This is a genomic window from Pseudomonas sp. NFX5 (assembly GCF_049132125.1).
Lineage (GTDB): Bacteria > Pseudomonadota > Gammaproteobacteria > Pseudomonadales > Pseudomonadaceae > Aquipseudomonas > Aquipseudomonas marginalis.
Window position 1 is genome coordinate 115,344 of the sequence record NZ_JAFMZG010000038.1, and the last position, 55,472, is coordinate 170,815.

At 62.3% G+C, this 55,472-nt stretch carries 55 protein-coding genes (1 of these 55 only partly in view); 38 read left to right on the top strand and 17 right to left on the bottom strand.

Annotated features, from left to right (window positions below; all coding sequences use genetic code 11):
• Positions 1–57 precede the first annotated feature (57 nt).
• Positions 58–495, top strand: coding sequence for a carboxymuconolactone decarboxylase family protein (locus tag J1N02_RS26940; protein WP_027606549.1), 438 nt, complete (start codon positions 58–60; stop codon positions 493–495).
• A gap of 180 nt (positions 496–675) precedes the next feature.
• On the opposite strand, the gene J1N02_RS26945 is transcribed toward J1N02_RS26940, so the two are convergent.
• Positions 676–2,823: a TonB-dependent siderophore receptor gene (locus J1N02_RS26945; RefSeq protein WP_421148024.1), complete on the bottom strand. Its 2,148-nt coding sequence runs from the start codon at positions 2,821–2,823 to the stop codon at positions 676–678.
• A 170-nt stretch (positions 2,824–2,993) separates the two neighbouring features.
• On the opposite strand from J1N02_RS26945, the gene J1N02_RS26950 reads away from it, so the two are divergent.
• Positions 2,994–3,773, top strand: a complete 780-nt coding sequence (locus tag J1N02_RS26950; protein ID WP_098479738.1) for an acetoin reductase — start codon at positions 2,994–2,996, stop codon at positions 3,771–3,773.
• Between the two features lie 68 nt (positions 3,774–3,841).
• Here J1N02_RS26950 and J1N02_RS26955 read toward each other — a convergent pair whose 3' ends face one another.
• Positions 3,842–5,701: a sigma-54-dependent Fis family transcriptional regulator gene (locus tag J1N02_RS26955; protein WP_092357766.1), complete on the bottom strand. Its 1,860-nt coding sequence runs from the start codon at positions 5,699–5,701 to the stop codon at positions 3,842–3,844.
• 309 nt (positions 5,702–6,010) lie between these two features.
• On the opposite strand from J1N02_RS26955, the gene J1N02_RS26960 reads away from it, so the two are divergent.
• From J1N02_RS26960 to J1N02_RS26970, 3 genes are read left to right on the top strand one after another with little or no spacing between them, the layout of a single operon-like run.
• Positions 6,011–6,988, top strand: coding sequence for a thiamine pyrophosphate-dependent dehydrogenase E1 component subunit alpha (locus J1N02_RS26960; protein WP_065927960.1), 978 nt, complete (start codon positions 6,011–6,013; stop codon positions 6,986–6,988).
• A 26-nt stretch (positions 6,989–7,014) separates the two neighbouring features.
• Positions 7,015–8,034: an alpha-ketoacid dehydrogenase subunit beta gene (locus tag J1N02_RS26965; RefSeq protein WP_419480704.1), complete on the top strand. Its 1,020-nt coding sequence runs from the start codon at positions 7,015–7,017 to the stop codon at positions 8,032–8,034.
• Entirely contained in the window at positions 8,031–9,134 is a 1,104-nt protein-coding gene (locus J1N02_RS26970) for an acetoin dehydrogenase dihydrolipoyllysine-residue acetyltransferase subunit (protein WP_421148025.1), read from the top strand. Before J1N02_RS26965 ends, J1N02_RS26970 begins: the two co-directional genes overlap by 4 nt.
• 115 nt (positions 9,135–9,249) lie before the next feature.
• Here J1N02_RS26970 and J1N02_RS26975 read toward each other — a convergent pair whose 3' ends face one another.
• The gene (locus J1N02_RS26975) at positions 9,250–10,137 is read right to left on the bottom strand and encodes a helix-turn-helix domain-containing protein (protein ID WP_027606542.1); all 888 of its coding nucleotides are present in this window, start codon (positions 10,135–10,137) and stop codon (positions 9,250–9,252) included.
• Between the two features lie 138 nt (positions 10,138–10,275).
• On the opposite strand from J1N02_RS26975, the gene J1N02_RS26980 reads away from it, so the two are divergent.
• The 4 genes from J1N02_RS26980 to J1N02_RS26995 are packed head-to-tail and all read left to right on the top strand — an operon-like array spanning position 10,276 to position 14,511.
• A complete protein-coding gene (locus tag J1N02_RS26980) occupies positions 10,276–11,634 on the top strand; it encodes a glutamine synthetase family protein (protein ID WP_098480003.1) in 1,359 nt (452 codons plus the stop codon).
• 22 nt (positions 11,635–11,656) lie between these two features.
• The gene (locus J1N02_RS26985) at positions 11,657–12,745 is read left to right on the top strand and encodes a polyamine ABC transporter substrate-binding protein (RefSeq protein ID WP_169898255.1); all 1,089 of its coding nucleotides are present in this window, start codon (positions 11,657–11,659) and stop codon (positions 12,743–12,745) included.
• Complete coding sequence (locus J1N02_RS26990; protein WP_421148026.1) at positions 12,742–14,037, top strand: NAD(P)/FAD-dependent oxidoreductase; 1,296 nt, start codon at positions 12,742–12,744, stop codon at positions 14,035–14,037. Before J1N02_RS26985 ends, J1N02_RS26990 begins: the two co-directional genes overlap by 4 nt.
• 57 nt (positions 14,038–14,094) lie before the next feature.
• Positions 14,095–14,511 (top strand): SRPBCC family protein, encoded by a 417-nt coding sequence (locus J1N02_RS26995; protein ID WP_065941167.1) that lies wholly within the window; start codon positions 14,095–14,097, stop codon positions 14,509–14,511.
• Positions 14,512–14,713: 202 nt separating this feature from the next.
• Here J1N02_RS26995 and J1N02_RS27000 read toward each other — a convergent pair whose 3' ends face one another.
• The gene (locus tag J1N02_RS27000) at positions 14,714–16,108 is read right to left on the bottom strand and encodes a sensor histidine kinase (RefSeq protein WP_027606537.1); all 1,395 of its coding nucleotides are present in this window, start codon (positions 16,106–16,108) and stop codon (positions 14,714–14,716) included.
• Complete coding sequence (locus tag J1N02_RS27005) at positions 16,086–16,769, bottom strand: response regulator transcription factor (protein ID WP_027606536.1); 684 nt, start codon at positions 16,767–16,769, stop codon at positions 16,086–16,088. Before J1N02_RS27005 ends, J1N02_RS27000 begins: the two co-directional genes overlap by 23 nt.
• Positions 16,770–17,093: 324 nt before the next feature.
• On the opposite strand from J1N02_RS27005, the gene J1N02_RS27010 reads away from it, so the two are divergent.
• Positions 17,094–17,999 carry a hypothetical protein gene (locus J1N02_RS27010; RefSeq protein ID WP_098479734.1) on the top strand — a complete coding sequence of 302 codons (906 nt, stop codon included), beginning with the start codon at positions 17,094–17,096 and terminating at the stop codon, positions 17,997–17,999.
• Positions 18,000–18,097: 98 nt separating this feature from the next.
• Here J1N02_RS27010 and J1N02_RS27015 read toward each other — a convergent pair whose 3' ends face one another.
• Positions 18,098–19,321 (bottom strand): multidrug effflux MFS transporter, encoded by a 1,224-nt coding sequence (locus J1N02_RS27015; protein WP_169898253.1) that lies wholly within the window; start codon positions 19,319–19,321, stop codon positions 18,098–18,100.
• A gap of 92 nt (positions 19,322–19,413) precedes the next feature.
• Here J1N02_RS27015 and J1N02_RS27020 point away from each other — a divergent pair, with 92 nt between their 5' ends.
• Entirely contained in the window at positions 19,414–20,898 is a 1,485-nt protein-coding gene (locus tag J1N02_RS27020; protein WP_421148027.1) for a PLP-dependent aminotransferase family protein, read from the top strand.
• Here the strand turns inward: J1N02_RS27020 and J1N02_RS27025 are convergent.
• Positions 20,828–21,736 carry a MurR/RpiR family transcriptional regulator gene (locus J1N02_RS27025; protein ID WP_010211026.1) on the bottom strand — a complete coding sequence of 303 codons (909 nt, stop codon included), beginning with the start codon at positions 21,734–21,736 and terminating at the stop codon, positions 20,828–20,830. The genes J1N02_RS27020 and J1N02_RS27025 overlap by 71 nt on opposite strands.
• 284 nt (positions 21,737–22,020) lie before the next feature.
• Between J1N02_RS27025 and J1N02_RS27030 the strand changes: the two genes are divergently transcribed.
• From J1N02_RS27030 to J1N02_RS27090, 13 genes are all read left to right on the top strand, one after another.
• Positions 22,021–23,958, top strand: a complete 1,938-nt coding sequence (locus tag J1N02_RS27030) for a bifunctional 5-dehydro-2-deoxygluconokinase/5-dehydro-2-deoxyphosphogluconate aldolase (RefSeq protein WP_098479731.1) — start codon at positions 22,021–22,023, stop codon at positions 23,956–23,958.
• A 185-nt stretch (positions 23,959–24,143) separates the two neighbouring features.
• A complete protein-coding gene (gene iolE / locus J1N02_RS27035) occupies positions 24,144–25,037 on the top strand; it encodes a myo-inosose-2 dehydratase (RefSeq protein WP_065941171.1) in 894 nt (297 codons plus the stop codon).
• The gene (iolB, locus tag J1N02_RS27040) at positions 25,034–25,822 is read left to right on the top strand and encodes a 5-deoxy-glucuronate isomerase (protein WP_027606531.1); all 789 of its coding nucleotides are present in this window, start codon (positions 25,034–25,036) and stop codon (positions 25,820–25,822) included. The genes iolE and iolB overlap by 4 nt, the downstream gene beginning before the upstream one ends.
• 23 nt (positions 25,823–25,845) lie before the next feature.
• Positions 25,846–26,661, top strand: coding sequence for a TIM barrel protein (locus J1N02_RS27045; protein WP_065941173.1), 816 nt, complete (start codon positions 25,846–25,848; stop codon positions 26,659–26,661).
• Positions 26,662–26,671: 10 nt separating this feature from the next.
• Positions 26,672–28,603, top strand: coding sequence for a 3D-(3,5/4)-trihydroxycyclohexane-1,2-dione acylhydrolase (decyclizing) (gene iolD, locus J1N02_RS27050; protein WP_421148028.1), 1,932 nt, complete (start codon positions 26,672–26,674; stop codon positions 28,601–28,603).
• 19 nt (positions 28,604–28,622) lie between these two features.
• Positions 28,623–29,633: a Gfo/Idh/MocA family protein gene (locus tag J1N02_RS27055; protein ID WP_027606528.1), complete on the top strand. Its 1,011-nt coding sequence runs from the start codon at positions 28,623–28,625 to the stop codon at positions 29,631–29,633.
• A gap of 88 nt (positions 29,634–29,721) precedes the next feature.
• The gene (locus tag J1N02_RS27060; RefSeq protein WP_421148029.1) at positions 29,722–30,750 is read left to right on the top strand and encodes a Gfo/Idh/MocA family protein; all 1,029 of its coding nucleotides are present in this window, start codon (positions 29,722–29,724) and stop codon (positions 30,748–30,750) included.
• 127 nt (positions 30,751–30,877) lie between these two features.
• Complete coding sequence (locus tag J1N02_RS27065) at positions 30,878–31,054, top strand: hypothetical protein (RefSeq protein WP_162844258.1); 177 nt, start codon at positions 30,878–30,880, stop codon at positions 31,052–31,054.
• A 48-nt stretch (positions 31,055–31,102) separates the two neighbouring features.
• The gene (locus J1N02_RS27070) at positions 31,103–32,038 is read left to right on the top strand and encodes a sugar ABC transporter substrate-binding protein (RefSeq protein ID WP_027606526.1); all 936 of its coding nucleotides are present in this window, start codon (positions 31,103–31,105) and stop codon (positions 32,036–32,038) included.
• A 65-nt stretch (positions 32,039–32,103) separates the two neighbouring features.
• On the top strand, positions 32,104–33,657 hold the full coding sequence (locus tag J1N02_RS27075; RefSeq protein ID WP_065941178.1) for a sugar ABC transporter ATP-binding protein: 1,554 nt from the start codon (positions 32,104–32,106) through the stop codon (positions 33,655–33,657).
• Positions 33,658–33,715: 58 nt separating this feature from the next.
• Positions 33,716–34,738, top strand: coding sequence for an ABC transporter permease (locus tag J1N02_RS27080; protein WP_024076018.1), 1,023 nt, complete (start codon positions 33,716–33,718; stop codon positions 34,736–34,738).
• Positions 34,739–35,063: 325 nt separating this feature from the next.
• Positions 35,064–35,468 carry a TraR/DksA family transcriptional regulator gene (locus tag J1N02_RS27085; RefSeq protein ID WP_003191666.1) on the top strand — a complete coding sequence of 135 codons (405 nt, stop codon included), beginning with the start codon at positions 35,064–35,066 and terminating at the stop codon, positions 35,466–35,468.
• Positions 35,469–36,014: 546 nt separating this feature from the next.
• Positions 36,015–37,247, top strand: a complete 1,233-nt coding sequence (locus tag J1N02_RS27090; RefSeq protein WP_370737668.1) for a methyl-accepting chemotaxis protein — start codon at positions 36,015–36,017, stop codon at positions 37,245–37,247.
• A gap of 81 nt (positions 37,248–37,328) precedes the next feature.
• Here the strand turns inward: J1N02_RS27090 and J1N02_RS27095 are convergent, their stop codons facing one another.
• From J1N02_RS27095 to J1N02_RS27105, 3 genes are all read right to left on the bottom strand, one after another.
• Positions 37,329–37,565, bottom strand: coding sequence for a DUF2789 domain-containing protein (locus J1N02_RS27095; RefSeq protein ID WP_027606523.1), 237 nt, complete (start codon positions 37,563–37,565; stop codon positions 37,329–37,331).
• Between the two features lie 72 nt (positions 37,566–37,637).
• Positions 37,638–37,868, bottom strand: a complete 231-nt coding sequence (locus J1N02_RS27100) for a hypothetical protein (protein WP_027606522.1) — start codon at positions 37,866–37,868, stop codon at positions 37,638–37,640.
• Between the two features lie 115 nt (positions 37,869–37,983).
• On the bottom strand, positions 37,984–38,250 hold the full coding sequence (locus J1N02_RS27105) for a hypothetical protein (protein ID WP_081744443.1): 267 nt from the start codon (positions 38,248–38,250) through the stop codon (positions 37,984–37,986).
• 415 nt (positions 38,251–38,665) lie between these two features.
• On the opposite strand from J1N02_RS27105, the gene J1N02_RS27110 reads away from it, so the two are divergent.
• Both J1N02_RS27110 and J1N02_RS27115 read left to right on the top strand, forming a co-directional pair.
• A complete protein-coding gene (locus tag J1N02_RS27110) occupies positions 38,666–39,115 on the top strand; it encodes a hypothetical protein (protein WP_051429370.1) in 450 nt (149 codons plus the stop codon).
• A gap of 133 nt (positions 39,116–39,248) precedes the next feature.
• Positions 39,249–40,265, top strand: coding sequence for an ABC transporter substrate-binding protein (locus tag J1N02_RS27115; RefSeq protein ID WP_421148030.1), 1,017 nt, complete (start codon positions 39,249–39,251; stop codon positions 40,263–40,265).
• Between the two features lie 82 nt (positions 40,266–40,347).
• Here the strand turns inward: J1N02_RS27115 and J1N02_RS27120 are convergent, their stop codons facing one another.
• Both J1N02_RS27120 and J1N02_RS27125 read right to left on the bottom strand, forming a co-directional pair.
• The gene (locus J1N02_RS27120; RefSeq protein WP_421148031.1) at positions 40,348–42,474 is read right to left on the bottom strand and encodes a TonB-dependent receptor; all 2,127 of its coding nucleotides are present in this window, start codon (positions 42,472–42,474) and stop codon (positions 40,348–40,350) included.
• A 95-nt stretch (positions 42,475–42,569) separates the two neighbouring features.
• Positions 42,570–42,959, bottom strand: a complete 390-nt coding sequence (locus tag J1N02_RS27125) for a DUF2946 domain-containing protein (RefSeq protein WP_027606518.1) — start codon at positions 42,957–42,959, stop codon at positions 42,570–42,572.
• A 93-nt stretch (positions 42,960–43,052) separates the two neighbouring features.
• Between J1N02_RS27125 and J1N02_RS27130 the strand changes: the two genes are divergently transcribed.
• The 4 genes from J1N02_RS27130 (at position 43,053) to J1N02_RS27145 (ending at position 46,968) form a co-directional block, all read left to right on the top strand.
• Positions 43,053–43,490, top strand: a complete 438-nt coding sequence (locus J1N02_RS27130; RefSeq protein WP_281111588.1) for a DUF3995 domain-containing protein — start codon at positions 43,053–43,055, stop codon at positions 43,488–43,490.
• Positions 43,491–43,606: 116 nt separating this feature from the next.
• Complete coding sequence (locus J1N02_RS27135; RefSeq protein ID WP_421148032.1) at positions 43,607–46,108, top strand: TonB-dependent siderophore receptor; 2,502 nt, start codon at positions 43,607–43,609, stop codon at positions 46,106–46,108.
• Between the two features lie 91 nt (positions 46,109–46,199).
• On the top strand, positions 46,200–46,529 hold the full coding sequence (locus tag J1N02_RS27140; protein WP_027606515.1) for a hypothetical protein: 330 nt from the start codon (positions 46,200–46,202) through the stop codon (positions 46,527–46,529).
• Positions 46,530–46,707: 178 nt separating this feature from the next.
• On the top strand, positions 46,708–46,968 hold the full coding sequence (locus J1N02_RS27145; protein WP_421148033.1) for a hypothetical protein: 261 nt from the start codon (positions 46,708–46,710) through the stop codon (positions 46,966–46,968).
• A 254-nt stretch (positions 46,969–47,222) separates the two neighbouring features.
• Here the strand turns inward: J1N02_RS27145 and J1N02_RS27150 are convergent, their stop codons facing one another.
• Positions 47,223–48,179 (bottom strand): GGDEF domain-containing protein, encoded by a 957-nt coding sequence (locus J1N02_RS27150; protein WP_421148034.1) that lies wholly within the window; start codon positions 48,177–48,179, stop codon positions 47,223–47,225.
• A 116-nt stretch (positions 48,180–48,295) separates the two neighbouring features.
• Positions 48,296–48,436 carry a hypothetical protein gene (locus J1N02_RS27155; RefSeq protein ID WP_166655323.1) on the bottom strand — a complete coding sequence of 47 codons (141 nt, stop codon included), beginning with the start codon at positions 48,434–48,436 and terminating at the stop codon, positions 48,296–48,298.
• A 222-nt stretch (positions 48,437–48,658) separates the two neighbouring features.
• Between J1N02_RS27155 and J1N02_RS27160 the strand changes: the two genes are divergently transcribed.
• From J1N02_RS27160 to J1N02_RS27180, 5 genes are all read left to right on the top strand, one after another.
• Positions 48,659–48,970 carry a YXWGXW repeat-containing protein gene (locus J1N02_RS27160; RefSeq protein WP_098479725.1) on the top strand — a complete coding sequence of 104 codons (312 nt, stop codon included), beginning with the start codon at positions 48,659–48,661 and terminating at the stop codon, positions 48,968–48,970.
• A 31-nt stretch (positions 48,971–49,001) separates the two neighbouring features.
• On the top strand, positions 49,002–49,580 hold the full coding sequence (locus tag J1N02_RS27165; RefSeq protein ID WP_027606511.1) for an RNA polymerase sigma factor: 579 nt from the start codon (positions 49,002–49,004) through the stop codon (positions 49,578–49,580).
• Positions 49,577–50,002, top strand: a complete 426-nt coding sequence (locus tag J1N02_RS27170) for a hypothetical protein (protein WP_065941190.1) — start codon at positions 49,577–49,579, stop codon at positions 50,000–50,002. The genes J1N02_RS27165 and J1N02_RS27170 overlap by 4 nt, the downstream gene beginning before the upstream one ends.
• Complete coding sequence (locus J1N02_RS27175; protein WP_421148035.1) at positions 49,999–50,484, top strand: periplasmic heavy metal sensor; 486 nt, start codon at positions 49,999–50,001, stop codon at positions 50,482–50,484. The genes J1N02_RS27170 and J1N02_RS27175 overlap by 4 nt, the downstream gene beginning before the upstream one ends.
• Positions 50,485–50,578: 94 nt before the next feature.
• Entirely contained in the window at positions 50,579–50,755 is a 177-nt protein-coding gene (locus J1N02_RS27180) for a hypothetical protein (RefSeq protein ID WP_155954379.1), read from the top strand.
• Positions 50,756–50,941: 186 nt separating this feature from the next.
• Here the strand turns inward: J1N02_RS27180 and J1N02_RS27185 are convergent, their stop codons facing one another.
• On the bottom strand, positions 50,942–51,304 hold the full coding sequence (locus tag J1N02_RS27185; protein WP_027606508.1) for an NUDIX hydrolase: 363 nt from the start codon (positions 51,302–51,304) through the stop codon (positions 50,942–50,944).
• Between the two features lie 127 nt (positions 51,305–51,431).
• On the opposite strand from J1N02_RS27185, the gene J1N02_RS27190 reads away from it, so the two are divergent.
• The 3 genes from J1N02_RS27190 to J1N02_RS27200 all read left to right on the top strand — a co-directional run bounded on the left by J1N02_RS27190 (position 51,432) and on the right by J1N02_RS27200 (position 53,835).
• Positions 51,432–52,412, top strand: a complete 981-nt coding sequence (locus J1N02_RS27190) for a Gfo/Idh/MocA family protein (protein WP_421148036.1) — start codon at positions 51,432–51,434, stop codon at positions 52,410–52,412.
• A gap of 19 nt (positions 52,413–52,431) precedes the next feature.
• Positions 52,432–53,061, top strand: coding sequence for a ribonuclease T2 family protein (locus J1N02_RS27195; protein WP_421148037.1), 630 nt, complete (start codon positions 52,432–52,434; stop codon positions 53,059–53,061).
• Between the two features lie 186 nt (positions 53,062–53,247).
• A complete protein-coding gene (locus tag J1N02_RS27200) occupies positions 53,248–53,835 on the top strand; it encodes a LysE family translocator (RefSeq protein ID WP_027606505.1) in 588 nt (195 codons plus the stop codon).
• Here the strand turns inward: J1N02_RS27200 and J1N02_RS27205 are convergent.
• Together J1N02_RS27205 and J1N02_RS27210 are read right to left on the bottom strand one after the other, a co-directional pair.
• A complete protein-coding gene (locus J1N02_RS27205) occupies positions 53,777–54,664 on the bottom strand; it encodes a helix-turn-helix domain-containing protein (RefSeq protein WP_421148038.1) in 888 nt (295 codons plus the stop codon). The two genes, J1N02_RS27200 and J1N02_RS27205, sit on opposite strands and share 59 nt — an antisense overlap.
• 73 nt (positions 54,665–54,737) lie before the next feature.
• Positions 54,738–55,472, bottom strand: the final stretch of a protein-coding gene (locus J1N02_RS27210) for a hypothetical protein (RefSeq protein WP_421148039.1). Its footprint extends 2,712 nt past the window's final position; the window shows 735 of its 3,447 coding nt (coding positions 2,713–3,447); its start codon lies off the right edge, out of view; its stop codon occupies positions 54,738–54,740.

Genomic DNA, 55,472 nt, shown 5'->3' on the forward strand with positions numbered 1-55,472 from the left:
TCCCCTACGGCCCGGTGGCTAACCTAGCCACCACTTCCCACCGTTCCGGAGTTCCCCATGCAAGCCCGTACCGATTTCTACACCGCTTCCCCAGACGCCATGAAAGCCATGCTCGCCCTGGAAGCCGCCGTCGGCAAACTGTCCATCGAACTGCCATTGCTGGAGCTGATCCGCCTGCGGGTCTCACAGATCAACGGCTGTGCCTTTTGCCTGGACATGCACACCGCCGATGCCCGCAAGGGTGGCGAGACCGAGCGTCGCCTGTACACCTTGTCGGCCTGGCGCGAAACGCCATTCTTCACCCCGCGTGAACGCGCGGCATTGGCCTGGGCCGAGAGCCTGACGCTGCTGAGCCAGACCCACGCCCCGGACTCAGACTTCACCGCGCTCGCCGCCGAGTTCAGCCCCCGGGAGCAAGTCGACCTGAGCGTGGCCATCGCCACCATCAACAGCTGGAACCGCCTCGCGGTAGGTTTCCGCAAGATGCCTGAATAAGGCGGTTGAAGACGGCTCTTTTGTGGTGAGCGGGCTTGTCCCGCGCTGGGCTGCGCAGCAGCCCCAAAACCAGGCGCAGAGGAGTGCCTGATATACCCCATTCGTCTTCATCAGGGGCGCTTCGCACCCCAATGCGGGCGGTGCGACGATTCGCAAGCCCGCTCGCCACAGCAGTAAGTGTCAGAAGTTCACCGAAGCACTCAGGCGCGCCGTCAGCGGCGCGCCCTGGAACAGATAGTCATCGCCCATGTACTCGCCCGCGTCGCGCCAGTAGCGCTTGTCGAACAGGTTGTCGACGCTCAGGCGGAACACCGTCTCGTAGCCGTCGACCCGGGTGGTGTAGCGGCTGCCGACGTTGACCACCGCGTAATCCCCCACCTCCACATTGCCGCTGCGATTGGCGTACTTCTTGGCGCTGTATTGCACGCCGCCGAGCACCGCCAGGCCATTGACCCACGGCAACGCATAATCGGCGTACACACTGGCGCGCAGCTTGGGCACGTTGATCGCCTGGTGGTCTTCGTATGCCGGTGTGCCGCTGCCGCTGACCCGTGCACGAATCGCCGCCACGCTGGTGGAAATCTGCAGGCGCTCGGTGGCCCAGCCGTTGGCCGACAGTTCCACGCCGGTGTTTTTCTGTTCGCCCTGCTGCACGTAGGTGAACTGGCCGGCGCCATCCGGCTTGGCGTACTGGTAGGCCTGGCGCGTCTGGAACACAGCGGCGGCGAAGCTGATGCGACGCCAGTCGTATTTCACCCCGGCCTCGATTTGCCGCGAGGTGGTCGGGGCCAGGGTTTCATCGGCGTTGCTGGCAAACCAGGGGGCGGTGCCGCCCAGGGACAGGCCTTTGCTGTAGCTGGTGTACAGCGAGATGTTTTCCACCGGTTTGTAGATCAACGATGCCTGGGGCAGGAACACGTATTGCTGGGTGTGGCGGGCCTGGTTGCCAGTGACGCCGTCGAAAGCTTTTTCATCCAGGCGCACTTCGCGGCCACCGAGGAGGGTTTGCCAGTGCTCGTTGAGGCGGATGCGGTCGGTGATGAACAGGCCATACTGGCGGCTGTCGAGGGTGCGATGGCTGTCGTTCAACGGCTTGTCGGTGGGCGTGAACGTCGGCGCGTCAGCGTCGATATTGGCCGTGCCGATGTACTCGTTGACGGACTTGCGCTTGTCGATCACCCGGCGAAACGCGCTGGTGCCGAAGGTCAGTTCATGGCCGATGCCTGCGGTGTCGAACAGGCCGGTCATCGCCGCCTGGACTTCATCGTCACGGCGGGTGTCATCGGGGCTGCGGTAGTCGTAGACGTCGTAGTTGCCTTCGGGCGTGAAGTGGTTGCCGACACCGTTGGTGTCGCCGCCCCAGGCAAACGAACTGTAGTCATCGATCACCACCTTGCTGCGCGCGGCGCTGACGCTGCCTTTCCACTGGTCGCTGAAGCGGTATTCGAACGTGCCGTTGAGGTTCAGCGAATCGATGCCGACCTGCCTGGAACCGCTCTGGTGGCCCAACAGTTTTTTCGGCGAGGCGTCGTGGGGCACCTCGGTGCCGCCCAGCAACTGGTAGCCCGGTACCGAGCGCTGTTGTTTGTTCTGGTATTCCGCGTCCAGTTGCAGCACCGCGTCGGGGCTGATGTTCCAGTCGAAGGCCAGGGACACGAAGTCGCGCTGGCCGTTGGCGTGCTCCACATAGGCATTGAGGTCTTCATGGGCGACGTTGGCCCGCAGGCCGAATTGCTGCTCGCTGCCAAACCAGCCACCCACATCGGTGGCGATATAGCCACTGCCGCGGTCATCGGTGGACACCGTCACCTGGCGCACGTCTTCCGGACGCTTGGTCACGTAGTTGATCACGCCGCTGGGCTCGGAAATCCCGCTCTGCAAACCGGCCAGGCCCTTGAGCACTTCCACATGCTGCTTGTTTTCCAGGGCGACGTTCTGCTCGCCGGTGATGGTGCGCCCGTTGATCTTGTAGCTGCTCGCCGCATTCAGCGAGAAACCGCGCACCACGAAATTTTCGTAGTAGCCGATGGGGGCGTAGCTATCGCCCACCGAAGCGTCGTTGCGCAGCACTTCACTGAGCAGGCGCGCTTGCTGGTCCTTGATCAGCGCCGCATTGATCACCGTGATCGAGGCAGGAGTGTCCAGCAGCGGCGCCTCGTTGAAGCCGCCGACCGAGGCGGTGTCTGCGCGATAGCCTGACGTGTCCTCGCCCTGGACTTGCAACGCCGGCAGCTCGAGTTGTGCCGCCCAACTGTTGCCGATCCCGCCGCTGAGCAGCAGGCCGAGGGCGAAACGTGTACTGACGACAGGACGAAAACGCAAAACCATGGGGGAGGGCCTTAAAGCGCAGGGCGGGGGGCGCATAAGCTAGGCATAACCGCCCGGTTTTACAAGTGAGACGTCCCGTCTCAGCCCGCCCACTGAATGACGTGCCTCTCGACAGCCTGCGTGCCCACCTGCGATAGACAGGACTTCTCTAACCCTTGCAGGAGATCATCATGGGTATCGCTGGAAAAGTTGCACTGGTGACCGGCGCCGGGCAGGGCATTGGTCGGGCCATCGCCCTGCGCCTGGCACAGGAAGGTGCCGACATCGCCCTGGTCGACATCAATGGCGCCAAGCTCGAAGCCGTGGCCGCCGAAGTCGTGGCCCTGGGGCGCAAGGCCTCGGTGTTTATCGCCGACGTGTCCAAGCGCGACCAGGTAGTGGCGGCGGTCGAACACGCACACCAGGCCCTCGGCGGCTTCGACATTATCGTCAACAACGCCGGGGTCGCGCAGATCGACGCGCTGCTGGACGTCAGCCCGGAACAGGTCGAGCGCACCCTGGGCATCAACGTGCAGGGCGTGTTGTGGGGTATCCAGGCTGCAGGCAGGAAATTCAAGGCGCTCAAGCAGAAGGGCAAGATCATCAATGCCTGTTCCATCGCCGGCCACGAAGGCTTCGCGCTGCTGGGCGTGTACTCGGCCACCAAGTTCGCCGTGCGCGCCTTGACCCAGGCGGCGGCCAAGGAACTGGCGAGCGCCGGGATCACGGTCAACGCTTATTGCCCGGGCGTAGTGGGCACCGACATGTGGGTGGAGATCGACAAGCGCATGGCCGAGATTACCGGCGCCGAAGTGGGTGCGACCTACAAGCAGTATGTGGATGGGATTGCCCTGGGCCGTGCGGAAACGCCGGAGGATGTGGCGGGGTTGGTGGCCTACCTGGCCGGGCCGGATGCGGATTACATGACCGGACAGGCGCCCTTGATCGACGGTGGGCTGGTTTATCGCTGATCTCCCAAGGCCGACGGTGTTAAATGTGGGAGGGGGCAAGCCCCTCCCACATGGGTGACCCTGTTGTGTCAGTGCTTGCCGGGCATGTCGATGCCCAACCGGTTGACTCGGCGGTACAGGGTGGCCCGGGAAATCCCCAGCGCCTGCGCCGTCGGCAACGGCTTCCAGCGATGCCGGATCAAGGCATCCAGTACCACTTGGCGTTCCGGGCTGACGCTGTGTTCGGCCAGCGTCTCGACCTGCTCCCCACGCACTTCCACCGGCAAGTCCGCCAGCTGAATCGTGCCGCCTTCACACACTGCACAGGCATACGCCAGCACATGGTGCAGCTGGCGCACATTGCCCGGCCAGGCATAGCCCAGCAGGCGTTCCAGCGCGGCCTGGCCGATGCCTACCGAGATGCCGCTGCCGCGCGCTTGCTGCTCCACCAGCCGGTTGATCAATGCCAGCTTGTCGCTGCGCTCGCGCAGCGGCGGCAGGCAGAAGCGTGCACAGCCGAGGCGGAAGTACAGGTCTTCGCGAAAGCGCCCGTCGCTGACCAGCACGGCCAGGTCGCGGTGGCTGGCGCAGATCACCTGAATGTCCACCGTGCGGGTCTTGGCCCCGCCCAGGGGCGCGACTTCACCCTCGGCCATCACCCGCAGCAGGCGCGTCTGCAACGCCAGCGGCATATCGCCGATTTCATCGAGGAACAGGGTGCCGCCATCGGCCTGCACCAACAGCCCCGGCATGCCTTTGCTGGAGGCACCGGTAAAGGCTCCGGCCACGTAGCCGAACAGCTCGCTTTCAATCAGGTTTTCGGGGATCGCCGCGCAGTTCACCGCGACAAAGGGGCCTGTTCGCCGGGCGCTGCGTTCGTGCAGTTGGCGGGCGAAAACTTCCTTGCCGGCGCCGGTTTCACCCTGCACCAGCACCGGCAGGTTGCGGTCCTTGACGCGCACGGCCAGGCGCAGGTGTTCTTCCACCCGTGGGTCGACCTGGGTGTGCGCAACGGGCCGTGCCGGTTTGCGGCGCGGGGCGTTGACCCGCACGTGCAGCACGCCAGGCTCGCCCAGCCATTGCAGATGTTGGGTCGATTGATCGGTGGCCGCGCGCAATGCATCCAGGTCGAACACCTCGCCGATATGCGCCGGCACCTGGCCGAAACGCCGGCGCAGTGCCTGGCGCGCCTTGCTGTTCAGCGCGTGCAGGCGCCCATCCTGGTCCCAGGCCAGCAGCAGGTCGGGCTGGCTGTCCACATAGCCCGGTGTGCTGTGGGCCTGGAGTACCCAGTGCTCGCGGGCGCTGTGCATGAAGAAGGCGTTTTCGATGGCCTGGGCACTCTGGGCCACCATCTGCCGCACCAGGTGCTGGCTGCGCCGGTCATCCGGGGATTTGAGCGCCGAGGCATCCATCACCCCCAGCAGGTTGCCCTGGGGGTCGAAGATCGGTGCGGCGGAGCAGGTCAAACTGATGAAGGCGGCGCGGAAGTGGTCGCGCTTGTGCACGGTCACTGCGGCTTTGCTGGTCAGCACCGTGGCCACGCCGCAGGTGCCTTCCTCGGCTTCCGACCAGCAGGTGCCGAGGTACAGGCCGGCTTTGCGGCAGTCGCTGCGAATGGTGCTGTCGACGCGGTGGTCGATGGTCTGGCCCTGGGCGTCGGTGAGCATCACGCAGTAGTCGGCGTGGCGCACCCGGTGGTGCAGTTGCCCGACTTCTTCGCCGGCGATGCGCATGAACAGCTCGGCGCGTTCGCGGCATTCCTTGAGCAAGGGTTCGGTAAGGATACGGGGCCCCTGCAGCGAGCCGGGGTCGAGGTGGTGTTGTTCCATGGAGCGCCGCCATGAATCGAAAATCAGCGACGGCACCGGCGCCTGGGGCAGGCGATCGGCATTGCGGACCACGCGACTGACGCAGTCGACGTGTTCCCTGGAGTTCGCGGCGAGCATAAGGCCTCCGGTTCTCGATCTTTGTTGTTATGCCCGCCATTAAGCGCCCGTGGGCGCGAGGGGACAAGGGCGACCTGACCAACAGCCCCGCGTGAGACGCAGCGTCTCATTTCGGCCGAGACGCCGCCTGCACAGTGCAATGCACCGTCTCATTCTGCACAGGCATACCGTCCCGGCACAACCGCACGGCACTGCTCTGGATCAAGGCTTTGCCAGGTTTCATCGCACCTTGGCACAGGCTGTGCTGAACCACTTGCAGCTGGCCGCAGCCAGCCTTTTGTGTGTCGAGACAACCTGGAGAACAACAAGATGTCCACCCACCTGTCCACCGATCAATTGCTGCATGCCTACACCGTGATGCGCACCATCCGTGATTTCGAAGAACGCCTGCATGTGGAATTCGCCACCGGCGAGATCCCCGGTTTCGTGCACCTGTATGCCGGCCAGGAAGCCAGCGCAGCCGGGGTCATGGCCCACCTCAACGATGAAGATTGCATCGCCTCCAACCACCGTGGCCATGGCCATTGCATCGCCAAGGGCGTGGATGTGTTCGGCATGATGGCCGAGATCTACGGCAAGAAAACCGGGGTGTGCGGCGGCAAGGGCGGCTCCATGCACATCGCCGACCAGGAGAAGGGCATGCTCGGCGCCAACGGCATTGTCGGGGCCGGTGCGCCGTTAGCGGCAGGTGCCGCGCTGGCCTCCAAGCTCAAGGGCAGCCAGGGCGTGGCGGTCGCATTTTTCGGCGACGGCGGCTCCAACGAGGGCGCGGTGTTCGAGGCGATGAACCTGGCGTCGATCATGAAACTGCCGTGCCTGTTCGTGGCCGAGAACAACGGCTATGCCGAGGCCACCGGTTCCGGCTGGTCGGTGGCGTGCAAGGACATTGCCGAGCGGGCGGTGGGCTTCGGCATGCCGGGGGTGATTGTCGATGGCAATGATTTCTTTGCCGTACACGCGGCGCTGGGCGTGGCGGTGGAGCGTGCACGCAAAGGCGACGGGCCGACCTTGGTGGAAGTCAAGCTGAGTCGCTTCTACGGCCACTTCGAAGGCGATGCACAAACCTATCGTGGCCCGGACGAGGTGAAGAACCTGCGCGAATCCCACGACTGCCTCGCACTGTTCCGCCAGCGCTGCAATGCCGAAGGCTGGCTCGATGCCGCGCAGTTCGAACGTATCGACGGTGAGGTCGCGCAGTTGATCGACGACGCCGTGCGCCTGGCCAAGTCCGATCCCAAGCCCCAGGCCGCCGACCTGCTCAGTGATGTCTACGTCGCCTACCGCTAATAACTACAAGACTCGGAGAGAATTTCATGGCTCGCAAAATCAGCTATCAGCAGGCAATCAACGAAGCCCTGGCCCAGGAAATGCGCCGGGACCAGAGCGTGTTCATTATCGGCCAGGATGTCTCCGGCGGCACCGGTTCCCCCGGCGAGCAGGACGCCTGGGGCGGTGTGCTCGGCGTGACCAAGGGCCTGTACCCTGAGTTTCCGGACCGGGTACTCGATGCGCCGTTGTCCGAAGTCGGCTACGTCGGCATGGCCGTCGGCGCCGCCACCCGTGGCATGCGCCCGGTGTGCGAATTGATGTTCGTCGACTTTATCGGCTGCTGCCTCGACCAGTTGCTCAACCAGGCCGCCAAGTTTCGCTACATGTTCGGCGGCAAGACCACCACGCCGCTGGTGGTGCGCGCCATGTACGGTGCCGGCCTGCGCGCCGCCGCCCAGCATTCGCAGATGCTCACCTCGATGTGGACGCACATTCCCGGGCTCAAGGTGGCGTGCCCGGCCACGCCCTATGACGCCAAGGGCATGCTGATCCAGGCGATCCGCGACAACGACCCGGTGATCTTCCTCGAACACAAGATGCTCTACAGCCTCCAAGGTGAGGTGCCGGAAGAGCTGTACACCGTGCCCTTCGGCGAAGCCAACTTTGTGCGCGAAGGCCGCGACGTGACCCTGGTGACCTACGGCCGCATGGTGCATATCGCCCTGGAAGCCGCGGCCAACCTGGCACGCCAGGGCATCGACTGCGAAGTGCTGGACCTGCGCACCACCAGCCCGCTGGACGAAGACAGCATCCTCGAGAGCGTGGAGAAAACCGGGCGCCTGGTGGTGATCGATGAGTCCAACCCGCGCTGTTCCATCGCCACCGACATCAGTGCGTTGGTAGCCCAGCAGGGCTTCTCGTTTCTGCGTGCGCCGATCGAGATGGTCACCGCGCCGCACACGCCGGTGCCGTTTTCCGATGCGCTGGAAGACCTGTACATCCCCAACGCCGCGAAGATCGAGGCCGCGGTGCTGAAGATCGCCGACAAGAGGAACGCCGCATGATCCATACCTTGACCATGCCCAAGTGGGGGCTGTCGATGACCGAAGGCCGCATCGACGTCTGGCTCAAGCAGCCCGGCGACCGGGTGGAGAAGGGCGAGGAAGTGCTGGACGTCGAGACCGACAAGATCTCCAGCAGCGTCGAGGCGCCGTTCAGCGGTGTGTTGCGCCGCGTGCTGGCGCTGAGCGACGAGACCTTGCCGGTGGGCGCGCTGCTGGGGGTCGTGGTGGAAGGTGAGGCCAGCGAGGCGGAGATCGATGCGGTGATCGAAAGCTTCAACGCCGGGTTCGTCTCAAGCAGCGCCGAAGCCGAAGCCACCGGGCCGAGTGCGCAGAAGGTCGAGGTGGGCGGGCGTTTGCTGCGCTATCTCGACCTGGGCGAGGGCGGCACGCCGCTGATGCTGGTGCATGGCTTTGGCGGCGACTTGAACAACTGGCTGTTCAACCAACCGGCCCTGGCCGCCGAGCGCCGGGTGATCGCCCTGGACCTGCCGGGGCATGGCGAGTCGGGCAAGCATCTGCAAACCGGTGACGCCGAAGAGCTGAGCCAGGCGGTGCTGGCCTTGCTCGATCACCTCAAGCTCGACCGCGTGCACCTGGCCGGGCATTCCATGGGCGGCTTGGTCAGCCTGACGGTCGCCCGTCAGGCTCCGGCGCGCGTTGCCTCGCTGACCCTGATCGCCAGCGCCGGGCTGGGGGCGGACATCAACGGCGATTATCTGCAAGGTTTCACCGAAGCCAACAACCGCAACGCGCTCAAGCCGCAACTGGTGCAACTGTTCAGCGACCCGGCGCTGGTGACGCGGCAGATGCTGGAGGACATGCTCAAGTTCAAGCGGTTGGAAGGGGTGGACCAGGCGCTTCGTCAGCTCAATGCCCAGTTGTTCGAGGGTGGGCGCCAGCGCCTGGATTTGCGCAACGTAGTGGGGGAGCAACCGAGCCTGGTGATCTGGGGCAGTGACGATGCAATCATCCCGGCCGACCATGCCCAGGGGCTGGAGGCCCAGGTGGAGATTCTGCCGGGGCAGGGGCATATGGTGCAGTTGGAGGCGGCGGAACGGGTTAACCAACTAATCTCAACCTTCCTGAAATCCCAGCCTTGAAATGCAATTCAATGTGGGAGGGGGCTTGCCCCCGATTGCGGTAGTTCAGATACAGAGATGTTGACTGAGCCATCGCCATCGGGGGCAAGCCCCCTCCCACATTTTCAGATGCATTTCAGATTGAGCGCTTCAGGGTTTCGCTGGGCAGTTCCTTGAACAACGCTCGATAGCTGTTGGAGAACCGCCCCAAATGCCAGAACGACCAGTTCATCGCCACCTCGGCCACGGTCGTTCCGGCACCGCTCAACAATTCCCGCCGTGCCCCGTTCAACCGGCGCAGGCGCAACCACTGCGCCGGGCTCATCCCGGTGTAGGTCTTGAACCCTTGCTGCAACTGGCGCAGCGGTACGCCGGCAATCCGCGCCAGTTCCAACAGGTTGACGGTTTCGTCCGGCGCATCCGCCGCCCACTCGCCTATGCGCGCCATCAAGCGGCGTTCTTCACTGCGCTTTTGCAATGAGCTTCGGTCCAGGCACACGCAGGCGTTGTCGAGGATGAACAGGCAGTCGTCGAGCAACTGCCGGGTGAGGGACACCGGGTCGATGTCCGTGGACAAGCGCGTCAGGGTGCCACTGAGCCAACGGCTGAACAGCGCGTTCTGCTGGCAGGCCAGCGGCGCCATGAACAGGCCTTCCAGTGTGGCCACGTCAAGGCCGTGGTGCTGCACGAACTGCGGGCCGAACACCACCGCCACTTCGCGGTAGTTTTCCGGGGTGATCCAGGTGTTGCGGCTTTCGCCATTGAGCAGATACAGCGCGTTGTCGCTGCCATCGAAACAGAACGCCAGCGCGCCCGGCGGTGCGTTGAAGTGCTGCTCCACACGGGTGTTCATGCTCTCTTCGTACACCTGCACACCGTGCAGGTCGAGGTAGCGGACGCGCCCGGCGAAATGCCCCGGGGACATCTGCTGGTATTGCTGCACCCAGCCGGGTGTCGCACGGCATTGGGTGGCCACATCAGCGGTGGTGAAGGCCTGTACGCGCAAAGCGGTTGCCTGGGTCATGGGGGATCCGTGCGCACTCTATTGGTGCGCTGTGGGGCGTGCAAAGTGGATAGATGGCCTGTGAAGGCTGGCCCAAGATAGACCTCAATGCGCCGCGAGTACAAGGCGGCGCAGCACCCACCCCATGACGAGGTCCTTATGAACGCCCCCTTCGATCAGCTGTACACCTGGCTGAAAGAACACAAGATTACCGAAGTCGAATGCGTGATCAGTGATTTGACTGGCATCGCACGCGGCAAGATTGCGCCCACCAACAAGTTCCTGCATGAGCGAGGCATGCGCCTGCCGGAAAGTGTGTTGCTGCAAACGGTAACCGGGGACTTTGTCGACGACGAGATCTACTACGACCTGCTGGACCCGGCCGATATCGATATGGTCTGCCGCCCGGTGGCCAACGCGACCTACGTGGTGCCGTGGGCCATCGAGCCTACCGCGATTGTGATCCACGACACCTTCGACAAGCATGGCAACCCCATCGAACTGTCGCCGCGCAACGTGCTGAAGAAAGTCCTGCAGCTCTACACCGACCGGGGCTGGCAGCCGATTGTCGCGCCGGAAATGGAGTTCTACCTGACCCAGCGCTGCGAAGACCCGGACCTGCCGCTGAAAACCCCGATTGGCCGCTCCGGCCGTGCGGAAACCGGGCGCCAGTCGTTCTCCATCGATGCGGCCAACGAGTTCGACCCGCTGTTCGAAGACGTCTACGACTGGTGCGAAGCCCAGGGCCTGGACCTCGATACGCTGATCCATGAAGACGGCCCGGCGCAGATGGAAATCAACTTCCGCCACGGCGATGCCCTCGACCTGGCCGACCAGATCACCGTGTTCAAGCGCACCCTGCGCGAAGCCGCGCTCAAGCACAATGTGGCCGCCACCTTCATGGCCAAGCCGGTGGCCGACGAGCCGGGCAGCGCCATGCACCTGCACCAGAGCGTGGTGGAGATCGCCACGGGCAAACCGGTGTTCGTCGACGCCGACGGCAACATGAGCCCGCTGTTCCTGCACCATATCGGCGGATTGCAGAAGTACATCCCCAAGCTGCTACCGATGTTCGCGCCCAACGTGAATTCGTTCCGCCGCTTCCTGCCGGACACGTCGGCGCCGGTCAATGTGGAGTGGGGCGAAGAAAACCGCACGGTCGGCCTGCGCGTGCCCACCTCGAGCCCGGATGCGATGCGCGTGGAAAACCGCCTGCCGGGCGCCGATGCCAATCCCTACCTGGCCATTGCCGCCAGCCTGCTGTGTGGCTACCTGGGGATGATCGAACAGATCGAACCCAGCGCCCCGGTAGAAGGCCGCGCCTATGAGCGCCGCAACCTGCGCCTGCCGTTCACCCTCGAAGACGCCCTGGCGCGGATGGAGGACTGCGACACGGTCAAGCAGTACCTGGGCGACAAGTTCGTGCGCGGCTACGTCGCGGTCAAGCGCGCCGAGCACGAGAATTTCAAGCGGGTGATCAGTTCCTGGGAGCGCGAGTTCCTGCTGTTGAGCGTCTAAAAAACACAAAAGGGGTGTCGATATGCGTCTTGTGAACAAGCTTCTTCCGCTGGCCCTGGTGGCCGCGTTCAGCGGTGCCGGCCAAGCCGCGCCGACGGTGAGCGTCTACAACTGGACCGACTACATCGGCGAGACCACCCTGGCGGATTTCCAGGCCAAAACCGGGATCAAGGTGATCTACGACGTGTTCGATTCCAACGAAACCCTGGAGGGCAAGTTGCTCGCCGGTCGCACCGGCTATGACGTGGTGGTGCCGTCGAACCACTTCCTGGCGCGCCAGGTAAAGGCCGGCGCGTTCCTCAAGCTCGACCGTTCGCAGTTACCCAACTTCAAGAACCTCGACCCCAAGCTGCTCAAGCTGCTGGAGAAAAACGACCCGGGCAATGCGCACTCGGTGCCGTACCTGTGGGGTACCAACGGCATCGGCTACAACGTCGACAAGGTCAAGCAGGTGTTGGGCATCGACCATATCGATTCATGGGCGGTGCTGTTCGAGCCGGAAAATCTCAAGAAGCTCAACCAGTGCGGCGTGGCCTTCCTCGACTCGGCGGATGAGCTGTTCCCGGCGATCCTCAACTACATGGGCAAGGACCCGCGCAGCGAGAACCCCGAGGACTACCAGCAGGCCGAGGCCAAGCTGTTGACGCTGCGGCCGTACATCACCTACTTCCATTCCTCCAAGTACATTTCGGACCTGGCCAACGGCGATATCTGCGTGGCGTTCGGCTATTCCGGCGATGTATTCCAGGCGGCCAACCGCGCCAAGGATGCCAGGAACGGCGTGAATATCGCCTACTCGATTCCCAAGGAAGGCTCCAACCTGTGGTTCGACCTGCTGGCGATCCCGGCCGATGCGAGTCACCCGAAAGAGGCCCATGCCTTCATTAACTACCTGCTCGACCCTGAAGTGATCGCCAAGGTCAGCGCCTCGGTCGGCTATGCCAATGCCAACCCGGCCGCCAAGGCCTTCATGGACCCTGAGCTGGTGAACAACCCCGAGGTGTACCCGTCCCAGGCCGTGCTCGACAAACTCTATATTTCCACCACGCCGACCCCGGCGACCATGCGCCTGATGACGCGCGCCTGGAGCAAAGTGAAGACCAACAAATGACCCCATCCAGCGACCACGCCCGTTCCTACTACCTTGCGTCGGCGAATGCCATGCCGGAGCGCCCGGCACTGGGCGCCGACCTGAGCGCCGATGTGTGTGTGATCGGCGCTGGTTTTACCGGGGTCAACACCGCTATCGAACTGGCCCAACGCGGGCTCTCGGTGATCCTGCTGGAGGCCCGGCGTATCGGCTGGGGCGCCAGCGGGCGCAACGGCGGGCAGTTGATTCGCGGGATCGGCCACGATGTGTCGGGGTTCGCCAAGTACGTGGGCGAGGAGGGCGTGCGTTACCTGGAACGGGCCGGGATCGAGTCGGTGGCCCTGGTGGGCGAGCGCATTCGCGAGCACGGGATCGACTGCGACTTGCGCTGGGGGTTTGCCGAGCTGGCCAACACCCCGGCACAGTTCGCTGCGTTCAAGGGCGAGCAGGACAGCCTGGCGCGCCTGGGTTATGTGCATGAAACCCGCCTGGTGGGGCCGCAGGACATCCGCGACGTGGTGGATTCGACGCAGTATGCCGGCGCCTTGGTGGACATGGGCTCCGGGCACCTGCACCCGCTGAACCTGGTGCTCGGCGAGGCGCAGGTGGCCGAGTCCCTTGGGGTGCGGATCTTTGAGCACACCGAAGTGCTGGAACTGATCCACGGCGACACGGTGCAGGTGCGTTGCGCTGGCGGCACGGTACGGGCCGCCAGCCTGGTACTGGCCTGCAATGCGCACCTGGAAGAACTGGAACCGCGCCTGAGCGGCAAGGTGCTGCCGGCGGGCAGCTACATCATCGCCACCGAGCCGCTGTCGGTTGCACAGGCCAATCAGTTGATCCCGCAGAACCTGGCGCTGTGCGACCAGAACGTCGGCCTGGATTACTACCGGTTGTCCGCCGACCGTCGCCTGTTGTTCGGCGGCGCCTGCCATTACTCGGGGCGCGATCCCAAAGACATCGCGGCCTATATGCAGCCCAAGATGCTCAAGGTGTTCCCGCAATTGGCCGACACCGCCATCGCGTTCCAGTGGGGCGGCAGGATCGGCATCACCGCCAATCGCTTCCCCCAGGTCGGGCGGCTCAAGCAATACCCGAATGTGTTCTACGCCCAGGGCTATTCCGGGCATGGGCTCAACGTGACCCACTGGTGCGCGCGGCTGCTGGCCGAAGGCATACACGGGGGCCACAGCCAGGGCCTGGATATTTTCAGCCAGGTGCCGCACATGACCTTTCCCGGCGGCAAGGCGTTGCGCTCGCCGCTGCTGGCGTTGGGAATGGCGTGGCATCGCTTGCGGGAATTGATGCATTGAAGTCCGGGGCGTGGCAGGCTGTGCACGACGTTTTCCTACGACTTTTGGAGATTTAGCGTGCCAACAGCATCTGCAGTGATTGAAATCCCGGTATCGGCCGAGACGGTCTGGCACTTGGTGGGTGGCTTCAACAGCCTGCCGGACTGGCTTCCGTTTATCGCCAAGAGCGAGCCTGGTGAAGGTGGCCGCGTGCGCCATCTGACGACCGCCGACGGCGGTGTGATCGTCGAGCGTTTGCAGACCTTCGATAACGTCGGGCGTACTTACAGCTACACCATTGAAGAGTCGCCGTTTCCGGTGAGTGCTTACCTGGCGACGTTGCAGGTTGAGGCGCTGACGGAGTCGTCGGCGAAGGTGACGTGGTCCGGTGTGTTTACCCCGGCGGCGGGTACCACGGAGGCGGCGGTGGAAGAGCTGTTTGCCGGCGTGTACAGCGGCGGGCTTGAGGCGCTGCGGGCCAACTTCCCGGCCTGATTCGATCTACCCGGCAACAAGGTATCTACACGACTTTCAGAGACTGGCGAATTCCCCTGTGGCGAGCGGGCTTGCCCTAATGCCCGTCAGTTAAGGCTTTTTGTAGGAGCGAGCAAGCTCGCTCCTACAGGATGCGATGTACGCTTACTGACTGGCATTTGGGCTTGCCCCCTCCCACAGTTTGACCTCACTGGCTTATGGATCAGGCTTCGGGCATCAGCTGCTGGCGACACTCCAGCACCAGGCGCGCGCCGCCTTGCTCGCTGGTGCCCACTTCCAGCTTGAACCCATGCAAGTTGATGATCGCGGCCACAATCGACAGGCCCAACCCAAACCCGCCTTGCTGGTCGCCTTCATCCACCCGATAAAAGCGCTGGAACACCGCATCGCGTTCCGCCGCCGGTATGCCGGGCCCGGAGTCGTGCACTTCGATGCGCGTGCTGCCGGCATCGTTGAGTCCCCGCAGGATCACTGCGCCGCCCGCTGGAGAGAACTTGATGGAGTTGCTCAGCAGGTTGGCCAGGGCTTCAAACAACAGGGCGCGGTCGCCGGTGATCCATGGCAGGGACTCGGGGACTTCTAGTCGCAACTGCAATTCGCCTTCCTCGGCCAGGGGCAGGTAGAAGTCATGCAACTCGCGCAGCAGCGGCAGCGGGTCCATCACCAGGAAACCGGAACGGCGCTGGTGGTCTTCCAGCTCAGAGATACGCAGCAGCCCGCGAAAGCGCGCCATCAGGGTGTCGGTCTCGGCGATGGCATCGTCCAGTTTCACCGCGTAGCCGGAGTCCTGCTCGGCCTCCTGGCGGATGCGGTAGAGCTGCGCGCGCAGGCGGGTCAATGGGGTGCGCAGGTCGTGGGCGATGTTGTCGCACACGCCCTTGACCTCGTTCATCAGTTTCTCGATGCGGTCGAGCATGGCGTTGACGATGGCCGCGAGCATGTCCAGTTCGTCACGCCGGTTGGACAGCGGCAAGCGGTGGGTGAGGTCGCCGGCGACGATGGCTTCGGCGCTGGCCTGGATCCCGCGGATCCGGCGCAGCGGGCGGCGGCGCAACAGATGCCAGCCGGCGGCGCCGGGGATAATGGTCAGGGACAGCGCCCACAGCAGGGCATGCCAGATGATCCGTGTCACACCGAACAGCGAGCCATTGGCGCGCACCAGTACCAGCCAGCGGCCGTCGTCGGTATGGCTGGCGACGGCGTCGCAGCTGTCCTTGGGCAGTTTGGGGTCGTCGGAGTCGACGCAATTGGCCAGGGTGTGGATCTTGCCGTCCAGCGGCAGGTCGGAGGGAATCGCGCGGATCGGCCCGCTCAAGGGGCGGAACTGCTCATCGAACAGGCCGTAGGCGTCCACGCCTTTCATGTCGAAGGTCATGCTGGTGGTCAACGCTTCCACCAGTTCTTCGCCGTCGAAGCGCTGGAACAGGTGCTGGCGTTGCATCAGCGAATGGCGCGACAGGTCACTCAGGTAACCCGAGACCTCGTAATACAGCACCCCCATGAGGATGCAGCTCCAGGCCACGAACAACGAACTGTAGAGCGCCAGCAAGCGGCTGCTGGATGAACGCCAGCCCTTAGAGGGGTTCAGCAATGACATAACCGGAACCTCGTACCGTGCGGATCAGCGGCGGGAGGCCCGGTGGATCGATTTTCTTGCGCAGGCGGCCGATGTGCACGTCGATCAGGTTGGTGCCCGGGTCGAAGTGATAACCCCAGACTTCCTCGAAGATCATCATCCGCGACAGGATCTGGCCGGTGTTGCGCATCAGGAATTCCAGCAGTTTGTATTCGGTGGGCAGCAGGCTCAGGGGCTGGTCGGCGCGGCTGGCTTCGCGGCTGATCAGGTTCAGTTCCAGGTCGGCCACGCGCAGGGCGGTTTCGAATTCCTTGACCGTGCTTTTGCGGCGCAGCAGCACTTCGACACGAGCGGCCATTTCGTCCGAGGCGAAAGGCTTGGTCAGGTAGTCATCACCGCCGGCGCGCAGGCCACGCACGCGCTCGTCGACGTCGGAGAGGGCACTGATCATCAGGATCGGCGTCGATACGCCGATGGTGCGCAGGGTGGTGACGATGGCCAGGCCATCGAGTTCCGGCAGCATGCGGTCGAGGGTGATCAGATCGTAATCACCACTCACGGCACGGACCAGGCCTTCGCGGCCGTTGTCCACCCAATCTACGTCCAGTCCATGGCTACTCAGCTCGGCGACGATCTCGCGGGCCGTTACGGCGTCATCCTCGATGGTCAAAATGCGGGTCATAGGATTACCTGGTGAGCGATTCACACTAGAAGTGAGGGCATTTTGCCAAGAAATGGCTGAACGCTTCCTAAATAAAACTTCATGTTGGCAAAACTGACACAACTTTCATGGCGAGTACCGGCCGGGGAGCAATCTCCTCCCCCAGGGAATGCATTACGCCCGCCTGCACCAGCCATTTCTTGCAAGTTGCATGGTTCAGGCAAGTTCAATTTACTTAACCTGTTGAAATTCAAAGGATTTAATTTTCAGCGCGACTGGCATGCTGCCTGCACTGTCCCTTTTGAGACTTGTAACACTATTTTTCCTGCCGGGAGCACCATAACAATGATCACATCGTCATCCACGCTGCAAGAGTCGAGCGCGCGCTCCGGGGTTTCCTGGGGGGCTATCTTTGCCGGGGCCGCTGCGGCGGCTGCGTTATCCCTGATTCTGGTATTGCTGGGCTTCGGCCTGGGTTTCTCGGCGGTGTCGCCGTGGGCCGACAGCGGCATCAGCGCCAAGGGGCTTGGCATTTCCACGATTGTCTGGCTGGCCTTTACCCAGATCGTCGCGTCCGGATTGGGTGGTTATATCGCCGGCCGGTTGCGGGTGAAGTGGGCCAATATGCATGGCGATGAGGTGTACTTTCGCGACACCGCCCATGGTTTCCTGGCCTGGGCCGTCGCCACGCTGATCACTGCCGTGCTGGTGGTCGGTTCGGTCAGCAGTGTCGTCACCGGCGGCGTGAAAGCCGGTGCCAGCGTGGCAGCCGGTGCGGCCAGCGGTATCACCCAGGCCGCAGGCAGCGCAGCCAAAGGCGCCAACGGTGGCGATTTTGACTACTACGTCGACAGCCTGTTTCGTGATGATCGCCCGGTTGCCGTCAGTGATGACGCTGCCCATGGCGTGGTTGCGCGCATTTTCACCCGCACCCTGAGCAATGACGGCCAACTCGCCGCTGAAGACCGTGCCTACCTGGCCCAGTTGATCAGCCAGCGCACCAACCTCAGCCAGGCCGATGCCGAAGCGCGTATCGACAAAGTCTACGGCGATGCGCGTAAAGCGGTGGAAGACGCCAAGCTCAAGGCCAAGCAAGCTGCAGAAACGGCCGCGAAAGTCGCCGCCTATACCTCGCTGTGGACCTTTGTCGCCCTGTTGATCGGCGCTTTCTTTGCCAGTTTCGCTGCAACCTTTGGTGGCCGTCGCCGCGATGCCGTGGTGTACGTCGAAACCGAAACCTACGTTCGTTAATTCAAGGAGAACACCATGCGCTCATTACTTCTGTGGTTCCTCGGCGTGCCGATCCCGGTGATCATCCTGATCGCAATTTTCATGCACTGATCCCGAGCTCAGCTCGGCCTGATGTGGGAGGGGACAAGTTCCTTCCCACATTTGGGTTTGTGGAGTGTCAGCCAGGTTGCTGCCAACAGTGCGCTGGCAACGGCGGTCATGATCACCAGCGGCTGCGACGTACCGTCGGACAGCAGCCCGGTGGCCCAACTGCTCACGGCAGTGAGGAACATCTGGGTAAAGAAGAACAACCCCGATGCGGTTCCAGCAATCGCACCGTACGGCTGCAACACCGACAGTTGGCACGCCGGAATCACCATCCCCACCGACACCATGATCACCACCATCGGCAGCACGATCGCCAGCCATTGCCCCGGCATGGCGGTAGTGGCCGCCGCAAGTATCACACTGCCCAGCACGTTCAAGCCGATAGCGGCATGGATCAAACGGTCCGGCTCGAAACGCCGCACCAGCCTGCGGAACAGGTTTGCGCCGAGCATGTAGCCGCTGATGGTGGCCGCGAACACCAGTGCATAGGCCGTGGCCGACAGGTGAAAACCCCGCTGCAGCAGCGCCGACGACTCACTGATAAACGGGAAATAGGTGCTGTACACACAGCCGATCGCCAGGGAATAGCGCAGGAAATAGCGGTCGCGCAGTAACTGGCCGTAGAGGCGCAGCAGGTTGCCCGGCGGCGCGGCAGCGACATCGGCCGGGCGGGTTTCGGGCAGGCGGCGATACACCACCAGGTAGAGCACTGCACCGATCACACCGAGCAGTACAAACAGGCCGCGCCAGTCGATGAAGGGCAACATCAGGCTGCCCAGCACCGGAGCGGCCATCGGGGACACGGCCATGGCCATGGAAATCAGGCCGAGCAGGCGTGCCTGTTCATCGCGGTCGAAATAATCGCGCACGATCACCCGGCCGATCACCGTGGTGCAGCATCCGCCCAGGGCCTGGAACAGGCGTGCGATGATCAGCACGGTGATGCTGTCGGCGAGGGCGCAGGCCACGGTAGCCAGCACGTACAGAAACAGCCCCGCCAGCAATACGGGACGGCGGCCGAAACGGTCGGTCAACGGGCCGCTGATCAGCAGGGAGATCGCTGAACCGAAGGTGTACAGCGTGAGGGTCAGTTGCAACTGGCTGTCGCTGGTCTGGAAGTAGTCGGCCATGGCGGGCAGGGCAGGCAGGTGCATGTCCAGGGTGATACGTGGCAGGCCGATCAGCACGGTCAGCAGTATCAGCCAGAACCACGGGGAGAGGGCGCGTTGCGTCATGGGAGGCTTCTGTGCAAGGAGTAGAGCCCGGACTCTAGCGGCTTTGTGGTTTAATCCTCAGGGCCGCTTGTGGCAAAAATGATTGGACCACTATGAGCCGAGGAAAAACTCCTTCCGCCCTGGACCTGCCGCGCCCCGACAGCTTGGACATGGGAAAGCAGCAGGGTGCCTACGAGGCCCTGCGTGCAGCGATCCTGAACCGACAGCTGCCGGCGGGCAGTCGCTTGCCGTCCACCCGCAGCCTCGCCGAACGCTGGCAATTATCCCGTGGCACCCTGGAGGCGGCATTCGACCGCCTGCACGGCGAGGGCTATGTGCAACGCGTGGCCGGCTCCGGTACGCGGGTGTGTGCGGTGATCCCCGAGCAATTCATTGCCGCACCTGCACCGCGCGCGATGCCTCGTCGCGAAGTGGCGGTTGATCGCCCCGAGTCCGGGGTGCAGAGCCATGTGCCTTTTGTCGCTCGGCGACCGGACGCCAGTCTTTTTGATCTGAAGGCCTGGGCACGCTGTATTTCCCGGGGACTGCTATCGGCAGGGCCGGGGGCGCTGGAAGCGGGCCATCCCGCCGGGCTGCCGGAACTGCGCGCGCACATCGCCGACTACCTGCGCAGCTATCGCGGCATGCACTGCGAGGCGGATGAAGTGATCGTCACCAGCGGCATTCGTCACGCCCTTGACCTGATCGCGCGCACGCTGCTCAAGCCCGGTGACACCGCCTGCGTCGAAGATCCAGGCTATCCACCCGCGCGCCGCCTGTTCGGGCTGGCGGGGGCGCAGGTCCAGGCGATTGCGGTCACGGCCGAAGGGCTGGATACCGCGCAACTCCCTGACACGGCGCGCCTGGCCTACGTCACCCCGGCCCACCAGGCACCGCTGGGCATGACCCTGTCGGTGTCGCGCCGCCTGGCGCTGCTGGACTGGGCTGCCCGTGCCGAGGCCTGGGTGGTGGAAGACGACTACGACAGCGAATACAACTACCACAGCGCACCGCTGGCGGCGCTCAAATCCCTGGACGCCCATGACCGGGTGATCTACTGCGGCAGCTTCAACAAAAACCTGTTCCCCGGTTTGCGCGTCGGCTTCATGGTGGTGCCCAAGGCACTGCGCCCGGCCTTGCTGCGCACCCTGCAACTCACCGGGCAGTCGGTGGGCGCCAGCGATCAGTCGGGGTTGCTGGAGTTTCTCGGCAGCGGCGCTTTCGTGCGCCACTTGCGGGCTTCGCGCCAGGCCTATCAGGCGCGGCGCGATGTGTTGCTCGACTGCCTTGGAGCGCACTGTACGATCAGTGGGCAACAGGCTGGCCTGCACTTTGTATTGTGGTTGCCGAGCGGTGTCGAGGAGGGCGAGTTCTGTTCCCGTGCTGCTGCCGTCGGGTTGACGTTACAGCCCCTGGGCACGTTCTGCGTCGAGGCGATCCTGCCGCCGGCGGTCATCATCGGCTACACCGCGTTGACCCTGGCGCAGATCCGCTTTCATGGGCGCGCGTTAGCCCAATTACTGCCGGTCAGTCATCAAACCCGACCTGCTCGTGAATCTCATCCACCTTCAACTCCAGCCGGTACGCCACGGCAATAAACAACGCCTGGCACAGGCACAAGGTGGCGCTCAACGAACGGAAGGCAAACGACGAGCCTTCATTCACCAGCAGCACCGCGTTGGCCCGCTTGGCCAGGGGCGACAGGTTGCTGTCGGTGATGATCAGGGTCTTGGCCTGATGGTGCTGGGCGATCCGCAGGCAGTGCTGGGTCTCTTTGCCGTAGGGCGTGAAGCTGATGGCGATCACCAGGTCATTGGCACGCACGCTGCGCATCTGCTCGCGATAGCTGCCGCCCAGGCCGGAGATCAGGTGAATACGCTTGTTGGTGTGCTGCAGGTTGTAGACCAGGTAATCGGCCACCGCGAATGAACGGCGCACGCCGACCACGTAGATGTTGTCGGCGTTGACCACCAGGTCCACGGCCTTGTCGAAAGCCACGTCATCGAGCTCCAGCCCCAGGCGCTCGATACCCGACAGGGTTGCATTGACGCACTCGCGGGCCAGGTCGCCGCCGCTGGCTTTCTGCGACTTGTTGGCGATCATGCTGCGGATGCGCTGCTGGTAGTTCTGCACCGGTGTGGTCTTGTGGGTGTAGGCCTCGCGAAACAGCGCCTGCATCTCACTGAACCCACTGAAGCCGAAACGCTGGGAAAACCGCACGATCGCCGAAGGGTGCACTTCGCATTCGCGGGCGATGTCGCTGATGCGGTCGACCATGATCCGGTCGCTCTGCTGGCTCATGTAGCTGGCGATGCGCTTGAGCTGGCGCGGCAGGCTTTCGTATTCGTCGGTGATCAGCTGCAACAGGCGTTCGGCGTTGATCGGAGGGCTGGCGATGGTGTCTTCCAGGGTGGTCTCGGGATCGGTGCGGGACATGGGCAATCCTTCTGGCGTGTTCTTCTGATGCGCTGATGGGTGGCGCAAGTCTACAGGGTAGGCGCAAAAAAATACCCCGGCATCACGGCCCGCGTGGCCTGCTGAAACGATGCACGGCGGCTGGCGTGCGCCTATGCTGACGTATTGGAAAAAATATTCCACTAAAAATAATTATGGAATAAATATTGATTGCTGCCGCCGGACGTTCTAGTCTGCTCCCACCAAGAGCGTTTGCCGTCGCCACGGCGGCACAACGCAGGCTGATAAAAATAACAGGAGCCAGCATGGGCCAGACTCGTTTTGCCAGTGGGCGTCAATTGGATCTGATTTGCCTCGGGCGCCTGGGCGTCGACCTCTACGCACAGCAAGTAGGTGCGCGGCTTGAGGACGTGTCCAGCTTCGCCAAATACCTCGGCGGTTCCTCCGCCAATATCGCGTTCGGCACTGCCCGGCTGGGGCTCAAGTCGGCGATGTTGAGCCGGGTGGGGGACGACCATATGGGCCGTTTCCTGGTGGAATCCCTGGCCCGCGAAGGCTGCGATGTCAGCGGCATCAAGGTCGACCCGGAACGCCTCACCGCCATGGTGCTGCTGGGCCTCAAGGACCGCGAAACCTTCCCGCTGGTGTTCTACCGCGAAAACTGCGCCGACATGGCCCTGCGCGCCGAAGACGTCAACGAAGCCTTTATCGCCTCGAGCAAGGCCTTGCTGATCACCGGCACGCATTTCTCCACCGACGGCGTGTACAAGGCCAGCATCCAGGCCCTGGACTATGCGGCCAAGCACAACGTCAAGCGCGTGCTGGATATCGACTACCGCCCCGTGTTGTGGGGCCTGGCGGGTAAGGCTGACGGTGAAACCCGGTTTGTCGCCGACCAGAACGTCAGCCAGCATGTGCAGAAAATCCTGCCGCGTTTCGACCTGATCGTCGGCACCGAAGAAGAATTCCTGATCGCCGGCGGCAGCGAAGATCTGCTCACCGCCCTGCGCACCGTGCGTGACCTGACCCCGGCGACCCTGGTGGTCAAGCTCGGCCCGCAAGGCTGCACGGTGATCCACGGCGCGATTCCGGCGCGCCTGGAAGAGGGCGCCATCTACCCTGGCGTGCGGGTTGAAGTGCTTAACGTGCTGGGCGCCGGCGATGCCTTTATGTCGGGCTTCCTCAGCGGTTGGATCAATGACGCCAGCGATGAGCGTTGCAGCCAGTTGGCCAATGCCTGCGGCGGTCTCGTGGTCTCGCGCCACGCCTGTGCGCCGGCCATGCCGACCCCGGCCGAACTGGATTACCTGTTCAACAGCCCGGTGCCGATCACCCGGCCTGACCAGGACGCGACCCTGCAACGCCTGCACCGCGTCACCGTGCCGCGCAAGGCCTGGAAGCAGCTGTTCATCTTTGCCTTCGATCACCGCTGGCAACTGGTGGACCTGGCGCAACGCGGCGGCCAGGACCTGACCCGCATCAGCGAGATCAAGCAGCTGTTTATCCAGGCCATCGAACGCGTGGAGAAAAAGCTCGCCGAGCAGGGCGTCGAGGCCGATGTGGGCCTGTTGGCCGACCAGCGCTTCGGCCAGGACGCGCTCAATGCCGCCAGCGGGCGCGGCTGGTGGATCGCGCGTCCGGTGGAAGTGCAGAACTCGCGGCCCCTGGCGTTCGAACATGGCCGCTCGATCGGCAGCAACCTGATTGCCTGGCCCCAGGAACAGATCATCAAGTGCCTGGTGCAATACCACCCCGACGACGAGCCCCTGTTGCGCCTGGAACAGGAAGCGCAGCTCAAGGCGGTGTACGAGGCGTCGGTGACCAGCGGCCATGAACTGCTGCTGGAGGTCATCCCGCCCAAGGATCATCCGTCCACTTACCCGGACGTGCTCTACCGCAGCCTCAAGCGCCTGTACAACCTGGGCATCTACCCGGCGTGGTGGAAGATCGAGGCACAGTCGGCCGAGGACTGGAAAAAGCTCGACGAACTGATCCAGGAACGCGACCCGTACTGCCGTGGCGTGGTGTTGCTGGGCCTGAATGCCTCGGCCGAATGCCTGGCCGCCGGCTTCCAGCAAGCCAGCCAGAGCAGCACCTGCCGTGGGTTTGCCGTGGGCCGCACGATCTTCCAGGAACCGAGCCGTTTGTGGATGGCGGGGGAGATCGATGACGAGACGTTGATCCAGCAGGTCCAGGCGACCTTTGAGCAGTTGATCAACGCCTGGCGCAGTGCCCGAGGCTGAACCCAGTTCTTAATTTGAAATGCAATCCAATGTGGGAGGGGCAGTGCGACGATTCGACTTGCCCCCGATGGCGGTGGTGCAGTTACAACAGTGTTGCCTGACACTTCGCTATCGGGGGCAAGCCCCCTCCCACAGAAAGCAGAAAGCAGATCTCAGTGATACCTGAAAATAATAAAGGTGCAGCCATGCCCGCAATCCGAATTGGCATCAACCCGATCTCCTGGAGCAACGACGACCTTCCGGCCCTCGGCGGTGAAACCCCGCTGAGCACCGCCCTGAGCGAAGGCAAGGAAATCGGCTACGAAGGTTTCGAGCTCAACGGCAAATTCCCCAAGGACGCCAAGGGCGTCGGCGACGTCCTGCGCCCCTATGACCTGGCGCTGGTCTCTGGCTGGTACTCCAGTCGCCTGGCCCGTCGCTCGGTGGCCGAAGAAATCGAGGCCATCGCCGGTCACGTCGAACTGCTGAAACAAAACGGCGCCAAGGTGCTGGTGTACGGCGAGGTGGCCGATTCGATCCAGGGCTCGCGCATTCGCCTGATCGAACGTCCTCGGTTCCACAGTGAACAGGCCTGGCAGGACTACGCCGACAAACTTACCGAGCTGGCGCGTTTTACCCTGTCCCAGGGCGTGCGCCTGGCCTACCACCACCATATGGGGGCGTACGTCGAATCGCCTGAAGACATCGATCAGTTGATGGGCCGTACCGGGCCGGAAGTCGGCCTGCTGTTCGATTCGGGCCACTGCTACATGGGCGGCGGCGAACCCATCGAGGTGTTGCGCAAGCATATCGACCGCGTCTGCCACGTGCATTTCAAGGACGTGCGCAAAGCCGTGGTGCAACTGGCGCGCAACCAGATGTGGAGCTTCCCCGATTGCATCGTCAACGGCACCTTCACCGTGCCCGGTGACGGCGATATCGATTTTGCCGAGTTGCTCGATGTGCTGCTGGCCGCGAAATACGCGGGCTGGCTGGTGGTGGAAGCCGAGCAGGACCCGGCCGTGGCGCCCAGCTACGTCTATGCGAAAAAGGGCTATGACACATTGCGTGCGCTTCTCGATGAGAGGACCCAACCATGAGCTTGCTGGTAAAAAGCAATAAACGTGGGCAGACCATGGTCGCCCTGGAAGAGGGCCGCCTGGAATACGTAGGCTTTGCCGCCTACCGTTTGAGCCTGGGTGAAACCCTGCCGGTCACCGCCGGCGATAAAGAGCTGTGCCTGGTGCTGCTCAGCGGCCGGGTGACTATCGAAGGCGAGGGCTTCAACTGGCAGAACCTCGGTGATCGCCAGTCGGTGTTCGAGGACAAATCGCCGTTCGCCGCCTATCTGCCGCCGGGTACCGATGCCCAGGTCACCGCGTTGAGCGACGTGCAGATTGCCGTGTGCGCCGCACCGGGTGCGCCGGGTTTCGAGCCACGCCTGATCCGCCCCGAACAGTGCAAGCGCAGCGTCCGCGGCAAAGGCGCCAATACCCGTTACGTGTGCGACATCCTGCCGGATACCGACCCGGCCCATTCGCTGCTGGTGGTGGAGGTGCGCACGCCGTCCGGGCATTCGTCGAGCTACCCGCCGCACAAGCACGACACCGACGACCTGCCGCACCAGAGCTTTCTCGAAGAGACCTACTATCACCAGATCAACCCGCCCCAGGGCTTTGTGTTCCAGCGGGTGTACACCGACGACCGCAGCATCGACCAGGCCATGGCCGTGGAAAACAGCGACCTGGTGGTGGTGCCCAAGGGCTATCACCCGGTCAGCGTGCCGTATGGCTACGAGTCTTACTACCTGAACGTGATGGCCGGCCCCAAACGCGCCTGGCATTTCCACAACGACCCGCAGCACAGTTGGCTGCTGGACCTTTGAACGGTGTTGGACGGAGAACAACAATGAAGTCGCCTCTACGCTTTGCCCTCAACCGTATGGTCGCGCCCAACCTGTCCCTGCCGGATTTCATCCAGCTGGCCGTGGCCTTGAAATGCGATGCCATCGAGATTCGCAACGACCTCAAGGATCGCCAGATCGAATACGGCACTCCTGCCGGCCGCGTGCGCGAATTGTGCGCGGCCCAGGGCATCACGGTGCTGTCGATCAACGCGCTGTACCCCTTTGATGTGTGGAATGACGAGCGCCGCGCCCAGGCGATAGCGCTCGCCACCTATGCCCGCGAATGCGGTGCGCAAGGCTTGGTGATGTGCCCGTTCAATGAACCCGGCGACACCCGCAACGAAGCCCAGCGCGCCGCCGGTTTGCGCACCGCGTTGAGCCAGCTGGCGCCGATCCTGCGCGAGTACGGGATTCTCGGGTTTATCGAGCCCCTGGGCTTTGAAGAATGTGCCATGCGCCGCAAGCGCGTGGCGGTGGATGCGATCCAGTCCATCGGCGGCCTGGATGTATTCCGCCTGGTGCACGACACCTTCCACCACCACCTGGCCAGCGAGCATGAGTTCTTCCCGGAGCTGACCGGGCTGGTGCATATCTCCGGCGTGGAAGACGCCCAGGCGCCGCTCAATTCGATCCGCGACGGCCACCGCGTGCTGGTGGGCGAGGGCGATATCCTCGGCAATACCGCGCAGATCGACACCTTGCTCAGCAGCGGTTACAGCGGCTACCTGTCGTTCGAACCGTTTGCGACAAGCGTGCACGAGCTGGCGGATATCCAGCAGGCCTTGGGGGCAAGCATCGCCCACCTGCAGAAACGATAAGGGGCGCGACATGACCACCACCCGACTGACCATGGCCCAGGCCCTGGTAAAGTTTTTGGACAACCAGTACATCGAAGTCGATGGCGTGCAGAGCAAGTTCGTCGCCGGCGTGTTCACCATTTTCGGCCACGGCAACGTGCTGGGCCTGGGCCAGGCCCTGGAGCAGGACAGCGGCGACCTGGTGGTGCATCAGGGTCGTAACGAGCAGGGCATGGCCCATGCCGCCATCGGTTTTGCCAAGCAGCACCTGCGTTGCAAGATCTACGCCTGCACCGCCTCCGTTGGCCCAGGTGCGGCGAATATGCTCACCGCTGCGGCGACCGCCACCGCCAACCGTATCCCGTTGCTGTTGCTGCCCGGCGATGTCTACGCCAGCCGCCAGCCTGACCCGGTGCTGCAACAGATCGAGCAGTTCCACGACCTCAGCATCAGCACCAACGATGCCTTCCGCTCCGTGAGCAAATACTGGGACCGCATCAACCGCCCCGAGCAACTGATGACGGCGGCGATTCATGCCATGCGCGTGCTCACCGACCCCGCCGAAACCGGCGCGGTGACCCTGGCACTGCCCCAGGACGTGCAGGCCGAGGCCTGGGACTACCCCGATTACTTCCTGCAAAAACGCGTGCACCGTATCGACCGCCGCCCGGCCACCGCCGCGATGACCAGCGATGGGGTGGCGGCTTTCCGGGGCAAGCGCAAGCCGCTGATCATCTGCGGTGGCGGCGTGAAGTACTCTGGTGCGAATGCTGCCTTGCAAGCCTTTGCCGAGCGCTTTGATATTCCTTTCGCCGAAACCCAGGCGGGCAAGAGCGCGGTGGTCTCCAGCCATCCACTGAACGTGGGCGGCATCGGCGAAACCGGCTGCCTGGCCGCCAACCTGTTGGCGCCCGAGGCCGACCTGATCATCGGCATCGGCACCCGTTACACCGACTTCACCACCTCGTCGAAGTCGCTGTTCAAGCATGCCGAGGTGAAGTTTCTCAACCTCAATATCAGCCCCTGCGACGCCTTGAAACTCGACGGCGTGCAGGTACTGGCCGACGCCAAGGTCGCCCTCGAAGCGCTGGCCGATGCCCTTGGTGATTACCGTTCCGGCTGGGGCGAGCAGATCGCCGACGCCAAGGCGCAGCTGGACGCCGAAGTGGACCGTGTGCATCAGGTCGAGTACCACGGCGATGATTTCGTACCGGAAGTCGACGACCACCTGGACCGCGCCGTGCTGCGTGAATTTATCGAACTGACCGGCTCGTGCCTGACCCAGAGCCGGGTGCTCGGCGTCCTCAACCAGACCCTGGCCGACGACGCGATCATTGTCGCCGCGGCCGGCAGCCTGCCCGGCGACCTGCAGCGTGCCTGGCGCAGCAAGGGCGTCAACACCTACCACGTCGAGTACGGTTATTCGTGCATGGGCTATGAGATCAACGCCGCCCTCGGCGTGAAGCTCGCCGAACCGACCAAGGAGGTCTATGCCCTGGTCGGCGATGGCTCCTACATGATGCTGCACTCGGAGCTGGCCACCTCGATCCAGGAACGCCGCAAGATCAACGTGGTGCTGCTCGACAACATGGCCTTCGGTTGCATCAACAACCTGCAGATCGGCAACGGCATGGACAGCTTCGGCACCGAGTTCCGCTACCGCAACCCCGAGAGCGGCAAGCTCGACGGCGGCCTGGTGCCGGTGGATTTCGCCATGAGTGCGGCGGCCTATGGCTGCAAGACCTACAAGGTCAGCACGGTGGAGCAGCTGAAAGCGGCCCTGGCCGATGCGCGCACGCAAAGCATCTCGACCCTGATCGACATCAAGGTGTTGCCCAAGACCATGGTCCACGGCTACCTGTCGTGGTGGCGGGTGGGGGTGGCGCAGGTGTCCACCAGCGAGCGCACCAACGCGGCGGCGAAAAAACTCAATGAACACCTGGCCAAGGCCCGGCAGTACTAATAACAAGAGGAGCGTTTGTATGTCTTTGAAGCTTGGTGTAATCGGTACCGGCGCCATCGGCCGCGATCATATTCGTCGTTGCAGCCAGACCCTGCTCAACAGCCAGGTGGTGGCGGTGACCGACATCAACCTTGAGCAGGCCGCCAAGGTGGTCGCGGAGTTGAAGCTGGACGCCGAGGTGTACGCGGATGGCCATGGGCTGATCAACTCGCCGCAGGTCGAGGCGATCCTGGTCACGTCCTGGGGCCCGAGCCACGAGGAATTCGTGCTCGCCGCCATCGCCGCCGGCAAACCGGTGTTCTGCGAGAAGCCCCTGGCGGTGACGGCTGAAGGCTGCCGCAGGATCGTCGACGCCGAAGTGGCCTACGGCAAGCGCCTGGTGCAAGTGGGCTTTATGCGCCCCTATGACGAAGGTTATCGCGCCCTCAAGGCGGTGATCGACAGCGGCCAGATCGGCGAGCCGTTGATGCTGCACTGCGCGCACCGCAACCCGACGGTGGGCGAGAACTACAAGACCGACATGGCGATTACCGACACCCTGATCCACGAGCTGGATGTCCTGCGCTGGCTGCTCAACGACGACTACGTGTCGGTGCAGGTGGTGTTCCCGCGCAAGACCAGCAAGGCCCTGGCCCATCTGCGCGACCCGCAGATCGTGCTGCTGGAAACCGCCAAGGGCACCCGTATCGATGTGGAAGTGTTTGTGAACTGCCAGTACGGCTACGACATCCAGTGCGAAGTGGTGGGGGAGACCGGCATCGCCAAACTGCCGGAGCCGTCCCAGGTGCAGTTGCGCAGTGGGGCCAAGCTGTCGAACGCGATCCTGATGGATTGGAAGGACCGTTTTATCGGGGCCTATGACGTGGAGTTGCAGGCCTTCATCGATAGCGTGCGCGCCGGTCAGGTCGGTGGGCCGTCGGCGTGGGATGGCTTTGCGGCGGCGGTGGCGGCGGATGCGTGCATCGAGGCCCAGGGCAGTGAGCAGATCGTCAAGGTCAGCCTGCCGGATCGCCCACACTTCTACGGCTAAATCACTGAAGGAACTCTGTCAAAAATGTGGGAGGGGGCTTGCCCCCTCCCACAGTTGATTGGTTTCCAATTCAATTCAGGAGTTGATCATGAGAATCGGACTTGTCGGCTATGGCCACGGAGGGCGCTTCTTTCATGCGCCGCTGATTGCGACTTTGCCCGGCGCAACGTTTGTCGGTGTCGTCACCCGCTCACCCGAACGTCGCCAGCAACTGGCAACCGACCACCCCGGCGTCCAGGCCTTTGACAGCATCGGCCAGATCGTCGAAGCCGGCGTCGATGCCCTGGTGATTTCCACCACCCTCAAGGGCCGTCCGGCGCTGGTGCTGGAAGCCATCGAGCACGGCGTGGCGGTGGTCAGTGACAAACCCTTTGCCGCCAACGCCGAACAGGCCCAGGCGCTGATCACGGCTGCCGAGCGCCATGAGGTGTTGCTCAGCGTCTACCAGAACCGGCGCTGGGACTCGGACTACCTGACCCTGCGCAAATTGATCGACGCCGGTGCCCTGGGCGAGATCACCCGCTTTGAATCCCGCGTCGAGCGCTACAGCCCGCAGGCCGTGGGCAACGCCAGCGGCGGCGGCTGGTTGCGCGACCTGGGCAGCCACCTGGTGGACCAGGCGCTGCAACTGTTCGGCCCGGTGGACCGGGTGTTTGCGCAGTTACAGTTCACCCCTGAATACCCCACTGTCGACCACGGCTTCTTCGTCTCCCTGACCCACGCCAACGGGGTGGTTTCCCATTTGTGGGGCAATGCCCTGCAGAACAGCCAGGCCCCGCGTTTTCGCGTCAGTGGCACCTTGGGTTGCTACACCGTGGACGGGCTGGATGGCCAGGAAGAGGCGCTGATGGCCGGCAAGTCGCCGAAAACCGAGGGCGAGCACTGGGGCGCAGAAGAACATCGCCGCTGGGGCTGGTTCGAACAGGGGCCGGAACGTGAGCGAGTGCCGTCGGAGAAGGGCTGCTGGACCCAGTTCTATCGCCAGTTGCAAGCGGCGGTAAACGGGCAGGACCCGTTGCCCGTGGACGCTTATGAAGCGCTGGAAACCACGCGTATATTGGACGCCGCACGCCTCAGCGCCGAGCGCCAGCAGGTGGTTTCAACAAAAATAGAATAAAATTCTAAAACAGGTTGATATGGAAATTATTTTCCAATAAAGTCTTTTCCAGGTTGCATAAAGTACGTTCGGACTCGATTCGCACGACTCAACAAAAACAAGATCAAAAACAACCAGGTACCGTCAGATGAAAATCTTCAACGCTGTACTGCGAGTTTTACGCCCTGCCCACACGCCCCGCGGCCTGCCCCGCGCCCGGCCGTTCTACTTCTCCTTCCTTAATGTGCTGTGCGTCGAAAACCAGGGCGCGCTGGTCTGCTGCATTCCAGGCGCACCGGTCGTACGCGTGCCTGCCGAGCTCTGATAAACGCAACGTCCAAAAAACCAACAAGAAAGTGGAGACAGACCGTTCATGAAGACCCCGATCCGTTTTACCGCGCTGGCTTTATCCATGCTGCTGGCCAGCGGTGTTGCCAGTGCCGCCGACATCAAGGTCGGCGTGAGCATGTCCGCCTTCGATGACACCTTCCTCACTTACCTGCGCGAAGACATGGACAAGCAGGCCAAGTCCTATCCCAAGGGTGACGGCGTGCAGCTGCAGTTCGAAGACGCCCGTGCCGATGTGGTCAAGCAGCTGAGCCAGGTGGAGAACTTCATCAGCCAGAAAGTCGACGCCATTATCGTCAACCCGGTCGACACGGCCTCTACCAAGAACATCATCAATGCCGCGACCAAGGCCGGCATCCCGCTGGTGTTCGTCAACCGCCGTCCCGACCAGAAGGACTTGCCCAAGGACGTGGTGGCCGTGACCTCCGATGACGTCGAGGCCGGCAAGCTGCAAATGCAATACATCGCTGAGAAGCTCGGCGGCAAGGGCAAGATCGTGATCCTGCTGGGCGACCTGGCGAACAACTCCACCACCAACCGCACCAAGGGCGTGAAGGAAGTGTTGGCCAAGTACCCGGACATCAAGATCGAACAGGAACAGACCGGCATCTGGCTGCGGGACAAGGGCATGACCCTGGTCAACGATTGGCTGACCCAGGGCCGCGAGTTCAATGCGGTGCTGGCCAACAACGATGAGATGGCCATCGGCGCGTCCATGGCGCTGAAATCGGCCGGCAAGGAAAAGGGCAGTGTGCTGATCGCGGGGGTCGACGGTACGCCGGATGGCTTGAATGCGATCACCAAGGGTGACATGGCCGCCTCCGCGTTCCAGGACGCCAAGGGCCAGGCAGTGGGTTCGGTGGAAGCGGCGCGCAAAATGGCCAGGAAGGAACCGGTCGAGCAGAACGTGATCATCCCGTTCCAGCTGATCACCCCGGAAAACGTCGCCACGTTCAAGTAGCCCTGACATAACAACAATGAACCGGCAGGGCGGTCGTGCCCGCCCTGCTGATGGAGTACCGTCTTATGCTCGCTCAAGCCACTGTCTCGCAGCCTCCCGGGATCCAGCCGTTGCCGCTGGACGAACCCTACCTGTTGGAAATCGTCAACATCAGCAAAGGCTTTCCCGGCGTCGTGGCCCTGGCCGACGTACAACTGCGTGTGCGCCCCGGCACGGTGCTGGCGCTGATGGGCGAGAACGGTGCGGGCAAGTCGACCTTGATGAAGATCATCGCCGGCATCTACCAGCCCGACGCCGGTGAAATCCGCCTGCGCGGCAAGCCCATCGTGTTTGACACGCCGCTGGCGGCGCAGAAGGCCGGGATCGCGATGATCCACCAGGAGCTCAACCTGATGCCGCACATGAGCATCGCCGAGAATATCTGGATTGGCCGCGAGCAGCTCAACAGCCTGCACATGGTCAACCACCGCGAAATGCACCGCTGCACCGCCGAGTTGCTGGCGCGCCTGCGCATCAACCTGGACCCCGAGGAACACGTGGGTAACCTGAGCATCGCCGAGCGGCAGATGGTCGAGATTGCCAAGGCTGTGTCCTACGACTCCGACATCCTGATCATGGATGAACCGACATCGGCCATTACCGAGAAGGAAGTGGCCCACCTGTTTTCGATCATTGCCGACCTCAAGGCCCAGGGCAAAGGCATTGTCTACATCACGCACAAAATGAACGAAGTGTTCGCCATTGCCGATGAAGTGGCGGTGTTCCGCGACGGCCAGTACATCGGCCTGCAACGCGCCGACAGCATGAACAGCGACAGCCTGATCTCGATGATGGTGGGTCGCGAGCTGAGCCAGTTGTTCCCGGTGCGCGAGACGCCCATCGGCGAACTGCTGCTGTCGGTGCGCGACCTGCGCCTGGACGGGGTGTTCCAGGGCGTGTCGTTCGACCTGCATGCCGGTGAGATCCTCGGCATCGCCGGGCTGATGGGCTCGGGGCGCACCAATGTGGCGGAAACCATTTTCGGCATCACCCCCAGCAGCGGTGGGCAGATCACCCTGGATGGCGAGGCGGTGCGCATCAGCGACCCGCACATGGCCATCGAAAAAGGCTTTGCGCTGTTGACCGAGGACCGCAAGCTCAGTGGCCTGTTCCCCTGCCTGTCGGTGCTGGAAAACATGGAAATGGCCGTGCTGCCGCATTATTCGGGCAACGGGTTTATCCAGCAGAAAGCCCTGCGCGCCCTGTGCGAGGACATGTGCAAGAAACTGCGGGTGAAGACGCCGTCCCTGGAGCAGTGCATCGACACCCTGTCCGGCGGCAACCAGCAGAAAGCCTTGCTGGCGCGCTGGTTGATGACCAACCCACGCTTGCTGATCCTCGATGAACCGACCCGGGGCATCGACGTGGGGGCCAAGGCCGAGATCTATCGCCTGATCGCCTTCCTCGCCAGCGAAGGCATGGCGGTGATCATGATTTCCTCCGAGCTGCCTGAAGTGCTGGGCATGAGCGACCGGGTGATGGTGATGCACGAAGGCGAACTGATGGGTACCTTGGACCGCGCCGATGCGACCCAGGAAAAAGTCATGCAGCTGGCCTCCGGTATGACCGCGGTCCACTGACGAACAGCCGCGCGGGCCTGCGGTTGGCCCGCGCCATAGAATAAGAAGGTGATTGGCTATGAACGCAATAACGGACAACAAGCCTGCCACGGCCCCGGTCAAGCACCGTCGGCGCTTGCCCACCGAGCTGAGCATCTTCCTGGTGCTGATCGGCATCGGCCTGGTGTTTGAGCTGTTTGGCTGGATCGTGCGGGACCAGAGCTTCCTGATGAACTCCCAGCGCCTGGTGCTGATGATCCTGCAAGTGTCCATCATCGGCTTGCTGGCGATCGGGGTGACCCAGGTGATCATCACCACGGGGATCGACCTGTCTTCGGGGTCGGTGCTGGCGCTGTCGGCGATGATCGCCGCCAGTTTGGCGCAAACCTCCGACTTTTCCCGGGCGGTGTTCCCTTCGCTGACAGACTTGCCGGTGTGGATTCCGGTGGCGATGGGGTTGGGTGTGGGGCTGCTGGCGGGGGCGATCAACGGCAGCATCATCGCCGTCACCGGTATCCCGCCGTTTATCGCGACCCTGGGCATGATGGTCTCGGCCCGTGGCCTGGCGCGTTACTACACCGAAGGCCAGCCGGTGAGCATGCTCTCGGATTCGTACACGGCCATCGGCCATGGCGCGATGCCGGTGATCATTTTCCTGGTGGTGGCGGTGATCTTCCATATCGCCCTGCGCTACACCAAGTACGGCAAGTACACCTACGCCATCGGCGGCAATATGCAGGCGGCGCGGACGTCGGGGATCAACGTCAAGCGCCACCTGATCATCGTCTACAGCATTGCCGGTCTCCTGGCAGGCCTGGCGGGTGTGGTGGCTTCGGCACGCGCCGCCACCGGCCAGGCGGGCATGGGCATGTCCTATGAGCTGGATGCGATTGCCGCCGCGGTGATCGGCGGCACCAGCCTGGCGGGCGGGGTAGGGCGTATCACCGGTACCGTGATCGGCGCACTGATCCTTGGGGTGATGGCCAGCGGGTTTACCTTTGTCGGGGTGGATGCGTATATCCAGGACATCATCAAGGGCCTGATCATTGTGGTGGCGGTGGTGATCGACCAGTACCGCAACAAGCGCAAGCTCAAGCGCTGAGCTTCAAGCTGCAAGCTGCAAGTCCGATGAGCTCTACAGCTTGTCGCTTGCAGCCTGCGGCTTATAGCTGCTGTACGAACTTTCCTGCTATAAACGCACTCCGATAACCATTCGCCAAGCCCGTCCTGGTGCCTTTGGGGGTTATATCGGAAAAAATGCCTGTCATTTCAGTTGCTGTGCCCTCAAGTCGGCCTTAGACTGCCGCCCCTCGTAAATTGAGTGCCGGGTGGCGCTTGGAATGGATGGCGCCTTTCCGAGACCTGCAGAGGTCGACCGGAACGCTCCCTTATTCGCCTTAATGCACGTATTTTTTATAGAGAAATCAATGACAAAGGAAAAGTTGCTGGCCATGCCGGCGGATGACTACATGAATGCCGAACAGCACGCTTTTTTCGAGAAGTTGCTGCAGGACATGAAGGTGGAACACCACGAGCGCATTGAGCAGAACCGCATCGCCATTGAAAGCCTGGACACCCCGGCCGACCCGGCCGACGCCGCTTCCGTTGAAGAAGAGCGCACCTGGCTGGTCAACGCCATCGACCGCGACCAGCGCATGCTGCCGCAGCTTGAGCGTGCACTGGAACGCATCAAGGAAGATTCCTTCGGCTGGTGCGATGACAGCGGCGAGCCTATCGGCCTCAAGCGCCTGCTGATCAGCCCGACCACCAAGTACTGCATCGAAGCGCAAGAGCGCCACGAGCAGATCGACAAGCACCAGCGCCAGGCCTGATGCGCTGAAGCTGGGGGATCGCCTGGGCGGTTCCCCGGAGAAAGACCCGTTACGCCCCGTCTATTGATCTGCTGCAGGCTACCCCACTAAAGGCCCATGGATAATGGCTGGATAGTGGCGTTTAATGCAGGGACAAAAATGACAAACAGTGGGGTAACGACAATGGCTGGAGACGGAGCTCTGATGGGCGCAGCAGTGCCACCGCAACCGGTGGTGCGCGGGTTGCCCGGCTGGTTGATGCCGCTCCTGCAGAGCGCCGCCCTGGTGCTGGTACTGCTGGGCCTGGCGTTTGCCAGCCTGCCGATATACCTCTGCCTGCCCATTGCCTTGCTGGTGATCTGGCTGCCAGGCCTTATGAACCGCACCTCCCGCACGGCACCGCCCGCCACTGCCGATGCCATTGGCGAGCTGACCCGCGATCTGTCCTATACCACCAGCCACAACGCACTGTCCGCTGCCGGCGTTGCCTACTCGGTCAAGCAACTGGCGGCTCGAGTGCAATCGCAATTGGGCGCGGCCAAGCAGATCGTCAGCAGTGCCGAAGTGATGATCAGCACCGAAAAGGTCACCTCCCAACTCAGTCGCGAGGCCCTGCAGGCGGCCAGCCAGGCCCATCAGCGCAGCACTGAAGGCCGTGAAGTGCTGGCCCAGTCGATCATTCGTATGCACCAGCTCAGCCAGCGCGCCAATGCCAGTCGGGAGTTGATTGAAGCCCTGAGCCAACGCAGTGAAGAAATCCAGCGGGTGACCCTGGTGATTCAGTCCATCGCCAGCCAGACCAACCTGTTGGCGCTCAACGCCGCGATTGAAGCGGCGCGGGCCGGTGAGCACGGTCGCGGGTTCGCCGTGGTGGCGGATGAAGTGCGTGGGCTGGCGGGCCGCACCGCCACGGCCACCGATGAAGTCGGGGTGATGGTGGCGGATATCCAGCAACGCACTGCCCAGGTGGTTGAGCAGATTCGCCAGCTCTCGGCAGACTTGCACACCGGTGTCGAGCAGGTGGAGCACGCCGGCGAGCACCTGGAGAATATTGCCGGCCTGGCGGCGGGCGTGGAAGGCCAGGTCAATGAAATCGCCCAGGGCACCGACACCAACCGCGCCCAACTCGACAGCCTGTTCCATGCCGTGGAGCAAATGCGCAGCGATCTTATCGTGAGCGACCAGCAGACCCGCCAGTTGGCCGATGCCGCTGTGCAGATGGAAGGGCAGGCCGAAACGATCAGTGAGCGCCTGGCGGAAGTCGGGCTGGATGACTATCACCAGCGCATCTACGACCTGGCGCGCGAAGGCGCGAGCCGGATTGCCGCGCAATTCGAAGCCGATGTACAGCAGAACCGCATCAGCCTGGATGACTTGTTCGACCGCAGCTACACCTTGATCCCCAACACCAGCCCGAGCAAGTACCACAGCCGGTTCGATGGCTACACCGACCAGGTGCTGCCGGCCATCCAGGAAGCACTGCTGCCACGCCATGAAGGCTTGGTATTTGCCATTGCCTGCACGCCCCAGGGTTATGTGCCGACGCACAACAAGGCGTTTTCCCAGGCGCTGACCGGCGATGCCCAGGTCGATGCGGTGCAGAACCGCACCAAGCGCAAGTTCGAAGACCGCACCGGGATCCGCTGCGGCAGCCACCAGCAAGCGGTGCTATTGCAGACCTACACCCGCGATACCGGCGAGTTGATGCACGACTTGTCGGTGCCGATCATGGTCCGGGGGCGGCATTGGGGGGGCTTGCGCCTGGGGTATAAGCCGGAGGGGGCGAAGGCTGCGCGCTAGGGATTGTGGTCGTCTGTGAGACGGGGAAATACCAGCTGCCTGGCAAGCGCTATTGCGCCCAGGCAGCCGGTATTGTGTGGATTACTGCGGTTGATGCAGGCGCTGGTTCAGCTCATCCACCGCCATGGCCCAATCGGCGTCTTCACGCAGTTCTTCCTTGAGGAACTGTGCCTGTTGCGGCGTCCAGAACGGCGCGTCGATCAACTTGACGTCGTCACTCAGCGGGTGCGCGACAATGAAGGCGTCGATGGCTTCGGGGGTTGAGTCCAGGCCCAGTTGTTCAAATAACGTTTCGAGTGTCGGTATTGGCGCGTCCATGTCAGTCTCCGTGCGGGTTTCGGGATCGTTATGCATGGGAGGCTTGTGGCGCGGTAGAGTTCGATCGGATTGTCAGGAGGTCAGTGCCCCTGAATCCACTGCAGCCTTGAGTGCCTGGGCGGATTCTTTTCCGGCGCTGGCGGCGGTATCGAAGGTCTTGAACCACCGGTCTTTTTCGACCTGATGCGTGGTGACGGTGGTCAACGGCGGCTTGGCGCGCATCACGATCACTGCTTGAAACTCACCGTCTACTTCCCTTGCGTCGCCATGGATGAAAAATTCGCCAATATCAAATTCCGTCACGTATCGCCTTCCCTTCGAGGTAACCAACAGCACTGATGAAACCTGGCCCGTGCGGGAGCAAATTCCAATGGACAGGCCAGTATGGCAGTTGTTGAAGGGCGGCGGCGCAGTAAAGTCATCCGGGTGACGAAACGATTCCGCCGTGCAGGGAGGCCTCCAGCCGCTTGGCCAGTTCACAGGCCTCGATGTGGTCGCTGCGAAAGCCTCTGATCCTGCCACTGGTGACTTCGCGGATATGGAAGAAGTTTCTTCCGGCGGGTACAACTTGGTAAAGAACGGAATCGGGGTACCCGTTGGGACTGCGTAAGCAGTAGTATTGCTGTTCGTCCTGACATGATGAACGAGTGCGGGAAGACATAGCGTCGTATTGGCGTCGTTGCATGGTCAGCTCCTGTCGATCGATCTTGTTGACCCACCAGCGGCGTTACAGGTGGTTTTGACCCGTGTTGCTGTTTTAGTATTGTCGTCGGCAGTCGGCGTCTGGTTCCACGCCGAGGTGTTTTTGTTTGTATGAGCTGTCGGAAACTGCGTTTTTAATAGTGTTATTCTCTGAAGCGGGTCGACCGGTATTCTCTGGTTATTGAACCTGTGATCTCCTGCGATGCCTGATGTCCCTGCGCAAGGCCCATCGTGCATGCCTGTCCGGGGCTTTGGGCGCAGCAACGGGGTCTTCTTCAGTTTTTCCATGAATGTGTTGTGTGATCGTGCCGAGATGGCCGTTTCTTTGTGCTGCCCGCTCCGGCGGACAGTGCTCTTTTCGATGTGGGGGCGTTTCCTTGGCAGTCAGTAATCTGGATATGCACGCGTTGTTCGTGCTGGGTGATTTGCGCGCAAAGTTGGTCAAGCAGTTTCAATCCCGTTTTGTTTACATCACCGAGCAGACGCCGGAAGGCATCTACATCGCCGAAATCGATACCGAAGCGGCAATGGTTGTGGATGACAAACCCCGTCTGGAGCTCAAGGTGGGCGACCACTTCCGTGCTGCGGTATTGCCCAGTCGCGAAGGTGGCAAGTTCGAACTCAAGTTCCGCGACATCAAGTTGACGGTGTATGGTTTGGGCGACTATGCCTTTGTGTCCTCGCCCGAGGGCCAGGGCATCGTCTTCAAAGAAGGCCACAGTGTGATGCTGGTGTTTGCGGCCCATGAACAACTGCAGGAAGGCCTGACCAAGACCCTTAAGGCCGTGACCGGCAAGGCCGCCAAATGGCGCAAGGGTGAGCTGGTGACGTTCAAGGCCAGTGAATAATCGGTAAATACTGCGAACATCTCCTATCTCCCGGAACCTCTACTACAGTTGAGTTGACTTAACTATTCAGAGGCTTCGCGCATAGACAGCAAAGCCGTTCGTTGTTTGCTGCGACATCGCGAGGTGCAAGGGCATGAAAGGATTGAGAACGCTGTTGGCTGCATCGCTGACGACCCTGGGTCTAGCAGTGGCTTCGCTGCCCGTTTCGGCCGCGCCAGCGCCGGTGCACTTTGCCGACCTGAACTGGGAAAGCGGCAGCCTGATCACCGAAATACTGCGGGTCATCGTCGAGAAGGGCTACGACTTGCCCACCGACACCTTGCCCGGTACCACCATCACCCTGGAAACCGCCCTGGCCAAGAACGACATCCAGGTCATCGGTGAAGAGTGGGCCGGCCGCAGCCCGGTGTGGGTCAAGGCCGAGGCCGAGGGTAAGGTCGTGGGCCTGGGGGATACGGTCAAGGGGGCCACCGAAGGTTGGTGGGTGCCTGAATACGTGGTCAAGGGTGATCCGTCCAAAGGTATCAAGCCCCTGGCACCGGACCTCAAGAACGTGAAAGACCTTGCGCGCTACAAGGACGTGTTCAAGGACCCGGAGTCTCCCGGCAAGGGGCGCTTCCTCAACAGTCCCATCGGCTGGACCTCGGAAGTGGTCAACAAACAGAAGCTCAAGGCCTATGGCCTGGATGACAGCTACGTGAACTTTCGCAGCGGTTCGGGAGCTGCCCTGGATGCCGAAATTGCCTCGTCCATCCGTCGCGGCAAACCGGTGTTGTTCTACTACTGGTCACCGACGCCGTTGATGGGGCGCTACAAGCTGATCCAGCTGGAGGAGCCACCGTTCGATGCCGAGGCCTGGAAGACCCTGACGGATGCGGATAACCCCGACCCGAAGCCCACTCGGTCGTTGGCATCCAAGCTGAGTATTGGCGTGTCCACGCCGTTCCAGAAGGAGCATCCGCAGATTGCCGGGTTTTTCGAGAAGGTCGAGTTGCCGATTGGGCCGCTGAACCAAGCCCTCGCGACCATGAGCGAGAATCACACCGCGCCTCGGGAGGTGGCCCAGGCATTCCTCAAGGAGCATCCGGAGGTGTGGAAGGCCTGGTTGACCGAGGATGTGGCGCAGAAGGTCGAAGCCAGCTTGAAGTAAGCACGCGCTTATTGCCGAGCGGAGATCAAAAATAATGTGGGAGAGGGCTTGCCCCCTCCCACATGTTGTTTGCAGTGTCGCTTCAGAATCTGGTTTGCACCGCCAGCTCGAATGTCCGTGGCGCCCCCAGGTAATACGCCGGGGACACATGGGCAAACTCGGCATACACCTCATTGGTCAGGTTGCGCACCCGGCCGGTCACCGAGGTGTGTGAATCCACCTGGTAGCGCAGGAACGTCCCGAACAGCGTGTAGGCCGGTACCGTCTGGGTGTTGGCATTGTCCGCATACACCTCGGCGACGTAGCGCGCATCCACGCCGCCTTGCCAATCCTCGGCAAAGTCATAGGTCAACCACAGGTTGCCGACGCGCCTGGGCACGTTGGTCGGTGTATTACCCTTGCGCGACACCACCGCGCCACTGGCTATTTTCTCGTTGAACTCATCGTATTCGGCATCCACCCAGGCGACGTTGCCTTCCGCCAGCAGCCTGGGCGTGATGCGCAATGAACTGGCCAGCTCGATGCCCTTCGATGACTGCGCGCCGACCGGGATGCTCGTGGTCGGGTCCTGCGGGTCGGTTACGGCAAAGTCCTTGCGTTCGATCTTATAGACAGCAACGGTGGCCGAGCCACGGCCGTCCAGGTAGTCGAACTTGCTGCCCACCTCCCATTGTTTGCCGGTCGACACATCGAACACCTGGGTGGTTGTACTCGGTTGTTCGGCGGCAGTGCTGTATTGCAGGTAGACATTGGCGGATGGGATGAACTGGTAAGTCAGGCCGACGCGACCGGTCACCGGTTCCCAATGGCGCTTGAAGTGCCGTGGGTTGGTGGCCGTGATCGCGCGGTGGTTGGTCACATCCAGGTCGATGGCGTCGTAACGCAGGCCGCTCAGCAGCGAAAGTTTATCGGTAAGGCCCAGGCGGTTTTCCACGAACAACGCCTTGGTGGTGACCTCATTGGTCTTGTCCTTGCCGAAGTTCTCCCGGGTACGCGGGATGTCGTAGAAGTACCCGGGGGCGACGCCGTTCGGGTCCACGGTGCTGTTGCCCGGCACATTCAACGGCGTGTTGGTGGTGCTGTTGACCTTGTACTCAAAACCACCGGACCAGGTGGTCGACAGGCCGAACAGACGGTCATCATGGCGCAGCTCGAACTGGTTGCCGTGCTGTTCGCCCTGGTGGCGCACCTGGTAGGCGGTCGAGCGGTTTACCGCGCTGTTGCCGGCGTTGTATTGGTAGGTTTCGAGGTTGCGGTAATCGCGCTGGCTGTCGAGGTGGTAGAGCGTATTTTTCAGCGTCGTGCTGTCGTTGACCCGGTAGTCGATGATCGAGCGCGCCCAGATCGTGCGCTGCTCGTAACGGCCGTCGGCGACGTTGTAGTTATTGAAACGGTTGTGTTTGTCGATCTTCAGCTCGCCGGCCTTGGGGTTGAGCACCGGCGTGCCCCAGTAAGGGCTGTCTTCCTGTTCATCCTGGTATTCCAGGGCCAGGGTATGGGACAGGTCGGGGGTGAGGTCGCTGAGCAGGGAAAACGCCAGGCTCCAGGCCTCACGCTGGTCGCGGTCGATGTAGCTGTGGTTGGTGTTGCGGCTCACATCCAGGCGCGCGTAATGCTGCACTTCGGCGCCGGGCTCGGTCAGCGCGTGATTGACGCCGAATGCCATGCCGGTGGTGTCGTAGCTGCCATAGGTGAGCTGACCTTCGGCGGCCTGCTCCTCACGGGTGGCCAGCTTCGTCACATAGTTGAGCGAGCCGCCGACGGAGCCGGCGCCGTTGATCAGGGAGGAGGGGCCGCCCACCAGTTCCACGCGGTCATAGATCCAGGCATCCACGGGGCGGGCCAGGCCGGTGGCGACATTGATACCGTTGAACATCTGGGTGATCTGGCTGCTGGTAAACCCACGGTAAGAGACAAACCCGCCAAAACCCGGCGGCGCGCTGGCGTTGACGCCGGGCAGGGTGTTGGCGGCATCGCGGAACGTCTTGGCGCCATGGCGTTCGATGTCGTTGCGATTGGCGATGGCAACCGACGCTGGGGTTTCCCGCACGCTCAGTCCCAGCCGCGACGCCACGCCGCTGGATTGATCCAGGGTGAGGCCGGGTTCGGCAGTTGATTCGCCATCAATGGTGGTCGGAGCCAGTTCGAGGGCCCAGGCGCAGACAGGCAGGCAGCCGAACAGGCCCGCCAACAGGGGTAGATGTTTCATGGTTGAATCCTGAAAAACTTGGCTTGAAAACAACGCACGGCCGTCCGTCATTCCGTGTGGAACCGGTGGTCAGTGCAGATGGGAAAGCAAAGGGATCAGGCGAAGGCGGGCGGCGCGCGCGGGTTAGCCGTGGGCCAGGTGAAGCGGGCAGGGATATCAGCGGCCAGTACGACGGCCGGCGGTGGCGCATGGGGTTGTGGCAACACCGCCACATTCAGGCTCGAACTGAGCGCCGGGCCCATGCCGCCGGTTGAGCACAGCGGGCAACCAAACGCCTTGGCCAGCGTCGGCAGGTTCTCATCGCTGGAGTTGGACGGCTTGGGCGCCTGGGTACGCGGGTCGACGGTGCAGAACTGCCCGCCGATGCCGTTGAGCTGCATCCCCACCATCTGCCCGTGACCGATACTGCAGGCGAACACATTGAACAGGACGCAGCAATAGAGCATCCAGGCAATGAGCGAGCGGTCGGCGCGGGCGAGTTTCATGGGGCGGCACTTTACCATCAGCCGCCGACGAAATGCCTGCAAAAAATCCCAGGGCGACTATCCTGTCTCGCACCTTTTCTGGGAGCGCCCGCCATGAGCTTTGTCATCGCACGCTGGATCGTCGGCATTTTTACCTGCATCAGCATGGTGCACCTGTACTGGGCTGCCGGCGGCAAACTCGGCAGCCTCGCCGCCATCCCCCAACTGCCCGGCGAATTCGCCAGCGGGCCTCGCCCTGCATTCAAACCCTCGGCGCTGGGTACCTTTCTGGTGGCGATGGGCTTGGTCGGCATTGCGCTGCTGGTGTGCCTGCGGGCCGGGCTGTACTTTTCGGCGGTCTCCCATGCGGCGCTGCAATGGGGAATCAGCGCGATTGCCCTGCTGATGTTTGCCCGCGCGATTGGGGATTCGGAGTTGGTGGGTTTTTTCAAGAAAGTCGGCGGGTCACGGTTTGCGCGGTGGGATACGTGGTTCTATTCGCCGTTGTGCCTGGCGTTGGGGGTGGGGTTGTTGGTAGTGGCGTGGGGTTAATGAGGGAAACACAACACACCGATCTACGCCGCTCAAATAAAAACTGCTCTCATCCTTGCCCGATTTCCCGACCTGGCCGTCATGGTTAATAGAACCTCTATTACCCAGGATTTCCCATGTCGCGCCTTGCTCGCCCCTTGCACCCACTGGCCCTGTCAGTGGCGTTGGCTTTCGCCGCCGTGCCGTTGCTGAACGTCCAATCCGCCTTCGCCGAAGAAAGCCGCAGCGCTGTACGCAGCTTCCAGATTCCGGCCGGTGACTTGAGCCAGGCGCTCAACAGCCTGGCCGAGCAGGCGGGCCTGGTATTGGCGTTTGATGCGAGCCTGGCACGCGGCAAACGCAGCAACGGCTTGAGCGGGCAGTACGCCACCGACGTGGCGCTGGCCCAGTTGCTCGCCGGCAGCGGCCTGCAGGCGCTGAAGCTCTCTGCCGACCGCTACCGCCTGGAAGCCATCCCGGATAACGGCGGTGCCATGGAGCTGCAGGCCACCACCATCAGCGGCGCGTACCAGGCCGAAAGCCCTACCGGGCCGGTGTCCGGTTATGTGGCTACGCGCAGTTTGTCGGGCACCAAGACCGATACCGCGCTGATCGAAACCCCGCAGTCGATCTCCATCGTCACCAAAGACCAGATGCGTGCGCAGAACGCCGAGAGCCTCAACCAGATCCTGCGCTACAGCGCCGCGGTCATCCCGGAAACCCGCGGTGCCACGGCTTCGCGTCTCGACCAATTGACCATCCGTGGGTTTGCCCCGGCCACTTACCTCGACGGCCTGCGCATGCCGTCGAGCCGTGATGCCTTGCCGCAAAAGGATGCCTTCGACCTGGAGCGTGTCGAAGTGCTGCGCGGTCCGGCGTCGGTGCTGTACGGGCAGGGCACGCCGAGCGGGGTGATCAATATGGTCAGCAAGCGCCCGCTGGATACGCCGTTCCATGAAGTGGGCGTCGAATACGGCACCTTTAACAAAAAGCGCACCACCTTCGATTTGAGCGGGCCGATTGACGATCAAGGCGTGTATTCCTACCGCGTGGCGGGGCTGTTCGACGATGCCGATGGCCAGGTCGACCACACCGAAACCCGTCGCCAATCGTTGTCCAGCGCGTTCACCTGGCGACCGGACGAAGACACCTCGCTGACCTTGCTCGGGCATTTCCAGAAGGACCCCAAGGGCGCGTCCTACGGTTCGGTGCCGGCCTGGGGCTCGGTACTGCACAGCCCTACCGGGCGCAGTATCGACGTGGACTTCTACGACGGCGAAAAGAACTTCGAGAAAAGCGATCGCGAGTACTACTCCATCGGCTGGGCCTTCGAGCATCACCTCAACGATGTCTGGACGGTGCGCCAGAACGCGCGTTACCTGCGCAGCGAAGGACGTTATCGCAGCCTCTACAGCAACTACCTGATGGCGGATTACCGCACCATTCGACGCTCCACCATTGCCAGTGACGTCGACATGGATGCCTACACCCTCGATAACCAGGTGCAGGCCAGATTCGACACGGGCCCATTGCAACACACCCTGCTGATGGGGCTCGACTACCAGAACACCAGCACCGATACCTTGTCCGGCTCAGGGACGTATACCGCCGGGCCGACCCTGGATATTTTCAACCCGGTGTATGGCGCGGCCGTGCCGGTACCGGCGTACACCACCGACGGTACGTCACGCAGCGAACAGACCGGGGTCTATCTGCAAGAGCAGATGAAGTGGGACAAATGGGTGCTGTTGCTCGGCGGTCGTTATGACTGGGCCAGCACCGACAGCACCACCAAGACCTTGCGCACCGGGGCCAAGAGCCAGTCCTCCCTGGACAGCAAGGCCTTTACCGGGCGTATTGGCCTGGTCTATCTCTTCGATAACGGCCTGGCGCCCTATGCCAGCTATGCGGAGTCGTTCAACCCGCAGTCGGGCACCGGTTACGGCGGTTCGGTGTTCAAGCCGACCGAAGGCAAGCAGTATGAAATCGGCATCAAGTACCAGCCGCCGGGCAGCAACAGCTTTATCACGGCGGCGATCTTCGACCTGCGCCAGACCAACGTCCTCACCACCGACCCGGACCCCACCCACCTGTGCGGCAGCGGTCGCTGCCAGAGCCAGGACGGCGAAGTGCAATCCCGTGGTTTTGAACTGGAAGGCAAGGCCAGCCTTAATGACAACCTGGACATCACGGCGGCCTATGCCTACCTGGATAACCGCATCAGCAAGTCCAATAACACCGTGCGTTACGCTCCCATCAGCGATATCGGCGTAGGCCCGGCCATCAACGCCGAGGGTACCACCACCTATGCGGTACCGCGCCACACGGCGTCGGCGTGGGCTGACTACACCTTCCATGATGGCAACCTCAAGGGCTTCGGCGCAGGCGCGGGTGCGCGGTATGTCGGTTCGTCCTGGGGCGATACCGCCAACACCCTGAAGGTGCCGGGATACACCCTGTTCGATGCGGCGGTGCACTACGACATTCCGAACATCGCCAACCTCAAGGACAACCTGCGCCTGGCCCTGAACGCCACCAACCTGGCGAACAAAGAGTACGTCGCGTCGTGCTATTCCTACTCGTGGTGCTGGTATGGCTCGCAGCGCACGGTGCAGGCGAGTGCGACCTACCAATGGTGATGGCACGCCGATAAGGCAATTTAATGGCCCCTTTGTAACAAAATTCTCGCCAGAATCGCTTTTATTTTCAGGTGGTTAGGTGAGGAAGCAAATGCGCACTGTTGGAATCATGCTGATCGCCTGCTCCCTGGCCGGCGGCGCGGCTGCCGTGCAGGCACGGGAGCTGCGCGAGGGTGACAGGTACATGTGCAGTTGGGGCGCCGGCACCGCCGCCAGGGCCCAGGAGCTCAAGCTGTCGGGGGTGTCGCTGTACGCAGCACGGCAGAAGATCCAGACCATCAAGTTCAGTAAATCCTGGATGCGCATGATGGCCATGGGCATCACCGAACAGACCTATGACAGTCGTTCACGGCTCAAGCCCGAAGCGATTCGCCAGAGTTTCTACCAGGATTGCGTGCGTTACAAAGTGGCACGCAAGTAATCGAGTGCAGGCTTTACAAAACCACGACAAACCGATGTTTCTATTTGCATACAATTGCTCCCTTGGTAGAGGAGACAGGTATGCACACGCTTATTCGCGCCGCGATGCCGGTCCCGGGACGGGGCTGCCCGAGGCGCTCCAGGTTTGCTGTCAAAACAGAGCCGGGCAGGGTAAGCCCGTGACCCCGGCAACCCCCCCTTCAGCCAACAGCCTGCGCTATTTTGCGCTTGGCGTGCTGTGTGCCGCGATGTTGCTCGGGGGCTATTTCATGCAACTCAACGCCAAGGCGGATCGCCAGCGCGAAGAAGCGGCCGAGCGTTTGGCACTTTGCCGGCAGGTTGAGCGGGTCGCCAGTGTGGCCACCTCCGCGGGTCTCGAACTTCGCGATACCTGCAAGCAATTGGGGGAGAGCGGGTCGAAGAGTGTCACGCCGCCTTAACTAATAACCCTTTTTTATAAGTGGAAATATCGACAGTAGTTGCACCAAAAGGTGGCATTTATATGTCTCTCCACCTTAAAAAACATGTGGTTATTGAAGGACTTACAATGCTTTTAATCCGACGAAAGGATATAAAATTTTCTTGTTACAGCTTTTTACACTGGTTACTATAGCCGTGCGTTCACCTCCCACGGTTTATGCATTTTTAAATCCCAAGTTTCCATCAGCTACTTGGGATTTTTTTTGCCTGGGATTTAATCTCCGGCGTCAAACTCACCTTCTGCAAACTCCGCACGCATTCGGCCATTGCGTTTGGCCCGGTAGAGCAACTTGTCGACATCTTCGACAAAGCCCAGCATCGGGCTGTCGGGTTTGAGGATGCGCGTACCTACGCCCAGGCTCAGGGTCAGCAGGTTCGACACCGCTGAAAAGTCATGTTCAATCTGTTGCTGGCAGATCAGGTGCAGGCAGCGCTGTGCCACCTGTCTTGCCGATGCTGCGTCGGTTTCCGGCAGCAACCACACAAACTCCTCACCACCAATACGGGCGATGAAGTCCCGGGGCCGGTTGGCGGCCAGTGACAGGGTATGCGCGACCTGGCGCAGGCATTCGTCGCCCTTGATGTGGCCATAGTGGTCGTTGTACTGCTTGAAAAAATCGATATCCAGGATGATCAATGACAGCGGCAACTGGCTGCGCTGGGCGCTGGCCCATTCGCGCTCGAGCACGGTGTCGAACATGCGCCGGTTGGCGATGCCGGTCAGGCCATCCTGGTAAGAATATTCCTCGAGTTGCTTTTGCAGGCGCACCAGGTGTTCTTCGGTTTTTTTGCGTTCGCTGATATCGAACATAAAGCCGATCAGCGCCTCGACTTCACCGTCCTTGCGCACCACATGCACCACGTCGCGGATCCATACATAGTCGCCGTTCACCGTCAGTGCCCGGTAATCCGCTTCATGGTCCACCCCGGCACGGGATTGCGACACGCAGAAATTCACCACGTATTCGCGGTCATCGGGGTGCATGCGCGAGACCCAGTCGTCGACGCTGACCCAGCTTTGCGGGGTCCAGCCCAGCAGCGTTTCGATCTGCGGGCCGATATAGCTGAAGGTCATGCTCTGCCAGTCGATACGCCACGGGATGGCCTTGGTCGACTCCAGCAGTGTCCGGTATACGTCGCTGTCGGGCTGGCTCGGAGGAGCAATGCTCATGGTGGACGGCTCGAATGATGGCTAAGTGCCCAGAGCGTCGTGTGATCGACGCTGGGAGTCAAGCGCTTGCCGAGGCAGCAGACGAGAGGTCGTGTGACGGGCATGGCGGCGGCCAGCTAGCCAATAACAGCATGGCTGGGCGCATCCACTGCGCCGTAGTAACGCCAGCAGCAATGACGGTGTTCCGGCACGATCACGCAGCCGCTGAGGCTGACGATCAGCACAGCGGCAACCAGCAGGGTAAGTCGACGGTACATGGTGTTTCCTCTTGGGTTGGCCGGGGTTAATCCTTCAACGCGGCGACCGGCGAAAATCCGTCGCAATCCTTTCAGACATTTCATCAAGCCCCGCCAACCCCTGAGCAATACTGGTCTCGCATCCTGCTGAAAAAATCTGCGCAGCCCGCGACGGATTTTTGTGCACGCGCCGTTCAACCCATCAGCAACCTGCACTTTCGCGGGTTGCATGGAGGAGTTGCCATGAGAGCCCTGGCCACATTGCGTTTAACCGTGCTTGTTCCGCTGGCTTTCGCCGCGTTTGTCAGCACCCCGACGTTTGCCCAGACCGACATCATCCTCCAGCAGGCGCCGCCGCCTCAACGTGTGGAAATGATCCCGGCCGAGCGCCCCGGCTATGCCTGGGACCCTGGCCACTGGCGTTGGGAAGGGCGCGGTTACGGCTGGGTGCCGGGCCACTGGCAGCCCGTGATGCGTCATGGGCGCTGGGAGCCTGGCCATTGGGAAGCCCATGGCCCGAACTGGTACTGGCGCGAAGGGCATTGGATCCGCTGAACCCTGACCCTTGGCCCTGAGAACTGCCCGATTGAAAGACACTGATCCGGACGTTGAGCTGCTGGCGCGTATCGGCAATAACGAACCTGCCGCCGTCAACGAGATGGTGATGCGCAAGCTCCCGCGTTTGCTGGCGCTCGCCAGTCGGATCCTGGGGGACGCCGACGAGGCCAAGGACGTGGCCCAGGAAAGTTTCCTGCGCATCTGGCGCCAGGCCGCCCACTGGCGCAGTGGCGAGGCGCGCTTCGACACCTGGTTGCATCGGGTCGCGCTGAACCTGTGCCACGACCGCTTGCGGCGACGCAAGGAGCGCCCGCTGAGCGATGAGGCGGCGGTGGAGGTGGCAGACAGCTCGCCATCGCCTGAAGAGCAGCTGGAGACCCAGGACCGCAGTACACGCATGGCCGCCGCGTTGGCGGCCTTGCCCGAACGCCAGCGCGAAGCCATCGTGTTGCAGTACTACCAGGAGCTGTCGAACATCGACGCCGCGGCCCTGATGAATATCAGCGTCGAGGCACTGGAGAGCCTGCTGTCGCGGGCCCGACGCCAGTTGCGCAGCCAACTTGCCGATACACCCGGGCTTGCCCGCCCAGGAAGGGGAAAATCATGACACCCGAACGCTTTGTGTACCTGGCCGACGTCTATGGGGCGGACCTGCGTCGCTGGCCCGCGGCAGAACGGGCAACGGCCCAGGCGTTGCTCGACAACGGCAACGTACATGCCCGTGTAGCCTTGCAGCAGGCGCGTTGGCTTGACAGCCAGTTGGACAGCCATCAACTGGCCTTCCCCGACCCGGCGTTGGTCCGGCAGATACGCCAATCCGCCCCACGCTCATTCTGGTCACGCTATGCCAACTGGTTATCGCCCGCCGGCCTTGTCGGTGCGGGCATTGCCGGCATCGTCACCGGGATGCTGGTGGCGTCCATGAGCGTGCCGCTGCCGATGTTGTCCTCCGACGTGCTGCCCAGTGTCTTTGATCAGGGCGACGCGGAAGTCGTCTTCAGCGTCAATGCCGAGGAAACCGAACAATGACCGCCAGATCCCTGAAGCCGTGGTTGTTTGTCTCGATCCTGCTCAACGTATTTTTGATCGGTGGGGTGGGCGGCGGTCTCTACCATTGGATGGCCAACGCCCGGCCCGCCGAAGCGGTGGTCAACCAGCATGGCCTGCGCCAGGCGATGGTCAAGTTGCCGCCGGAGCGGCGCAGGGAACTGCGCCAACTGCTGCGCCGCAATCGTTACGACAGCCAGCCGCTGATCATGGCCGGGCGTGAGGCGCGGCTGGGGGTGATCAAGCAATTGGAAGCGCCGAGCCTGGATCGTGAGGCGTTGCTAGCGGAACTGGCCAAGGCACGGGAGGCCGATATGGCGCTGCGGGCGTTGGTGGACGGTACCCTGGCGCAGTTCGCCAATACCTTGCCCCAGGATGAACGGCAGCAGCTGGTGGAGGCCTTGTACAGGCGCGGGCAGGCAAAGGCCCAAGCAAAGTTGGCAGGCAAAGAACCTCGGTCGTGAGCAGGCTGATGGAACTGGAAATCTCAAAGTGCCACGAAGGTAGAGCTCAGAGAAACCCGACATTCCGTTGGGTAGAGCAAGAAGGTAAAGAACGATGATCGATAGCTCTAACATCGTAGGTCCCGCGCAGACTGCTGCTCAACCCAACTCTTTGGATGCGATCACCAATTTCGGCGGCGTACAACCGGAGGACATGGCAGAGCAAACGCGGGTGAAACGCCCGGGAGAAGAACCGGTGGCAGGAAATGGCCCGTCCCAGATCGGTTTTTGAGTCTTAGCCCCCAGCGGTGAGGGGAAGCGCCCTCGCCACTGATACCTCCGCCTGCCGCCCTTCACCAGGCCATGTGGGTGCCTTTGACATACACAGCGGCTGCCGCTCGACAGATCCTTTGTCGAACGGCAGAGAGCAAATGGCCTGGTCTAACGAAGGGGGCTGGATAGCAGGTTGGGCGCTGTATTACAGACGCCGGAGAAAGGCTTTGACGATGTGCCGCGTGGCGTCGGTGGTGTCCAGTTGGTCCACGGCGCCATAGGCGTGCCACTGGCAGTCGACGATCTCGTTCAGCGGCCGCGCATCCGCGATATTCACCACCGAGGCTTCAAATACATGGTGCACGGTGTCGCGGGCCTTCAGCTCCTGCAAGTACAGCAGCCCGTCCACGTTCAATCCGGTTTCTTCTTCCAGCTCCCGTTCGGCCGCACCGACCGGGCGCTCGTCCCGTTCCACCTTGCCGCCCGGCAAGGCCCATTTTGACCTGGCCTTGCGCACGAAGAGGATATGCCCCTCGTGTTCGCAAATGACCGTTGCGCGTATTTTCATCGTCTGTGCCCCCGCAGCGGGATGAGTGTCATAAAAGTGTAATGCAATTGTCATGCTAAGTGGTTATGGCGCGCCGCGGTGGGGATGTGGATACTGCCCGATTGATGAAAACGGACGAGGAAAACAGATGAGCAGCGTACGTTGGGGCATGATCGGGTGTGGCAGTGTCACTGAATTGAAGAGTGGACCCGCTTTCTACAAAGCGCCAGGTTCGGCGCTGGTGGCCGTGATGGGGCGGCGCGAGGAGGCGGTGCGCGATTATGCATCGCGCCATGGGATTGCCCGTTACTACACCGACGCCCAGGCACTGATCAACGACCCCGAAGTGGACGCGGTGTACATCGCCACGCCGCCCGACAGCCATCTGGAATACAGCCTGATGGTGGCGGCGGCCGGCAAGCATTGCTGCGTCGAGAAGCCGATGGCGCTGAACGCCGAACAGAGCGCGCTGATGCAGCGCACTTTCGAGCGCGCCGGGCTGCACCTGTTTGTTTCCTACTACCGGCGCTCGCTGCCACGCTTCCAGCAAGTGCGCGCGTGGCTGCAGGACGGGCGCATCGGCACGTTACGCCAGCTGACCTGGACCCTGTGCAAACCGCCGGCCGCCGAGGACGCCAGCGCCGCCAACTGGCGCACCGACCCGAGCATTGCCGGTGGTGGCTACTTTGCCGATCTGGCCAGCCACGGTTTCGACCTGTTCCAGTACCTGGCCGGGGATATTGTCGAGGTCGCGGGCTTTATGGCACGACAGGCCGGGCACTATGCCGCCGAGGACGCCGTGACGGCCTGCTGGACCTTCAGTTCGGGCGCGCTGGGCATGGGCTGCTGGAACTTCGTCGCCGACCGCCGTGAGGACCGGGTCGAGTTGATCGGCAGCCGTGGGCGCATCCAGTTCTCGGTCTTCGAAGACCAGCCGCTGCACCTGGAGGGCGAGACCAACGAGGTGCTGGAAGTGCCATGCCACCCGCATATCCAATGGCACCACGTAGTGGCCATGAACGCGCATATTCGCGGCGAAGCCGAGCATCCGTCGCTGGCCATCGAGGCGTTGAAGACCGATCGGATCCTGGACAAGGTCCTGCAACGAAATCCCAATCTGCCGGGATGATTTTCCAAGGAATAGCTCAATGAAATACTGGATGATCCTGTGGCTGGCACTTGCCACAACGGCGATGGCGGCCCCGCGTAGCCAAGGGACGCCTGGGGAATTTGATTTTTATGTGTTGTCGCTGTCATGGTCGCCGACCTTCTGCCTGACGCACCCGGACAACGAGCAGTGTTCGGGCAAGGGCTACGGCTTTGTGCTGCACGGCTTGTGGCCGCAATACGCGCGGGGAGGGTGGCCGGCGACCTGCGCGCCGCAATCGCGCTTGAGCCGCGAAGAGATGGACAAAGGCGCGGCGCTGTTCCCGACGCGCTCGCTGCTCACCCACGAATGGGCCAAGCACGGCACCTGCAGCGGGCTGGATCCCTTGGCATACCTGGAGAAAACCGATGCGGCGCTGGGCGTGGTTGCCATCCCTGCGCAACTGCAACCGTTCAACACGCCGCCGTCGTTACCGGCCCGCGAGATCGAGGCGCTGTTTCGCGAAAGCAACCCGCGCATGGGCAACCATGGGCTGGCGGTGATCTGCAAAGGCAAGGTGCTGTCGGAGGTGCGTGTGTGCCTGACCAAGGACCTAGCCTTCGCCGGTTGCCCGCGCAGTGTGAAAACCCAATGCCGGAATGGCGAAATTCGCATCCCCACGCAGCGTTGAACGCCGGCATCCACACACCTTTGCCCAAGCCACTGCACTAGGTCCAGATCCTGGCTGAGGATGGGCGGGTGTGTGGCGTCGAAGACTGTGTGGTCCACGCCCCAGGGTGATTTTGTTCAATACCGATTTGACCCGGCCTTATACCGTGGAACCCTGTTTACGCCTCATCATAAAAAGGGAACCGCAATGAGCTTGATCATTTCCATGGCCGCCTTCGCCCTGGCCACGTCCATCACGCCGGGACCGGTCAACGTGGTCGCCCTGAGTTCAGGCGCGCGCTTCGGTTTTGTCGCCAGCCAGAAGCATGTGTTCGGCGCTGCCGTTGGCTTTACCTTGCTGTTGGTGCTGATCGGCCTGGGGCTGCACGAGGTGCTGGTGCGCTGGCCCATCCTGACCCAGTTGATCCAGTGGGGCGGGGTGGCGTTCCTGCTGTACATGGCCTGGAAACTGGCGGTGGATGACGGCCAGCTCGACGCAGAGGGCAGCGCGACAGCGCCATCCATGCTCTACGGCGCGATCATGCAATGGCTCAACCCCAAGGCCTGGCTGGCCTGTGTGGCGGGTATGGGCCTGTTTGTGGCCGACGGCGACGGGCGGCAAGTCTGGCTGTTTGCCAGTCTCTACCTGGTGATCTGCTACCTGTCGGTGGCGTGCTGGGCCTATGCCGGGACCTTTCTACGCCGTTACCTGGACAATCCCCACGGCGTGCGCCTGTTCAACCGCTCGATGGCCGCGTTGCTGGTGGCCAGTGTGGGTTATTTGCTGATGGCTTGAGCACCTCGCGGTATTGCCCCGGGGTGGCGGCGAAATGTTGCTTGAAGGTGCGCTGGAAGTGCGCCTGGTCGGCAAAGCCCGCGGCGAGCGCCACGTCGGCGATCAACTCGCCCTTGCGCAGCTGGGTGCGGGCAAACTGGATGCGCTGGTTGACCAGGAACGCGTGGGGCGTTAGCCCGTAGTACTGCTTGAAGGCGCGGATCAGGTACGACGGCGACAGTTCGGCCGCCAGGCAGATGTCTTCGAGTTTCAACGCCTCGGTGCAGTGCGCACGGATGTACTCGGCGGCTCGCTCCAGCTTGTGGTTGACCTCGCGCACCGGTGTGGGTGAAGGGTTCAGGCGCTGCTGGACTTCAGTGAAGTAGCTCACCAGTGCGCTCTGCTTTTGCAGCAATTCGGCCTGCTCGTTCACCAGCATCCGGTACAACGCCAGCAAGCCGCCGTACAACAGCGGGTCACGGGTATACGGCGTATTGAAAGCGCGATAACCCTGGTCGGTGCTGAAGCCCAGTTGGTACTGTAATTCGGTCAGCCAGGGCGTATCGAGGTAGAGCATGTGATAGGACCAGGGCTGGTCGTGGATAGGGTTGCAGGCATGCACATCGCCGGGGTTCATCAACACCACGGTGCCGGCGCTGATCTGGAATGTATCGGCGCCGTAATGGTAATAGCTGCGCCCGGTGGTGATCGCGCCGATGGAGAAATGCTCATGGGCGTGACGGGTGTAAGTGACCTTGCGCCCGTCGGCGATGGTGCGCGCTTCGATGAACGGCAGGCGCTCGTCGCGCCAGAAGCGCGGTGCGGCGGGGAAAGGGGCGGGCGGTGTCATGGGCGCGACTCCAGGGCAGTCAAGATCAGAAACGGATCGTTGCACAGACCCTGGCGTTTGGGTAGCCGATGACTTAATAGGGTTTCAGATTGTGCAAACGCTCGTTTCGGCGTTTGTTGATCAGCAGGACCTTTTCCACATTGTTGAGGTTCTGCGTGGACTCACTCAGATCCCGGTGGTTACTGAGCAGGCACTGGTCAACGACCATCCTGGCAATCGCTTCGAGTCGTGCCGATTGCCAGGACTTCGGTATGGGGGCGGGGTCACCCTGGGTATCCGTTATGAGGGTGGTGTCCAGGGGATTGAGCAGGACCTGCGAACTGGCGCCCGCCACGGGTTCGGAACCGGTGAGATAAGCACTCCAATCGATCTGCAACTGAACAGGGCCTGGGGCGACCGGGTCATTCAGCAAGCCGGATGGCGGGTTGGCCAGCTGCGTGACCAGCATCTGCCTGGGCAGCAGTTGCAGCAGGTAGCGATCCCGCTGGTAGCGAACACGCAACAGGCATCCAAAATGTGCGGTGATCATCGTGTCCCGGGCAGCGGGGGACGGTTTGCGCAGCAGGTACAGTGCGATGTTTCCCTGCTCCAGGCTGACACGCCTGGGCAGCGGCAGGCAGGCCAGCAGGTAGGCAATGTACACGATATAACTCTCACGGATGGATTCGAGCGCGGCGTGGAAGTTTTCATCAGCGTTGTGGTCCTTGAGCGTTCTCAAGGGCGGCGAAAACCTGTTGACACGTACCTGTGGCTGAATCGCCCTCCAGCGTTCCATGTGCTTTAACTCACCGGCCAGATACAGTTCGGC

Excerpts from the sequence above, each read along its gene's own strand:
- J1N02_RS26940 (WP_027606549.1), top strand. The coding sequence starts at position 58 with ATGCAAGCCCGTACCGATTTCTACACCGCTTCCCCAGACGCCATGAAA.
- J1N02_RS27120 (WP_421148031.1), bottom strand. The coding sequence starts at position 42,474 with ATGAAACATCTACCCCTGTTGGCGGGCCTGTTCGGCTGCCTGCCTGTC.
- J1N02_RS27070 (WP_027606526.1), top strand. The coding sequence starts at position 31,103 with ATGAAGACCCCGATCCGTTTTACCGCGCTGGCTTTATCCATGCTGCTG.
- J1N02_RS27130 (WP_281111588.1), top strand. The coding sequence starts at position 43,053 with ATGAGCTTTGTCATCGCACGCTGGATCGTCGGCATTTTTACCTGCATC.
- J1N02_RS27140 (WP_027606515.1), top strand. The coding sequence starts at position 46,200 with ATGCGCACTGTTGGAATCATGCTGATCGCCTGCTCCCTGGCCGGCGGC.
- J1N02_RS26965 (WP_419480704.1), top strand. The coding sequence starts at position 7,015 with ATGGCTCGCAAAATCAGCTATCAGCAGGCAATCAACGAAGCCCTGGCC.
- J1N02_RS26985 (WP_169898255.1), top strand. The coding sequence starts at position 11,657 with ATGCGTCTTGTGAACAAGCTTCTTCCGCTGGCCCTGGTGGCCGCGTTC.
- J1N02_RS26945 (WP_421148024.1), bottom strand. The coding sequence starts at position 2,823 with ATGGTTTTGCGTTTTCGTCCTGTCGTCAGTACACGTTTCGCCCTCGGC.
- iolD (WP_421148028.1), top strand. The coding sequence starts at position 26,672 with ATGACCACCACCCGACTGACCATGGCCCAGGCCCTGGTAAAGTTTTTG.
- J1N02_RS27075 (WP_065941178.1), top strand. The coding sequence starts at position 32,104 with ATGCTCGCTCAAGCCACTGTCTCGCAGCCTCCCGGGATCCAGCCGTTG.
- J1N02_RS27115 (WP_421148030.1), top strand. The coding sequence starts at position 39,249 with ATGAAAGGATTGAGAACGCTGTTGGCTGCATCGCTGACGACCCTGGGT.
- J1N02_RS26975 (WP_027606542.1), bottom strand. The coding sequence starts at position 10,137 with ATGACCCAGGCAACCGCTTTGCGCGTACAGGCCTTCACCACCGCTGAT.
- J1N02_RS26980 (WP_098480003.1), top strand. The coding sequence starts at position 10,276 with ATGAACGCCCCCTTCGATCAGCTGTACACCTGGCTGAAAGAACACAAG.
- J1N02_RS26960 (WP_065927960.1), top strand. The coding sequence starts at position 6,011 with ATGTCCACCCACCTGTCCACCGATCAATTGCTGCATGCCTACACCGTG.
- J1N02_RS27015 (WP_169898253.1), bottom strand. The coding sequence starts at position 19,321 with ATGACGCAACGCGCCCTCTCCCCGTGGTTCTGGCTGATACTGCTGACC.
- J1N02_RS27200 (WP_027606505.1), top strand. The coding sequence starts at position 53,248 with ATGAGCTTGATCATTTCCATGGCCGCCTTCGCCCTGGCCACGTCCATC.
- J1N02_RS27025 (WP_010211026.1), bottom strand. The coding sequence starts at position 21,736 with ATGTCCCGCACCGATCCCGAGACCACCCTGGAAGACACCATCGCCAGC.
- J1N02_RS27095 (WP_027606523.1), bottom strand. The coding sequence starts at position 37,565 with ATGGACGCGCCAATACCGACACTCGAAACGTTATTTGAACAACTGGGC.
- J1N02_RS27080 (WP_024076018.1), top strand. The coding sequence starts at position 33,716 with ATGAACGCAATAACGGACAACAAGCCTGCCACGGCCCCGGTCAAGCAC.
- J1N02_RS27090 (WP_370737668.1), top strand. The coding sequence starts at position 36,015 with ATGATCAGCACCGAAAAGGTCACCTCCCAACTCAGTCGCGAGGCCCTG.
- J1N02_RS27045 (WP_065941173.1), top strand. The coding sequence starts at position 25,846 with ATGAAGTCGCCTCTACGCTTTGCCCTCAACCGTATGGTCGCGCCCAAC.
- J1N02_RS27170 (WP_065941190.1), top strand. The coding sequence starts at position 49,577 with ATGACACCCGAACGCTTTGTGTACCTGGCCGACGTCTATGGGGCGGAC.
- J1N02_RS27060 (WP_421148029.1), top strand. The coding sequence starts at position 29,722 with ATGAGAATCGGACTTGTCGGCTATGGCCACGGAGGGCGCTTCTTTCAT.
- J1N02_RS27185 (WP_027606508.1), bottom strand. The coding sequence starts at position 51,304 with ATGAAAATACGCGCAACGGTCATTTGCGAACACGAGGGGCATATCCTC.
- J1N02_RS27030 (WP_098479731.1), top strand. The coding sequence starts at position 22,021 with ATGGGCCAGACTCGTTTTGCCAGTGGGCGTCAATTGGATCTGATTTGC.
- J1N02_RS27020 (WP_421148027.1), top strand. The coding sequence starts at position 19,414 with ATGAGCCGAGGAAAAACTCCTTCCGCCCTGGACCTGCCGCGCCCCGAC.
- J1N02_RS27180 (WP_155954379.1), top strand. The coding sequence starts at position 50,579 with ATGATCGATAGCTCTAACATCGTAGGTCCCGCGCAGACTGCTGCTCAA.
- J1N02_RS27055 (WP_027606528.1), top strand. The coding sequence starts at position 28,623 with ATGTCTTTGAAGCTTGGTGTAATCGGTACCGGCGCCATCGGCCGCGAT.
- iolB (WP_027606531.1), top strand. The coding sequence starts at position 25,034 with ATGAGCTTGCTGGTAAAAAGCAATAAACGTGGGCAGACCATGGTCGCC.
- J1N02_RS27155 (WP_166655323.1), bottom strand. The coding sequence starts at position 48,436 with ATGTACCGTCGACTTACCCTGCTGGTTGCCGCTGTGCTGATCGTCAGC.
- J1N02_RS27065 (WP_162844258.1), top strand. The coding sequence starts at position 30,878 with ATGAAAATCTTCAACGCTGTACTGCGAGTTTTACGCCCTGCCCACACG.
- J1N02_RS27000 (WP_027606537.1), bottom strand. The coding sequence starts at position 16,108 with ATGTCATTGCTGAACCCCTCTAAGGGCTGGCGTTCATCCAGCAGCCGC.
- J1N02_RS27150 (WP_421148034.1), bottom strand. The coding sequence starts at position 48,179 with ATGAGCATTGCTCCTCCGAGCCAGCCCGACAGCGACGTATACCGGACA.
- J1N02_RS27190 (WP_421148036.1), top strand. The coding sequence starts at position 51,432 with ATGAGCAGCGTACGTTGGGGCATGATCGGGTGTGGCAGTGTCACTGAA.
- iolE (WP_065941171.1), top strand. The coding sequence starts at position 24,144 with ATGCCCGCAATCCGAATTGGCATCAACCCGATCTCCTGGAGCAACGAC.
- J1N02_RS27105 (WP_081744443.1), bottom strand. The coding sequence starts at position 38,250 with ATGCAACGACGCCAATACGACGCTATGTCTTCCCGCACTCGTTCATCA.
- J1N02_RS27085 (WP_003191666.1), top strand. The coding sequence starts at position 35,064 with ATGACAAAGGAAAAGTTGCTGGCCATGCCGGCGGATGACTACATGAAT.
- J1N02_RS27205 (WP_421148038.1), bottom strand. The coding sequence starts at position 54,664 with ATGACACCGCCCGCCCCTTTCCCCGCCGCACCGCGCTTCTGGCGCGAC.
- J1N02_RS27125 (WP_027606518.1), bottom strand. The coding sequence starts at position 42,959 with ATGAAACTCGCCCGCGCCGACCGCTCGCTCATTGCCTGGATGCTCTAT.
- J1N02_RS27195 (WP_421148037.1), top strand. The coding sequence starts at position 52,432 with ATGAAATACTGGATGATCCTGTGGCTGGCACTTGCCACAACGGCGATG.
- J1N02_RS26955 (WP_092357766.1), bottom strand. The coding sequence starts at position 5,701 with ATGCTCGCCGCGAACTCCAGGGAACACGTCGACTGCGTCAGTCGCGTG.
- J1N02_RS27175 (WP_421148035.1), top strand. The coding sequence starts at position 49,999 with ATGACCGCCAGATCCCTGAAGCCGTGGTTGTTTGTCTCGATCCTGCTC.
- J1N02_RS26970 (WP_421148025.1), top strand. The coding sequence starts at position 8,031 with ATGATCCATACCTTGACCATGCCCAAGTGGGGGCTGTCGATGACCGAA.
- J1N02_RS26950 (WP_098479738.1), top strand. The coding sequence starts at position 2,994 with ATGGGTATCGCTGGAAAAGTTGCACTGGTGACCGGCGCCGGGCAGGGC.
- J1N02_RS27010 (WP_098479734.1), top strand. The coding sequence starts at position 17,094 with ATGATCACATCGTCATCCACGCTGCAAGAGTCGAGCGCGCGCTCCGGG.
- J1N02_RS27110 (WP_051429370.1), top strand. The coding sequence starts at position 38,666 with ATGCACGCGTTGTTCGTGCTGGGTGATTTGCGCGCAAAGTTGGTCAAG.
- J1N02_RS26990 (WP_421148026.1), top strand. The coding sequence starts at position 12,742 with ATGACCCCATCCAGCGACCACGCCCGTTCCTACTACCTTGCGTCGGCG.
- J1N02_RS27005 (WP_027606536.1), bottom strand. The coding sequence starts at position 16,769 with ATGACCCGCATTTTGACCATCGAGGATGACGCCGTAACGGCCCGCGAG.
- J1N02_RS27135 (WP_421148032.1), top strand. The coding sequence starts at position 43,607 with ATGTCGCGCCTTGCTCGCCCCTTGCACCCACTGGCCCTGTCAGTGGCG.
- J1N02_RS27160 (WP_098479725.1), top strand. The coding sequence starts at position 48,659 with ATGAGAGCCCTGGCCACATTGCGTTTAACCGTGCTTGTTCCGCTGGCT.